Source organism: Glutamicibacter arilaitensis Re117 (assembly GCF_000197735.1).
GTDB classification, from domain to species: domain Bacteria; phylum Actinomycetota; class Actinomycetes; order Actinomycetales; family Micrococcaceae; genus Glutamicibacter; species Glutamicibacter arilaitensis.
In genome coordinates, this window is the sequence record NC_014550.1 from 802,226 (window position 1) to 859,896 (window position 57,671).

At 60.2% G+C, this 57,671-nt stretch carries 54 protein-coding genes and 1 tRNA gene (2 of these 55 running past the window's edge); 38 read left to right on the plus strand and 17 right to left on the minus strand.

The features are described 5' to 3' along the window. The 3 genes in view from sdhA to sdhC are tightly spaced (at most 57 nt apart) and all read right to left on the minus strand, a layout consistent with a single transcriptional unit that may run on beyond the window. Positions 1-223, minus strand: partial view of a succinate dehydrogenase flavoprotein subunit gene (gene sdhA, locus AARI_RS04140; protein ID WP_013348092.1) — the beginning only. It extends 1,565 nt beyond the left edge of the window; 223 of the gene's 1,788 nt are visible here — the first part of the coding sequence; its start codon is at positions 221-223; its stop codon lies beyond the left edge, outside the window. Positions 224-280: 57 nt separating this feature from the next. Beyond that, the gene (locus AARI_RS04145; protein WP_013348093.1) at positions 281-724 is read right to left on the minus strand and encodes a succinate dehydrogenase hydrophobic membrane anchor subunit; all 444 of its coding nucleotides are present in this window, start codon (positions 722-724) and stop codon (positions 281-283) included. Between the two features lie 3 nt (positions 725-727). Further along, on the minus strand, positions 728-1,141 hold the full coding sequence (gene sdhC / locus AARI_RS04150) for a succinate dehydrogenase, cytochrome b556 subunit (RefSeq protein WP_102598273.1): 414 nt from the start codon (positions 1,139-1,141) through the stop codon (positions 728-730). A 246-nt stretch (positions 1,142-1,387) separates the two neighbouring features. Between sdhC and AARI_RS04155 the strand changes: the two genes are divergently transcribed. From AARI_RS04155 to AARI_RS04215, 13 genes are all read left to right on the plus strand, one after another. Further along, positions 1,388-2,503: a mannose-1-phosphate guanylyltransferase gene (locus AARI_RS04155; RefSeq protein WP_013348095.1), complete on the plus strand. Its 1,116-nt coding sequence runs from the start codon at positions 1,388-1,390 to the stop codon at positions 2,501-2,503. A 149-nt stretch (positions 2,504-2,652) separates the two neighbouring features. After that, positions 2,653-4,797, plus strand: a complete 2,145-nt coding sequence (betT, locus tag AARI_RS04160; protein ID WP_013348096.1) for a choline BCCT transporter BetT — start codon at positions 2,653-2,655, stop codon at positions 4,795-4,797. After that, the gene (locus tag AARI_RS04165) at positions 4,794-6,320 is read left to right on the plus strand and encodes an aldehyde dehydrogenase family protein (RefSeq protein WP_013348097.1); all 1,527 of its coding nucleotides are present in this window, start codon (positions 4,794-4,796) and stop codon (positions 6,318-6,320) included. Before betT ends, AARI_RS04165 begins: the two co-directional genes overlap by 4 nt. Before the next feature lie 23 nt (positions 6,321-6,343). Next, entirely contained in the window at positions 6,344-7,909 is a 1,566-nt protein-coding gene (locus AARI_RS04170) for a GMC family oxidoreductase (RefSeq protein ID WP_041648469.1), read from the plus strand. Positions 7,910-8,055: 146 nt separating this feature from the next. After that, positions 8,056-9,252, plus strand: a complete 1,197-nt coding sequence (locus AARI_RS04175) for an amidohydrolase (RefSeq protein ID WP_013348099.1) — start codon at positions 8,056-8,058, stop codon at positions 9,250-9,252. Positions 9,253-9,540: 288 nt separating this feature from the next. Then, entirely contained in the window at positions 9,541-10,629 is a 1,089-nt protein-coding gene (locus AARI_RS04180) for a BMP family lipoprotein (RefSeq protein WP_013348100.1), read from the plus strand. Positions 10,630-10,766: 137 nt separating this feature from the next. Then, positions 10,767-12,365, plus strand: a complete 1,599-nt coding sequence (locus AARI_RS04185; RefSeq protein WP_013348101.1) for an ABC transporter ATP-binding protein — start codon at positions 10,767-10,769, stop codon at positions 12,363-12,365. Further along, entirely contained in the window at positions 12,362-13,567 is a 1,206-nt protein-coding gene (locus AARI_RS04190) for an ABC transporter permease (RefSeq protein WP_013348102.1), read from the plus strand. The genes AARI_RS04185 and AARI_RS04190 overlap by 4 nt, the downstream gene beginning before the upstream one ends. 65 nt (positions 13,568-13,632) lie before the next feature. Continuing rightward, entirely contained in the window at positions 13,633-14,835 is a 1,203-nt protein-coding gene (locus AARI_RS04195) for an ABC transporter permease (RefSeq protein WP_081461209.1), read from the plus strand. Positions 14,836-14,844: 9 nt separating this feature from the next. Then, positions 14,845-15,255, plus strand: a complete 411-nt coding sequence (locus tag AARI_RS04200) for a cytidine deaminase (RefSeq protein WP_013348104.1) — start codon at positions 14,845-14,847, stop codon at positions 15,253-15,255. A 43-nt stretch (positions 15,256-15,298) separates the two neighbouring features. Next, a complete protein-coding gene (locus AARI_RS04205; RefSeq protein WP_013348105.1) occupies positions 15,299-16,612 on the plus strand; it encodes a thymidine phosphorylase in 1,314 nt (437 codons plus the stop codon). A 283-nt stretch (positions 16,613-16,895) separates the two neighbouring features. Next, on the plus strand, positions 16,896-17,570 hold the full coding sequence (locus AARI_RS04210) for a DedA family protein (RefSeq protein ID WP_013348106.1): 675 nt from the start codon (positions 16,896-16,898) through the stop codon (positions 17,568-17,570). A 91-nt stretch (positions 17,571-17,661) separates the two neighbouring features. Next, the gene (locus AARI_RS04215; RefSeq protein WP_013348107.1) at positions 17,662-18,855 is read left to right on the plus strand and encodes an adenosine deaminase; all 1,194 of its coding nucleotides are present in this window, start codon (positions 17,662-17,664) and stop codon (positions 18,853-18,855) included. A gap of 84 nt (positions 18,856-18,939) precedes the next feature. On the opposite strand, the gene AARI_RS04220 is transcribed toward AARI_RS04215, so the two are convergent. Then, positions 18,940-20,430, minus strand: a complete 1,491-nt coding sequence (locus AARI_RS04220) for an aldehyde dehydrogenase family protein (RefSeq protein WP_013348108.1) — start codon at positions 20,428-20,430, stop codon at positions 18,940-18,942. A 110-nt stretch (positions 20,431-20,540) separates the two neighbouring features. Between AARI_RS04220 and AARI_RS04225 the strand changes: the two genes are divergently transcribed. The 12 genes from AARI_RS04225 (at position 20,541) to ilvA (ending at position 34,073) form a co-directional block, all read left to right on the plus strand. After that, complete coding sequence (locus AARI_RS04225) at positions 20,541-21,239, plus strand: MazG nucleotide pyrophosphohydrolase domain-containing protein (protein ID WP_013348109.1); 699 nt, start codon at positions 20,541-20,543, stop codon at positions 21,237-21,239. A 92-nt stretch (positions 21,240-21,331) separates the two neighbouring features. Beyond that, on the plus strand, positions 21,332-22,612 hold the full coding sequence (eno, locus tag AARI_RS04230; protein ID WP_013348110.1) for a phosphopyruvate hydratase: 1,281 nt from the start codon (positions 21,332-21,334) through the stop codon (positions 22,610-22,612). 124 nt (positions 22,613-22,736) lie between these two features. Beyond that, positions 22,737-23,576 (plus strand): FtsB family cell division protein, encoded by an 840-nt coding sequence (locus AARI_RS19120; protein ID WP_013348111.1) that lies wholly within the window; start codon positions 22,737-22,739, stop codon positions 23,574-23,576. 29 nt (positions 23,577-23,605) lie between these two features. Continuing rightward, entirely contained in the window at positions 23,606-24,307 is a 702-nt protein-coding gene (locus AARI_RS04240) for a DUF501 domain-containing protein (protein ID WP_013348112.1), read from the plus strand. Beyond that, positions 24,307-25,233, plus strand: coding sequence for a Ppx/GppA phosphatase family protein (locus AARI_RS04245; protein ID WP_013348113.1), 927 nt, complete (start codon positions 24,307-24,309; stop codon positions 25,231-25,233). Before AARI_RS04240 ends, AARI_RS04245 begins: the two co-directional genes overlap by 1 nt. Before the next feature lie 34 nt (positions 25,234-25,267). Continuing rightward, positions 25,268-26,773 (plus strand): S8 family serine peptidase, encoded by a 1,506-nt coding sequence (locus AARI_RS04250; RefSeq protein WP_013348114.1) that lies wholly within the window; start codon positions 25,268-25,270, stop codon positions 26,771-26,773. Positions 26,774-26,963: 190 nt separating this feature from the next. Beyond that, positions 26,964-28,331, plus strand: a complete 1,368-nt coding sequence (locus AARI_RS04255; protein ID WP_013348115.1) for an NAD(P)/FAD-dependent oxidoreductase — start codon at positions 26,964-26,966, stop codon at positions 28,329-28,331. 115 nt (positions 28,332-28,446) lie between these two features. Beyond that, positions 28,447-28,528, plus strand: a tRNA-Leu gene (locus AARI_RS04260). A gap of 294 nt (positions 28,529-28,822) precedes the next feature. After that, positions 28,823-29,635, plus strand: coding sequence for a Bax inhibitor-1/YccA family protein (locus AARI_RS04265; RefSeq protein ID WP_041648475.1), 813 nt, complete (start codon positions 28,823-28,825; stop codon positions 29,633-29,635). A 212-nt stretch (positions 29,636-29,847) separates the two neighbouring features. Further along, positions 29,848-31,287, plus strand: coding sequence for an APC family permease (locus tag AARI_RS04270; protein WP_013348117.1), 1,440 nt, complete (start codon positions 29,848-29,850; stop codon positions 31,285-31,287). A gap of 179 nt (positions 31,288-31,466) precedes the next feature. Beyond that, on the plus strand, positions 31,467-32,798 hold the full coding sequence (locus tag AARI_RS04275; protein ID WP_013348118.1) for an AI-2E family transporter: 1,332 nt from the start codon (positions 31,467-31,469) through the stop codon (positions 32,796-32,798). A 3-nt stretch (positions 32,799-32,801) separates the two neighbouring features. Further along, entirely contained in the window at positions 32,802-34,073 is a 1,272-nt protein-coding gene (ilvA, locus tag AARI_RS04280) for a threonine ammonia-lyase (RefSeq protein ID WP_013348119.1), read from the plus strand. Positions 34,074-34,145: 72 nt separating this feature from the next. Here the strand turns inward: ilvA and greA are convergent, their stop codons facing one another. Beyond that, complete coding sequence (greA, locus tag AARI_RS04285; protein ID WP_013348120.1) at positions 34,146-34,643, minus strand: transcription elongation factor GreA; 498 nt, start codon at positions 34,641-34,643, stop codon at positions 34,146-34,148. Between the two features lie 289 nt (positions 34,644-34,932). After that, positions 34,933-35,352 carry a DUF4307 domain-containing protein gene (locus AARI_RS04290; RefSeq protein WP_041648478.1) on the minus strand — a complete coding sequence of 140 codons (420 nt, stop codon included), beginning with the start codon at positions 35,350-35,352 and terminating at the stop codon, positions 34,933-34,935. Positions 35,353-35,593: 241 nt separating this feature from the next. On the opposite strand from AARI_RS04290, the gene mca reads away from it, so the two are divergent. The 5 genes from mca to AARI_RS04315 all read left to right on the plus strand — a co-directional run bounded on the left by mca (position 35,594) and on the right by AARI_RS04315 (position 41,384). Continuing rightward, a complete protein-coding gene (gene mca / locus AARI_RS04295) occupies positions 35,594-36,460 on the plus strand; it encodes a mycothiol conjugate amidase Mca (protein ID WP_049862710.1) in 867 nt (288 codons plus the stop codon). Positions 36,461-36,503: 43 nt separating this feature from the next. Continuing rightward, positions 36,504-36,785: a hypothetical protein gene (locus AARI_RS04300; RefSeq protein ID WP_013348123.1), complete on the plus strand. Its 282-nt coding sequence runs from the start codon at positions 36,504-36,506 to the stop codon at positions 36,783-36,785. A gap of 32 nt (positions 36,786-36,817) precedes the next feature. After that, positions 36,818-38,932, plus strand: coding sequence for a thioredoxin domain-containing protein (locus AARI_RS04305; RefSeq protein WP_013348124.1), 2,115 nt, complete (start codon positions 36,818-36,820; stop codon positions 38,930-38,932). A 117-nt stretch (positions 38,933-39,049) separates the two neighbouring features. Continuing rightward, positions 39,050-39,811, plus strand: a complete 762-nt coding sequence (locus AARI_RS04310) for an isoprenyl transferase (protein WP_013348125.1) — start codon at positions 39,050-39,052, stop codon at positions 39,809-39,811. 256 nt (positions 39,812-40,067) lie between these two features. After that, a complete protein-coding gene (locus AARI_RS04315) occupies positions 40,068-41,384 on the plus strand; it encodes a PhoH family protein (protein WP_013348126.1) in 1,317 nt (438 codons plus the stop codon). Here AARI_RS04315 and AARI_RS04320 read toward each other — a convergent pair. Then, complete coding sequence (locus tag AARI_RS04320) at positions 41,381-42,199, minus strand: hypothetical protein (protein ID WP_013348127.1); 819 nt, start codon at positions 42,197-42,199, stop codon at positions 41,381-41,383. The genes AARI_RS04315 and AARI_RS04320 overlap by 4 nt on opposite strands. A 119-nt stretch (positions 42,200-42,318) precedes the next feature. Here AARI_RS04320 and AARI_RS04325 point away from each other — a divergent pair, with 119 nt between their 5' ends. After that, positions 42,319-42,786: a prepilin peptidase gene (locus AARI_RS04325; RefSeq protein WP_049862559.1), complete on the plus strand. Its 468-nt coding sequence runs from the start codon at positions 42,319-42,321 to the stop codon at positions 42,784-42,786. Positions 42,787-42,790: 4 nt separating this feature from the next. Beyond that, a complete protein-coding gene (locus AARI_RS04330; RefSeq protein WP_013348129.1) occupies positions 42,791-43,258 on the plus strand; it encodes an NUDIX hydrolase in 468 nt (155 codons plus the stop codon). A gap of 12 nt (positions 43,259-43,270) precedes the next feature. On the opposite strand, the gene AARI_RS04335 is transcribed toward AARI_RS04330, so the two are convergent. The 4 genes from AARI_RS04335 to AARI_RS04345 all read right to left on the minus strand — a co-directional run bounded on the left by AARI_RS04335 (position 43,271) and on the right by AARI_RS04345 (position 46,755). Further along, positions 43,271-44,248 carry a dipeptidase gene (locus AARI_RS04335; RefSeq protein WP_231849470.1) on the minus strand — a complete coding sequence of 326 codons (978 nt, stop codon included), beginning with the start codon at positions 44,246-44,248 and terminating at the stop codon, positions 43,271-43,273. Continuing rightward, complete coding sequence (locus AARI_RS19935; RefSeq protein WP_197535090.1) at positions 44,248-44,391, minus strand: hypothetical protein; 144 nt, start codon at positions 44,389-44,391, stop codon at positions 44,248-44,250. Before AARI_RS19935 ends, AARI_RS04335 begins: the two co-directional genes overlap by 1 nt. Before the next feature lie 191 nt (positions 44,392-44,582). Then, complete coding sequence (locus AARI_RS04340) at positions 44,583-45,995, minus strand: class II fumarate hydratase (protein ID WP_013348130.1); 1,413 nt, start codon at positions 45,993-45,995, stop codon at positions 44,583-44,585. Between the two features lie 130 nt (positions 45,996-46,125). Then, complete coding sequence (locus tag AARI_RS04345) at positions 46,126-46,755, minus strand: carbonic anhydrase (protein WP_013348131.1); 630 nt, start codon at positions 46,753-46,755, stop codon at positions 46,126-46,128. A 91-nt stretch (positions 46,756-46,846) separates the two neighbouring features. Here AARI_RS04345 and AARI_RS04350 point away from each other — a divergent pair, with 91 nt between their 5' ends. After that, the gene (locus tag AARI_RS04350; RefSeq protein WP_013348132.1) at positions 46,847-47,263 is read left to right on the plus strand and encodes a hypothetical protein; all 417 of its coding nucleotides are present in this window, start codon (positions 46,847-46,849) and stop codon (positions 47,261-47,263) included. 212 nt (positions 47,264-47,475) lie between these two features. After that, positions 47,476-48,279, plus strand: a complete 804-nt coding sequence (locus AARI_RS04355; RefSeq protein WP_157867086.1) for a DDE-type integrase/transposase/recombinase — start codon at positions 47,476-47,478, stop codon at positions 48,277-48,279. 66 nt (positions 48,280-48,345) lie between these two features. Here AARI_RS04355 and AARI_RS04360 read toward each other — a convergent pair whose 3' ends face one another. Beyond that, positions 48,346-49,020, minus strand: a complete 675-nt coding sequence (locus AARI_RS04360) for a DUF4245 domain-containing protein (RefSeq protein ID WP_013348133.1) — start codon at positions 49,018-49,020, stop codon at positions 48,346-48,348. A 156-nt stretch (positions 49,021-49,176) separates the two neighbouring features. Between AARI_RS04360 and glpX the strand changes: the two genes are divergently transcribed. Further along, on the plus strand, positions 49,177-50,211 hold the full coding sequence (gene glpX / locus AARI_RS04365; protein ID WP_013348134.1) for a class II fructose-bisphosphatase: 1,035 nt from the start codon (positions 49,177-49,179) through the stop codon (positions 50,209-50,211). Between the two features lie 104 nt (positions 50,212-50,315). Here the strand turns inward: glpX and manA are convergent, their stop codons facing one another. From manA to AARI_RS04385, 4 genes are all read right to left on the minus strand, one after another. Next, positions 50,316-51,524: a mannose-6-phosphate isomerase, class I gene (manA, locus tag AARI_RS04370; protein WP_013348135.1), complete on the minus strand. Its 1,209-nt coding sequence runs from the start codon at positions 51,522-51,524 to the stop codon at positions 50,316-50,318. 67 nt (positions 51,525-51,591) lie between these two features. Next, positions 51,592-53,199, minus strand: coding sequence for an LCP family glycopolymer transferase (locus tag AARI_RS04375; protein WP_013348136.1), 1,608 nt, complete (start codon positions 53,197-53,199; stop codon positions 51,592-51,594). A gap of 17 nt (positions 53,200-53,216) precedes the next feature. Beyond that, positions 53,217-53,747 (minus strand): 5-(carboxyamino)imidazole ribonucleotide mutase, encoded by a 531-nt coding sequence (purE, locus tag AARI_RS04380; RefSeq protein ID WP_013348137.1) that lies wholly within the window; start codon positions 53,745-53,747, stop codon positions 53,217-53,219. A 73-nt stretch (positions 53,748-53,820) separates the two neighbouring features. Beyond that, positions 53,821-54,981, minus strand: a complete 1,161-nt coding sequence (locus tag AARI_RS04385; RefSeq protein ID WP_081461089.1) for a 5-(carboxyamino)imidazole ribonucleotide synthase — start codon at positions 54,979-54,981, stop codon at positions 53,821-53,823. Positions 54,982-55,157: 176 nt separating this feature from the next. On the opposite strand from AARI_RS04385, the gene AARI_RS04390 reads away from it, so the two are divergent. Further along, entirely contained in the window at positions 55,158-55,727 is a 570-nt protein-coding gene (locus AARI_RS04390) for a GtrA family protein (protein ID WP_013348139.1), read from the plus strand. Here the strand turns inward: AARI_RS04390 and AARI_RS04395 are convergent. Continuing rightward, positions 55,724-56,452, minus strand: a complete 729-nt coding sequence (locus AARI_RS04395; RefSeq protein WP_013348140.1) for a TIGR03089 family protein — start codon at positions 56,450-56,452, stop codon at positions 55,724-55,726. The genes AARI_RS04390 and AARI_RS04395 overlap by 4 nt on opposite strands. A 298-nt stretch (positions 56,453-56,750) precedes the next feature. On the opposite strand from AARI_RS04395, the gene AARI_RS20255 reads away from it, so the two are divergent. Together AARI_RS20255 and AARI_RS04405 are read left to right on the plus strand one after the other, a co-directional pair. Continuing rightward, positions 56,751-57,275 (plus strand): WhiB family transcriptional regulator, encoded by a 525-nt coding sequence (locus AARI_RS20255; RefSeq protein ID WP_013348141.1) that lies wholly within the window; start codon positions 56,751-56,753, stop codon positions 57,273-57,275. A gap of 11 nt (positions 57,276-57,286) precedes the next feature. Beyond that, positions 57,287-57,671, plus strand: partial view of a glycosyltransferase family 2 protein gene (locus tag AARI_RS04405; RefSeq protein WP_257997971.1) — the beginning only. The gene runs 3,074 nt beyond the window's last position; the window shows 385 of its 3,459 coding nt (coding positions 1-385); it begins with the start codon at positions 57,287-57,289; its stop codon lies beyond the right edge, outside the window.

Sequence of the window (57,671 nt, forward strand, 5' to 3'; positions counted from 1 at the left end):
AGTCGCCACCCTTGATGGTGTCGAAGGTGTGCCATTCCCAGTTGTCTTCCTCGACGTTGGCAAGTGCTGCGCACATGCCGCCCTGGGCTGCACCGGTGTGCGAGCGGGTCGGGTAAAGCTTGGTTAGCACTGCGGTGCGTGCGCGCTGACCGGATTCGATCGCTGCGCGCATGCCTGCGCCGCCGGCACCGACGATGACTACGTCGTACTTATGTACCTGCATTCTAGATGCTCTCTTTTCTACAAAAATCTTTGTGGCTGGTGAACTGGGGAGTTCCAATTAGCACTGCGGCAGGGTGCTGCCGGCGACGCATGGGTCGAAGGTGAAGATCACCAGGGAACCAAGAACGATGATGAAGATCGTTGCGACGTACAGGATGCCCTTGAGCCAAGCACGGGTTGCGTGCTTCTCTGCGTAGTCGTTGATGATGGTGCGCACGCCGTTGGTGCCGTGCAGCATTGCAAGCCACAGCATGGCCAGGTCCCAGAACTGCCACAGCGGCGAAGCCCACTTGCCAGCGACGAAGCCGAAGCCGATGCCGGAGATGCCTTCGCCGACCATCAGGTTGGAGAACAGGTGGCCGAAGATCAAGATAACCAGTACTACGCCGGAGAGGCGCATGAACAGCCATGCCAGCATCTCGAAGCTGCCGCGGGACTTCGGTCCACGCTTGTACTTTGGATCAATGCGCTGGCTGCGGGGAGCAGGAATAGAAACGCTCATGGCTTAGTGGCCTCCGAATGCGATCGACAGGTGACGGATAGCGAAGCCTGCGAAGACGATGACCCAGAGGATCAGAACGCCCCAGAGCATCTGGCGCTGGTACTTGGTGCCCTGCTTCCAGAAGTCGACCAGGATCAAGCGCAGGCCGTTGAATGCGTGGAAGAGGATTGCTGCAACCAGACCGGTTTCACCAAGTGCCATCCACGGGGTCTGATAGGTGCTAATGATTGCGTCGTAGGCGCCGGCATCGACACGGACCATGGCCGTATCAAGCACGTGCACCAGCAAATAAAGAAAAATAACGACACCGGTGACTCGGTGTCCCACCCAGGACCACATGCCTTCATGGCCGCGGTATAGGGTGCCTGACGAAGTCTTCGACACTGAACTAAACCTCCAAGGCTCGCAACGGCGCATGTGTATATTGCACACAATGAGATTTGACGCACTTGTGCGAGCGTTCCTTGTGCGAGTCTAAACCACTAAGCCAGCTCCAATCTATTTCGTGTCTCGTTCCTGTGAGCATGTTCACCGAAAAGCGCTAATTATGCGCTAAAAGGCCGAAATTCCGCCCGTAATACCTCATGCGATGTTTTCGTATTTAATCTGTTGCACAGGTTTCAATGGACCGGATTATCCACCGAATGAATTAGTCTGGAAGGCGTGAATGCAGACCTATTAGCCCGATTCCACGGCGTGATCCCCGCCGGTGGTGTCGGTACCCGATTGTGGCCCCTCTCGCGGGCTTCCGCTCCGAAGTTTTTGCACGATCTGACCGGTTCCGGATCCACGCTGATCCGCGCCACCTATGACCGCCTGGTCCCGCTGGCCGGCGAACGCATCATGGTGGTCACCGGTCGCGCGCACCGCGGAGCCGTAGTGTCCCAGCTGCCCGAGCTGTGCGACGAGGACCTGGTCCTTGAGCCGGAGCCGCGCGATTCGGCCGCCGCGATCGGCCTGGCCGCCGCGATCCTGTACCGCCGCGACCCGAGCATCATCATGGGCTCCTTCGCCGCTGACCAGGTCATCGAGCCGGTCGAGGTGTTCCAGGCCGCGCTGAGCGAAGCGATCCACACCGCTGCGACCGGCAAGATCGTGACCATCGGGATCCATCCCACCCACCCTTCCACCGGATTCGGCTACATCCAGACCGGCCAGCCGCTGGATGTGCCCAATGCCCCTTCGGCCCGCGGGGTGGTGCAGTTCGTGGAGAAGCCCGATGAGGACACCGCGCGCAAGTACCTGGCCTCGGGCGGGTTCCTGTGGAACGCCGGCATGTTCGTGGCACCGGTGAGCCTGATGCTCCAGCACCTGGAAGCCAATGAGCCGGCACTGTACGCCGGCCTGATGAAGATCGCCGATGCCTGGGAAACCGATCAGCGCGAAACCGTGATGCGCGAAGTCTGGGCCGATCTGCCGAAGATCGCCATTGACTATGCGGTGGCCGAGCCGGCTGCTGAAGCTGGAGATGTCGCGGTGATCCCAGGGGTGTTCAACTGGGATGACGTGGGCGACTTCGCCGCGATCGGCCGCTTGAACAAGGCCAGTGCCGAGGAGGGCATCATCAACCTGGGTGGCGAATCGGTGCGCGTGTACGCGGACAGCGCGACCGGCGTGGTCTATTCGGACCGCCCGCGCGTGGTGGCCCTGGTCGGGATCGAGGATGTGGTCGTGGTGGATACCGCCGACGCGTTGCTGGTGACCACCAAGGAGCATGCGCAGAAGGTCAAGCAGACCGTGGAGGCCTTGAAGGCCGACGGCGCTACCGAGGTGCTCTAGCACAGCTTCGCCCCTGCTGGGGGAGCACGGGATGTTACTGCCCGGTATTTGCTGGGACTTCCTTTGACCTGCGCAGATATGGAATTCTAGGTGGGGTTTTGCCCTGCGGTGCTTTGGCGCCCTTGCCGGGCATTGATAGGTTGGTAGCCATGACTACGGCCAAGATCAGTTCCGAACCGTCCGAATCCGCAAAGCCCGCGCCGCCGGGCTCGCTGCCGCCGCCGGGCAAGACCCGGATCAACAAGGCAGTCTTCTACGGCTCTGCGCTGCTGGTGCTGGCCATCGCCCTGTGGGCCATTATCGACCGCGATTCCGCCAACCTGGCCATCAGCGCCGCCGTAACCTGGATTGGCCGGAACTTCGGCTGGTACTACACCCTGGTGGTCGTCGCGGTGCTCGTCTTCGTGATCGGCGTCGCGATCTCGAAGGTGGGCAAAACCCGGCTGGGCCCGGATCATTCGCGCCCGTCCTTCAACATCTTCACCTGGGCGGCAATGCTCTTCGCCGCCGGCATCGGCATTGACCTGATGTTCTTCTCGGTGGCGGAGCCGGTCACCCAATACCTGGCTCCGCCGGCCATGGAGGGATCCACCGTCGAGGCGGCCCGCCAGGCGCTGGTCTGGACGCTGTTCCACTACGGCCTGCTCGGCTGGGGCCTGTATGCGCTGGTGGGACTGGCCCTGGGCTACTTCGCCTACCGCCACAACCTGCCGCTGTCCATCCGCTCGGCGCTCTACCCGATCCTGGGCAAGCGCACCGAAGGCTGGGTGGGGCACAGCGTGGACATCGCCGCGATGCTCGGCACGATCTTCGGCATCGCCACCTCGCTGGGCATCGGCGTCGCGCAACTGAACTACGGGCTGAACTATATGTTCGGCATTCCCGAAAACCGCTCCTGGCAGATCATCCTGATCGTCGCCGCCGTGGTGATGGCGACCATCTCGGTGCTCACCGGTGTGGAAAAGGGTATCCGCCGGCTCTCCGAGCTCAACGTGCTGCTGTGCGTTGCGCTGATGCTCTTCGTGCTGATTGCCGGCTCCACCGCCTACCTGTTCGACGGCATCGTGAACAACATCGGCGACAGCCTGGCGATGTTCCCTTCGATGGCGCTGGACACCTTCGCCTACGACCGCCCCGATGAGTGGCTCAACGGCTGGACACTGTTCTTCTGGGCCTGGTGGATCGCCTGGGCGCCGTTTGTCGGCTTGTTCCTGGCCCGCATTTCCCGTGGACGCACCATCCGCCAGTTTGTCACCGGCGTGCTGGTTGTGCCTTTCGCTTTCATCCTGCTGTGGATCTCGATCTTCGGCAACAGCGCGCTGGCGATCGTCCGCTCGGGCAATCAAGCCTTTGGCGAGGTCGCGATGAACACCCCGGAACGGGCCTTCTACTCGCTGCTGGACCAGATGCCCGGCGCACCGATCACCGCGGCGATCGCCACCTTCACCGGATTGCTGTTCTACGTGACCAGCGCCGACTCCGGTGCCCTGGTGATGGCCAACTTCACCTCGCACCTGAAGGATCCGCAGTCCGACGGCTCCAAGCCGGTGCGATTGTTCTGGTCGCTGGCCACCGGCTTGCTGACCTTGGGCATGCTCTTCGTCGATGGGATCTCCACCCTGCAGGGCGCCACGGTCATCATGGGCCTGCCCTTCTCCTTCGTGCTGCTGCTGATCATGCTGGGGCTGTTCAAATCCCTGCGCATGGAATCGGCGCTGGCCGATCGCTACCGCAACAACATGCACAAGGTGCTCACCAGCCGGATGGGATCGGGCGCCGAGAAGCGCAATTGGAAGCAGCGGCTGTCCCGGGCCATGTCCTATCCTGGGCACCGCTCGGCCAAGCGCTACCTGGGGCAGGTCGCATTGCCGGCCCTACAGGAAGTCAGCGAGGAATTCACCGCCCGCGGCGCCACGGTGGCGCTGGATATCGAGCAAGTGGCCAACCTAGAGCTGAACTCGCTGGACCTGGTGGTGGAAAACGGCGCCGAACGGCCCTTCAAGTACCAGATCTATCCGGTGCAGCTGCCGGTGCCCACCTACGCCCGCGTCTCGGCCGGCACCGATGTGTACTACCGCATGGAGGTCTTCTCCCAGGAAGGCAGCCACGGCTACGACCTGATGGGGCTCACCAAGGAACAGCTGATCTGCGATGTGCTGGACCAGTATGAAGCCCACCTTGAATTCTTGGAAGCGCAAACCGAATCGGCGGCTCCCAGCCAGATCAATTCCGACGGCGCGTCCAAAACCGACTGGGAATCAGATTTCGAAACAACCCTGAAAGAGGAAGCATGAGTTCTCCGAGCAACCAGAATCCGCTCCTGCACCATGGCGCGACGCTGTTCATCGACGGCGCTTTCACGCCCGCGGCCAGCGGCGAAACCCGCACCATCAACTGCCCGGCCAATGGGGAAGCGGTGGCCACCGTTTCCGAGGCAGGGGAAGCCGATTCGATCAAGGCCATCGAAGCTGCCCGCCGCTCGTTCGATTCGGGCATCTGGTCCAGCGTGCCGGCCGCGCAGCGCGGCGACTTCCTGCTGAAAGCCGCCGAGCAGCTGGTGGCGCGCAAGGCTGAATTCGCGCTGGCCGAAACCCTGGACACCGGCAAACGCCTGGTCGAATCCGAGCTGGACATGGACGACATCATCTCCTGCTTCCGCTACTTCGGAAAGCTGGCTGGACAGGAAGCCGGCCGCGTAGTCGATGCCAACGACCCGAATGTCATCTCGCGGATCGACTACGAGCCGGTAGGCGTGGCCGCCATGATCACCCCGTGGAACTACCCATTGCTGCAGGCGGCATGGAAGATCGCTCCGGCTTTGGCCGCGGGCTGCTCCTTCGTGCTCAAGCCGGCCGAATTGACCCCGTCCACCGCGATCTTGATGATGGAGGTCCTCAAGGACCTTGGGCTGCCAGCTGGCGTGGCCAACCTGGTCACCGGCGCCGGCGCGCAGGCCGGCGCGGTGCTCTCGGAGCACAAGGACGTGGATCTAGTCTCCTTTACCGGTGGCCTGGTCACCGGGCGCAAGGTCGCCGCCGCTGCCGCTGGCACGGTGAAGAAGGTGGCCTTGGAGCTGGGCGGCAAGAACCCGAATGTGGTCTTCGCCGATGCGGACTTCGACGCTGCGCTGGATAATGCCCTCAATGGGGCGTTCGTGCACTCCGGGCAGGTCTGCTCCGCCGGCGCGCGCCTGGTCATCCACGAATCGATCGCCGAGAAGTTCGTCGACGAGCTGGTGCGCCGCGCGCAGCAGATTACCCTGGGCGGGCCTTTCGACCAGAAGGCGGAGACCGGCGCGCTGATCTCGGCAGCCCATCTGGAAAAGGTGGACGCCTATGTGCAGGCCGGCATCGCCGAGGGCGCGCGGGTGCGCTGCGGCGGACGCCGGGCCACCGAACAGGACGGCGCCGGCCTGGGCTCCGGCCATTTCTACCTGCCAACGGTCATCGACCAGGTCACCGGTTCGATGTCGGTGGCCCAGGACGAGGCCTTTGGCCCGACCATCACCGTGGAGACCTTCTCAACCGAGGATCAGGCGGTGGCCATCGCCAATGACACCATCTACGGCCTGGCTGGGGCTGTCTGGTCGCAGGATGCTGGAAAGGCCGCGCGCGTGGCCAAGCGCCTGCGCCACGGCACCATCTGGATCAACGACTACCACCCCTACCTGCCGCAGGCTGAATGGGGCGGCTTCGGCCAGTCCGGGGTGGGCCGCGAACTGGGCCCGACCGGCCTGGGCGAATACCAGGAAGCCAAGCACGTCTACCAGAATCTGAACCCGCAGGTTACCGGTTGGTTCGCACAGAAGCAAAGCTGAACGAGAAAGGGCATAGCGTGAGCATGCATAAGAAGGATTTCGACTACATCGTTATCGGCGGCGGCTCCGCCGGCGCGGCGGCAGCCTCCCGGCTGAGCGAAGACCCCTCGGTGACGGTGGCGCTGGTGGAAGCCGGTCCCGATGACCGCGGCTATGATGAGGTCCTGCAGCTTGACCGCTGGATGGAACTGCTCGAATCCGGCCTTGACTGGGACTACCCGATCGAGGAGCAGGAGAACGGCAACTCGTTCATGCGCCATGCGCGGGCCAAGGTGATGGGCGGGTGCTCCAGCCACAACTCCTGCATCGCTTTCTGGGCGCCGCGCGAGGACATCGACGAATGGGAGTCCAAGTTCGGTGCCACCGGCTGGAACTCGCAGATGGCCTACCGCCTGTACAAGAAGCTGGAAACCAATGAGGATGCCGGCCCGCAGGCGCCGCACCATGGCGATTCGGGCCCGGTGAAGCTGATGAACGTGCCGGCCAATGACCCTTGCGGCGTGGCGATCCTGGATGCCGCCGAACAAGCTGGCATCCCGCGCGCGAAGTTCAACAATGACCAGACCGTGGTCAACGGTGCGAACTTCTTCCAGATCAACCGCCTGCCAGATGGCACACGCTCCTCCTCCTCGGTGTCTTACATCCACCCGATTACCGGCCGGGAGAACTTCTTCCTGCTCACCGGGCTGCAGGCGCGCAAGCTGAATTTCGACGCGTCCAAGCGCTGCACTGGCGTCGACGTGGTGGACGGAGCCTTCGGGCGCACCTCGACCCTGAACGCGGCCCGCGAGGTCGTGGTCTCGGCCGGCGCCATCGATTCGCCCAAGCTGCTGATGCTTTCGGGTATCGGCCCGGCCGAGCACCTGGAGGAGGTCGGCGTTCAGGTGCTGGTCGACTCCCCGGGCGTGGGCGAGCACCTGCAGGACCACCCGGAGGGCGTGATCCAGTGGGAAGCGAAGAAGCCCATGGTCGAATCCTCCACCCAGTGGTGGGAGATCGGCATCTTTACCCCGACCCGCGAAGGCCTGGACCGCCCGGATCTGATGATGCACTACGGGCAGGTGCCTTTCGACATGCACACCCTGCGCCAGGGCTACCCCACCGGGGAGAATACCTTCTGCCTGACCCCGAATGTCACCCATGCGAAGTCGCGCGGCACCGTGCGCTTGCGCAGCTGCGACTTCCGGGACAAGCCGAAGGTCGATCCGCGCTACTTCACCGACCCTGAAGGCCATGACGCGAGGGTGATGACTTTCGGCATCCGCAAGGCACGCGAGATCGTCGCCCAGTCCCCAATGGCTGATTGGGCCGGCGAGGAGCAGTTCCCGGGCAAGGATGTGCAAACCGATGACCAGATCTTCGACTACCTGCGCCGCACCCACAACACCGTCTACCATCCAGCCGGTTCGGTGCGCATGGGCGCCGAAGATGATGCGATGAGTCCGCTGGATCCGCAGCTGCGGGTCAAGGGCGTGAGCGGCCTGCGGGTGGCTGATGCGTCGGTGATGCCGGAGCTGGTGACGGTTAATCCGAACATCACGGTGATGATGATCGGCGAGCGTTGCGCCGAGCTGATCCAGCAGGACTAGAGCCCTGTCGCAGGGCGGCGGCGGGCACCGGAGAACCGGGGCCCGCCGCCGCCCTGCTTCATGCGACTGTTGCACGCTGCGCGTGAACATTACGCGAAAACTGTCCTCCCGGGCCGCTGGACGAGTATCTTCAAAAGGTGTCTACCGTGAATGAAAATGGCAATGTCGCTTCCGTCGCCGAGGTCACCGAGCCGCTAGCCGAGCAACTTATCGGCTTCCGCCGGGAACTGCACCGCAACCCGGAACTGTCCTTTGCGGAGCACCAAACCACCGAGCGCATTCTCGAAACTTTGCGCGCCGCGGGCCTGTCCCCGCAGAAGATGGCGGAGACCGGAGCCTTCGTGGATATCGGCCAAGGGCCAATCCGCATTGCTTTCCGCGCCGACATCGACGCGTTGCCGGTGGTGGAAGAAACAAATCTGGAATTCGCCTCGATGACTCCGGGCGTAGCGCACGCCTGCGGCCACGACATCCACACCACCGTCATGCTCGGCGTGGCCCTGGCCTTGGGCCAGCTGGATGCCGCTGGCAAGCTCGAAGGGCGCGTGAGGGTGATCTTCCAGCCTGCCGAAGAAAAGCTTCCTGGCGGAGCGCTGTCGGTGATCGAGCAGGGATTGCTTGATGGCGTGCCGCGCGTGCTGGCGTTGCACTGCGACCCGCGGATCGACGCCGGGCACATCGGTACCCGCATTGGTGCGATCACCTCGGCCAGCGATACCATCCGCATCGAGGTCAACGGCCGCGGCGGGCATACCTCCCGTCCGCATTTGACCGAGGACATCGTTTTCGCCATGAGCCAGATCGCCACCCAGGTCCCTGCCGTGCTGGGACGCAAGGTCGATGTGCGTTCGGCCGTCTCGGTCGTGTGGGGGCAGATCCACGCTGGCAGCGTGCCCAATGCCATTCCTGCCACCGGCTACCTCGCAGGCACCATGCGCTGTCTGGACGGGGACATCTGGTATGAGGCAGGCGAATTACTGGATAGCGCGGTGCGCCAGATTGCCGCTCCGTACGGCGTGGAAATCAAGCTTCAGCACACCCGCGGGGTGCCACCGGTGGTCAACGCTCCGGCGGAGACCGCATTGATCGAGGACGCCGCGCGCCGCGAGTTCGGAGCCGAGGCCATCGAGCTGACTCCGCAGTCCATGGGCGGGGAGGACTTCGCCTGGATGACGCAGAAGGTTTCAGGGGCCATGCTTCGGCTGGGAACCCGCACCCCGGGCGGCAAAACCTATGACCTGCATCGGGGGGATTACATCCCCGACGAATCATGCATTGGCGTGGGAGTTCGAATCATGACCGCGGCAGCACTGCAGGCTGTGAGTGAGGCGAACGCCAAATAGGGCGTTGGCCACATCAAACCCGAAAGTTTTTTAACATTTCTTTGACGCTTTAACGATTCGGGCAGTGACTTGGGCATTGGCGTTAAGCGCTTGCCGTTTTGCGACCGCTTAGTTACCTGTTTGTAATCTGTATCGTCTTTACCTGTGAGATATCTCCGATAGGCTATGGAAACGATGGGAATGCTATGACTTTTGGTGTGCTCGCGTGAGGCCTAGGCAATGAAGCCTTGCACGGGAGTCAGGTGTCTTGCCTCCCGCATTATCTCGCACGATTTTTTGGAGGAACAGATGCGCTTCGTATCGCGCAAGACCGGCGTGGCAGCTGCCATGCTCGGCATCTCAGCATTGGCTTTGAGCGCCTGCGGCGCTGCACCGGAAGAGTCCAGCTCGGATGGCCAGTTCAAGGACTTCGTCGGCTGCATCGTTTCCGACTCCGGCGGCTTCGATGACCAGTCCTTCAACGAGTCCTCGCACCGCGGCCTGATGAACGCCAAGGAAGATCTGGGCATCCAGGTCAAGACCGCAGAATCCAAGTCCAACGCGGACTTCACGACCAACCTCAACGGGATGGTCACCGCAGGCTGCGACCTGACCGTAACCATCGGATTCCTGCTCGGTGACGCGACTGCTGAAGCGGCCGCTGCCAACCCGGACAAGAACTTCGCGATCGTCGACTTCCAGTACGAGAAGCCGATCGAAAACGTCAAGCCGATCATCTATGACACGGCCCAGGCTGCTTACCTGGCAGGCTACGCAGCAGCGGCTGCCTCGAAGACCGGCACCGTTGCCACCTTCGGCGGCATCCAGATCCCAACCGTGACCATCTTCATGGACGGCTTCGCTGACGGCGTTGACAAGTTCAACGAAGACAAGGGCAAGGACGTCAAGCTGCTGGGTTGGAACAAGGACAAGCAGAACGGTACCTTCTCCGGCGACTTCGAGAAGCAGGATAAGGGCAAGCAGATCACCAAGAACTTCATCGCTTCCGGCGCTGACGTGATCATGCCTGTAGCCGGCCCAGTGGGCAAGGGCGCTGGCGCTGCAGTAGTTGAAGCCAACAAGTCCGGCAAGGAAGCCAAGCTTGTTTGGGTTGACTCTGATGGCTTCCTGACCGCTCCTGACTACAAGGACGTCATGCTGACTTCGGTCATCAAGACCATGGACACCGCGGTTGAGGACGTTCTCCGCACCGACGCCGAAGGCAACTTCGACTCGACCCCATACGTAGGTACCTTGGAAAATGAGGGCGTTGCACTGGCACCGTTCCACAACTTCGACGAGGAAATCGGCGAAGAAACCAAGAGTGAGATCGAAGCTTTGAAGCAGCAGATCGTCTCCGGTGAGCTGAAGATCGATTCGGCTTCCAGCCCTAAGTAGGTCTAGGCAAACTAGTCATGGAGCGCGTCACCGCTCGCCGCACTACAGCGGTGGGCAGGTGACGCGCTTTATGCCTGCCTGAGGGCCAAACCTGCACGCAAGAACCTCGCCAAACGAACAATGAAGATGGTGGAATCGTGAAACTCGAACTACGAGGAATCTCGAAAGCCTTCGGTTCTTTCTACGCCAATAAAGATATCGACCTCGTAGTCGATGACGCCCAGATTCACTGTCTGCTCGGCGAAAACGGTGCTGGAAAGTCCACGCTTATGAACGTGCTCTACGGTCTGTACCAACCGACCGAGGGCCAAATTCTGCTGGACGGCAAGCCCGTCGAGTTCTCCGGACCAGGCGACGCCATGGCCGCTGGCATCGGCATGGTGCACCAGCACTTCATGCTGGTTCCGGTATTCACCGTGGCTGAGAACATTGCCTTGGGCGCAGAGACCACCAAAGCCGGCGGCATGCTGGATTTGCAGGTCACTCGCAAGAAGATCCGCGAAATCTCGGATCGCTACGGCTTTGACGTAGACCCCGACGCAGTAGTTGAAGATCTGCCCGTCGGCGTGCAGCAGCGCGTGGAAATCATCAAGGCCCTGGTGCGCGATGCGCGCATCCTGATTCTCGATGAGCCAACTGCGGTGCTGACCCCGCAGGAAACCGACGAGCTGCTGGACATCATGCGCCAGCTCAAGGCCAACGGCACCTCGATCGTCTTCATTTCGCACAAGCTGCGCGAAGTGCGAGCCGTCTCCGATGTGATTACCGTGATCCGCCGCGGCGAAGTCATCGACTCGGTTTCCCCGGAATCTTCCACCACCGAGCTGGCCAACCTGATGGTGGGCCGCGCGGTGGAGCTGAACCTGCACAAGGAGGCGGCGACCCCGGGCGCCGCCGCACTTGAGGTCAGCAACCTCAGCGTGGTCAACGCAGCGGGCTCCACCACCTTGGACTCGGTTTCCTTCACCATCCACGAAGGCGAAATCCTTGCCGTGGCAGGCGTGCAGGGCAACGGCCAGACCGAATTGACCGAAGCCATTCTGGGCACCCAGCCGGTAACCGGTGGTTCGGTCAAGCTCGCTGGCAAGGAACTGGTGGGCAAGTCGGTCAAGCAGATCCTGCGTTCGGGCCTCGGCTTCGTTCCCGAAGACCGTTCGGTGCACGGACTGGTCACCCAGTTCTCCATTGAGGAGAACCTGGTGCTGGACCTCTACGACCGCCCGCCATTCGGCAAGGGCATCTCGATGAACCTGGCGGCGATCAAGAAGAACGCCACGCAGCAGATCGAGGGCTTCGACGTGCGTACGGACAACCCCTTGAACCCAGCTTCCAGCCTCTCGGGCGGCAACCAGCAGAAGGTTGTCATGGCCCGCGAGCTGAGCCGTGATTTGAAGCTGTTCATCGCTTCGCAGCCAACCCGTGGCGTGGATGTGGGATCCATCGAATTCCTGCACCGCCGCATCGTCGCCGAACGCGACAAGGGCACCCCGGTGATGATCGTGTCCACCGAGCTGGACGAAGTCATGGAACTGGCCGACCGCATCGCGGTGCTCTACAAGGGCAAGATCAACGGCATTGTGCCGGGGGATACCTCCCGTGAAGTATTGGGCCTGATGATGGCCGGCGTTTCGCAGGAAGAAGCTCTGGCCCAGGCCGACTTCACCAAGGCGGACAATGAGCCGGTTGAAGCCAAGCCAGTTAGCGAGCAGGACAACCAGGAAGGAGAAGCGCAGTGAGCGAGAAAGCACCTGTGGTTCCCGAATCCGGCAAGCAGGGCAATGACCTGCTGCGCCAGATCACCCAGGGACCGGGCCTGGTCTCGATCCTCGGCGTCATCGTCGCCCTGGTCATCGGCGGCCTGCTGATTGCAGTGACCGATGAGAAGGTCGGCGAAACCGCCGGCTACCTCTTCGCCCAGCCGTCGGCCTTCTTCAGCGAGTTCTGGCGTGCGGCCACCGAAAGCTACGTGGCCCTGTTCAACGGCTCGATCTACAACTCCTCCCAGGGCTTCAAGCCGTTCTTGGAGACCCTGACCGTTTCCACCCCGCTGATTTGCGCCGGCCTGGGCGTGGCCGTGGCCTTCCGTGCCGGACTGTTCAACATCGGTGCCCAGGGCCAGATCATCATCGGCTCGGTACTGGCCGCCTACATCGGCTTCGCCTGGCATCTGCCGCTGGTCCTGCACCTGCTGCTGGTGATCGTCTTCGGCCTGCTCGGCGGTGCGATCTGGGGCGGCCTGGTAGGCCTGCTCAAGGCCAAGACCGGCGCCCACGAAGTGATCCTGACGATCATGTTCAACTACGTGGCCGTGTACCTCATCGAATTCTTGATGAACACCCAGGCATTCCGCCGCCCAGGGGAAACCAACCCGATCTCCCCGATCCTGGACCCCTCGGCGGTGTTCCCGGCCATCCCGGGCTCGCGCCTGCACCTGGGCTTCGTCATGGCAGTGCTGCTGGTCATCCTGATTTCCTGGATGTTCAAGCGCTCCACCGTGGGCTTCGAATTCCGCGCAGTGGGGCATAACCCTGAAGCCGCGCAAACCGCCGGCATCAACGTCGCCCGCACCACCATCCTCGCGATGGCCCTGGCCGGCGCGCTGGCTGGCGCTGCCGGTGTGGCGCAGGTTGCCGGTACCGAAAAGGTGCTCACCGCCGGCATCGCCGGTTCGCTGGGCTTCGATGCGATCACCGTAGCCCTGCTGGGCCGCTCCACCCCATGGGGCACCTTCTTCGCCGGCTTGCTCTTCGGTGCATTCCAGGCCGGTGCCGTGAACATGCAGATCACCACGGGCACGCCGATCGACATTGTTTCGGTGGTGCAGTCGCTGATCGTGCTGTTCATCGCCGCACCGCCATTGGTCAAGGCCCTCTTTGGCATGAATCGCAAGAAGAAGCGCAGCTCCAAGCTCGAACCAACTAAGGCAGGTGCCAAGTGACCACTTCGACCTTGCAACCGGCAATTAACGTCTTGCCGTCCAAGAAGACCCCGATCATCCTTTCGATGATCGCAGTCATCGTTTTCTTCAGCTTCGGCTTGCTGGGCAACGACCAGAGCGCGCACTTCACGCTGGATAGCGCCGGCGACGCCTTCACGTTGCCGGAACTGGTCTTCCCGGGCCGCATCACCAACATCGTGTTCGGCGTACTGCTGCTGGCCTTGGCCGCCTACTCATGGATGCAGCGCAAGCAGGGCAAGATGCTGGCCACCTGGATGGTGGCCGTAGCCGCAGTCCTGTTCGTGCTGGGCTTCCTGATCTGGGTAGTCTCCGGGGCGAACATCAACAGCATCTCGCTGGCCAGCTTGCTGGCCGGTGGCGTGGTGCTGGCAGTGCCGCTGGTCTTCGGTTCGCTTTCGGGCGTGCTGTGCGAACGTGCTGGCGTGGTCAACATCGCCATCGAAGGACAGCTGCTTGGCGGCGCCTTCACTGCCGCCCTGGTGGCCTCGCTGACCAAGAACGCCTTCGCAGGGCTGATCGCCGCTGGCCTGGCCGGTGCGCTGGTCTCGCTGGTGCTGGCGATCTTCTCGATCAAGTACCTGGTCAACCAGATCATCGTCGGCGTGGTCTTGAACGTGCTGGTATCGGGCATCACCGGCTTCCTGTTCACCACCGTGATGCAGGAAGACCCGGAGCGGTTCAACTCGCCAGCGCACCTGCCAGTGATTGACATCCCGCTGCTCTCCTCGATCCCGGTCATCGGCCCGATCCTCTTCAAGCAGTCGGTCATCGGCTACCTGATGTACCTGGCCGTCTTCCTGGTCTGGTTCGGATTGTTCAAGACCAAGTGGGGCCTGCGCGTACGCGCCGTGGGCGAGCACCCGAAGGCAGCGGACACCCTGGGCATCAAGGTCAACTCAATCCGCTTCTGGAATGTGACCCTCGGCGGCATCGTGGCCGGTATCGGCGGGTCCTTCTTCACCCTGGTGGCCATCGATTCCTTCACCAAGGAGATCTCCGGCGGACGCGGCTTCATCGCGCTGGCCGCGGTGATCTTCGGACGCTGGAACCCGATCGGCGCCTTCTTGGCTGCCCTGCTCTTCGGCTTTGCAGATAACCTGCAGGTCATCCTCACCATCATCGGCACTCCGGTGCCAAGCCAGTTCATGGCGATGATGCCTTACCTCGTCACGATCTTCGCGGTGGCCGGCCTGGTGGGACGCTCACGCGGACCAGCGGCTGCGGGCGAACCGTATGTGAAGGAATAGCGTAAAACGATGAATGCCAACAACGCGCCGTGGCCACAGCTTGAAGCTGCGGCCGCGGCCGCGCTGTCTCAGGCCTACGCGCCCTACTCGAATTTCCGGGTGGGGTCAGCGGCACTGACCAGCGACGGCCGCCTGATATCCGGCTGCAATGTAGAAAACGCCGCCTACGGGGTCACCCTGTGCGCCGAATGCGCCATGATCGGCCAGCTGTTCGCCACCGGCGGGGGCACCTTGGAGCACTTCGTGTGCTTCGGCCAGCTTGAAGACGGGGCCATGGAGCTGATCACCCCGTGCGGCCGCTGCCGCCAGCTGCTCTTCGAGCACCGTGGTGCAGCCCTGCAGATCAAGACCGCCCGCGGGATCGTGGGCATCAACGACTTGCTTCCCGATGCTTTCGGGCCGCAGAACCTCAACGCCTAGCGCCGGAGCACACCGGCCAACAGCAGAACGGAAGGTGCCGCACATGGCTACCGAGCAATTCAGTGCCGTCGAGGTCATCCGCGCCAAGCGCGATGGCCAAGTACTGGGCAACGAGATGATCGACTGGACCATCGACGCCTACACCCGCGGGGCCATCGCCGAAGAGCAGATGTCCGCCTTGAACATGGCCATCTACTTCCAGGGCATGAACCGCAGCGAGATCTCGCGCTGGACCAACGCGATGATCAACTCCGGAGAACGCATGGACTTCTCCACCCTTGCAGACCCTTCGGGCAAGCACCTGGCCACCACCGACAAGCACTCCACCGGTGGCGTGGGGGACAAGATCACCTTGCCCCTGGCACCGCTGGTCGCCAGCTTCGGCGTGGCCGTCCCGCAGCTCTCGGGCCGCGGACTGGGCCACACCGGCGGCACTTTGGACAAGCTCGAAGCCATCCCGGGCTGGAAGGCTGAGTTGTCCAACGAAGCGCTGTTCGACCAGCTCTCCACCGTCGGCGCGGTCATTTGCGCAGCTGGCACCGGACTGGCCCCGGCAGATAAGAAGCTGTACGCGCTGCGCGATGTCACCGCGACCGTGGAAGCGATCCCGCTGATCGCCTCCTCGATCATGAGCAAGAAGATCGCCGAAGGCACCGGCACCCTGGTGCTGGATGTGAAGGTCGGTTCCGGCGCGTTCATGAAGGACGAGGCCATGTCCCGCGAGCTGGCCGAAACCATGGTGAACCTGGGCACCGATGCCGGGGTGAACACCGTGGCGCTGCTGACCAATATGGAAACCCCGCTGGGGTTGACTGCAGGCAACGCGATCGAGGTCGAGGAATCCGTCGAGGTCCTGGCCGGCGGCGGGCCGCAGGACGTCATTGAGCTGACCGTGGCGCTGGCTACCGAGATGCTGGCTGGTGCCGGAATCAAGGATGTCGATGTTGCCGGTGCGCTGAAGAACGGCCAGGCCATGGACGTGTGGCGCAAGATGATCGCTGCCCAGGGCGGCGACCCGGATGCCAAGTTGCCGGTGGCCAAGGAATCGCACACCGTGGTGGCACCTGCCGAGGGCGTGCTGCTCAAGCTGGATGCCATGGACATCGGCTTGGCCGCCTGGACCTTGGGCGCGGGCCGTGCCCGCAAGGAAGACAGCGTCCAGGCGGGCGCGGGCGTGCGCATGCATGTGAAGCCAGGAGCCTTGGTGCGCCGTGGCGAGCCTATTGCCACGTTGCTGACCGATACCCCGGAAAAGATGGAGCGCGCCATTGAACTGGTCCAGCGAGCCATCATGGTCGGTTCGGCCGATGACCGTCCGGACACCCGCCTGATCTTGGATCGCATCGCGGCCAAGTAGGCAATTGCTGCTTGAATTTTGGAGCTGGGAGACACTTCGTTGTGTCTCCCAGCTTCTTTTTGCCCGACTGCCACCGAGGCCGCTGCCGGAACTAGAAGTTCACAGCAAGTTCCCGGGAACCATAATGACGTAGTCAATCGTTAGTTAGTCATCTCCTACTGCGGTCGTGGATGAGAACTGTCCACATGGCTACGAAAGTAGGATGCGCGCAAGGTAGTTCTCGAGCGAAGATGGATGAACACTGAGCGCAACTGACGCTTCGGGAAAGTAGATGTAAGCACGCATGGAATTAGTCAATGAAGCAATTACGCAGGCTGCCAGCGCATGGTGGATCTTGCCGCTGTTGTTTCTGTTTTGCATGATAGATGCGATATTCCCTGTCGTACCGAGCGAATCATTCTTGGTTTCCCTCGCTGCAGTAGGGGTTCACACCGGAGTTCCCAACCTGGTTCTCATTGGCTTGCTGGGAGCCGGTGGTGCCTTGCTCGGCGACCAGATCACCTTCGCGATCGGGCGCAAGATCGGTTCCCGGGGATTCAAGTGGATGCGCGGTAAACGGGCGCAGCGAGTACTCAAATACGCTGAGAAAAAACTTGCAACCTCCGGAGCACTGCTCATTTTCACCGCCCGGTACATCCCTATTGGCCGCGTCGCAGTGAACCTGACGGCAGGCGCCACCGGTTTCAGCCACAAGCGCTTCACCATCTTCGACACCATCGGGGTGCTCACCTGGGCGGCCTATTCCATCAGCATCGGCGCGATGGCTGGAAACTGGATGCACGACAACAAGCTGCTGGGAATCATCGTCTCCATCGTCATCGCTGTGGTGCTGGGATTCATCATCGACCGGATCGTCAGCTGGGTGCTTGGACGCATGCATCGCCATGCCGATGCGCGCAAGGAACACACCGGAGAACTGCTTCGGCAGACGGTGCCACCGGCCCCGCAAGAGCGTTAACCTGCCGTGTTGATCAGGCTCACACCACAGCTGGCAGATCTTTACCTGTGGGAGCTGTCAGTTCAGCGGAAATGCGACTAGGCTCAGTGGTGTGACTGAAGAAATGATTCATACTGCCTACGATCCCGAATTCGACTTCCGGGATCTGCCTAAAGTTTCGCTACACGACCACCTTGACGGTGGCCTGCGCCCTCAGACGATCATTGATTTGGCCGCTGAGATTGGCCATGAGTTACCAGAGACCGAAGCTGAAGCTTTGGGTGAATGGTTCCGTGAATCGGCCGACTCCGGGTCGCTAACACGCTACCTGGAAACCTTCGAGCACACCGTAGCGGTCATGCAGACCCGCGATGCGCTGATCCGCGTTGCACGCGAATTCGTTGAAGATCTTGCCGAAGACGGCGTGATCTACGGTGAAGTGCGCTACGCACCTGAACAGCACCGCCGCGAAGGCCTGAGCCTGGACGACGTCGTTGACGCCATCCAGGAGGGCTTGGACCAGGCCTGCGAGAAGCTCAATGCCGAGGGCCATCCAATGCAGATCGGCCAGATTGTGTCCGCCATGCGCCACAGCGACCAGAGCGTGGAAATCGCGAAGCTGGCCTTGCGCCACCGCGGCCGCGGCGTCGTCGGTTTTGACATCGCCGGTGCCGAAGATGGCTTCCCGCCATCGAAAATGAAGGAAGCCTTCGACCTGCTGGCTGAAAACCTCTTCCCGACCACCGTGCACGCTGGCGAAGCCGCAGGCCTGGAATCCATCAAGGAAGCCATCCTGATCGGCCGCGCCCAGCGCCTGGGCCACGGCGTTCGGGTTGCCGAGGACATCGAAATTGAATTCGGTGCCATCGACGAGAACGGCGAAGAGCTCAGCGACGACACCGGCCTGGTATCGCTTGGCCCGGTGGCCAACTGGGTCCGCGAACGCGGCATCCCATTGGAAGTCTGCCCTTCCTCCAATCTGCAGACCGGTGCCACCGCCAAGTTCGGCGAGGGCATTACGAACCACCCGATCGACCTGCTGGTGCAGACCGGTTTCAACGTCACCATCTCGCCGGATAACCGCCTGATGTCGCAGACCACGATCTCGGATGAATTCGAGTTGCTCGTCGAAGCTTTCGACTACGACTTGGAAGATCTGCTGGACCTGACCTTGAACGCTGCTGAAGCTGCGTTTGTCCCGCTGGAAATGCGTGAACTGCTCGTCGAGTACATCAACGACTACTACGACAACTTGCTTGATGACGAGGACTACGACGAGGACGAATACGAAAACGTCGCCGACTAGTTCCTGGTTGCTGTAAAAACTAGCGAAGCCGCCTCTTGCCATGCAATGGCAAGAGGCGGCTTCGCTATTTTTCGAACGCGAATCCTAGAACGGGTACTGCTTCTTGGTGGACTGCACACCGATCCAGTGGTCGGTGGTGAACTCCTCGATGGCCCATTCGCCGTTGAAACGGCCCAGACCCGAATTCTTCTCCCCGCCGAACATCACGTGCGGTTCATCGTTGACCGTGATGTCGTTGATATGGGTCATTCCTGCCTTGATGCCACGGGCAAAGGCAACGCCTTTTTCCAGATTCTGGGTGAACACCGCGGAGGACAAGCCGAATTCGGTGTCGTTGGCCAGTTCCAAGGCATGTGCCTGGCTCTCGGCCTTGGCAATGCCCACCACCGGTCCGAAGATCTCCTCGCGGAAGAGCTCCATCTGGCTGGTGACATCTGCGAAGACATGCGGCGAGACCACGCGGCCGTTGATGGACCCAGCAAGCACTTCTCGTGCGCCCTGGCTGCGGGCCGTTTTGATCTTGGTGCTGACCGATTCCAACTGGGTGTCGTTGATGATGGGACCCACAAGGTTTGCTGGATCTGCGGCATCGCCATAGCCGAGCTTATTGACCTGCTCGATGAACTTCTCGATGAATTCCTCGTAGACAGGTGCCTGGACGATGATGCGGTTGATAGCCATGCAGATCTGTCCTTGATGCAGGAACTTGCCCAGAGTCGCGGCCTTGGCAGCTTCCTCCAGATCGGCATCTTCCAGAACGACAAATGGTGCATTGCCGCCAAGCTCCAAGGCCACACGCTTCATGTGCTCGCCACTGACAGCAATTTTTCCGACGTTTTTGCCCACCGGGGTGGAGCCGGTGAAAGAGACCAGCGACGGGGTCTGATGGGCAACGAAGTAATCGCCGATCTCCGAACCGGAGCCAACCAGCGCGTTGAGCACGCCTTCGGGCAGGCCAGCCTCGGCGAAGGCCTTGGCCAAGACCAGGGCGCCGACCAACGGGGTATCCGAAGCCGGTTTGAGCACTACTGCATTGCCCAGGGCCAAAGCTGGTGCCACGGACCGAGCTGAAAGCAGCATCGGGAAGTTCCACGGGCTGATCACCGCCACGACACCGACCGGTTCGCGGTAGACCCGGTTCTCCTTGCCTTCGGCATTCGAGGGCAGGATCTTTCCGTGGACGCGGGTAGGGAAGGTGGCCGCTTCGCGAATCGCCGCGATGGTGCCGCCCAGTTCAATATTCGCCTTCAAGTGGGTAGAACCGGACTCGGCGATCAGCAACGCGAGGATGCCATCGAAGTTCCCCTGCAGGTAATCGGCAGCCTGATTCAGGACCTTGGAACGCTTGGCGGGGGAGAACGAGGCCCACCCGGGCTGGGACGTGGCGGCCGCTTGGTAGGCCGCATCGACATCCTCGGTTGAGGCTTGGCGGATCTCGGCTAAAAGCGAATCATCGAAAGGGTTGGTGGTGCGCAGCGTGGCATCAGAGCGGCCTTCAACCCACTGGCCGCCAATGAAGAGCGTGGCCGGAAGCTGCTCTAGGAACCGGAGTTTGGCGGTGCTTTGGACAGTCATTGGCATTCCTCACTTCGTCGGGATGAATTACGGCAATGCTAGCCCGAAAGGATCGGTGGTGGGGACTAATCGGCCGCTGGCTGAATACCTTGTTTCGGTAGCATGTTCCTATGCATGAGAACAGAACGCAGCTAGAGCAGCTCAACGCCACCGTACGGACGCTTCGCAGCAAATGCGCCTGGACCAATGCACTGACCCATGAGTCGCTGCGCACCTATCTCATTGAGGAAAGCTATGAGGTTCTTGACGCCATCGCTGAACAGAATCCTTCCCTCTTGAAGGAAGAACTGGGCGACCTGTACTTTCAGATCCTGTTGCACTCCCTGATCGCCGAAGAACACGGCCAATTCGGCTTGGATGATGTGGCCGAAACGCTGAATGCGAAATTATTGCGCCGGAACCGGCATATTTTTGATGAGCAGGGACAGGTCCGCCAGGAGATCATTACGGATGTCGATGAGATTATCCGCGTATGGGATGCTGCCAAGCAGGCCGAACGCGCCGGCCAGCCGCGCAAGCGGAAGAATGCCGGTCTGCCTGCAGGGTTGCCGGCCCTGGCACTGGCGCAGAAACTGCTCGATCGCCATGCCAGAGCGGGATCCGAGCAGGCAGCAACGGGGCTGGTTAGCCAGCAGGTGCGCGAGCGGGTTACCGATGAACGATCGCTCGCGGCCGAACTCACGGCCCTGTCGGCGAGGGCTGAAGAACTGGGATTGGACGCTGAATCGGTGCTTCGTGCAGCCCTGGGCCAGCAGTACGGCGCGGAAACCGACGCAACAACATCGCGCAAATCACCTTTGAAGCGCTAGGCTAGAGACAGGCAATGGCGCCGACGGTCTTATCAGCGACCGCTGGTTGACCAGCTCTTAGACCACCCCTTTTCTACAAGGAGTCCATACTCATGGCATTGATTGACGCCATTCACGCGCGCGAAATCCTCGATTCCCGCGGCAATCCGACCGTTGAGGTCGAGGTCCTGCTATCTGACGGCTCGCACGGCCGCGCAGCTGTTCCTTCCGGTGCATCCACCGGTGCATTCGAAGCCGCTGAGCGTCGCGACGGCGACCAGGACCGTTACCTCGGCAAGGGCGTTTTGGGCGCTGTAGAGTCCGTGATTGAGGAAATCGCTGATGAGCTGGAGGGCCTTGACGCCACTGACCAGCGCGCCATCGACGCCGCCATGATTGAACTGGACGGCACCGCCAACAAGTCCAAGCTGGGCGCCAACGCCATCCTCGGCGTCTCCCTGGCAGTAGCAAATGCTGCCGCTGTGAGCGCCAACCTGCCACTGTACAAGTACCTGGGCGGCCCGAACGCACACGTACTGCCAGTGCCACTGATGAACATCCTCAACGGCGGTTCCCACGCCGACTCCGACGTGGACATCCAGGAATTCATGATCGCCCCTATCGGCGCACCGTCCTTCTCCGAGGGCCTGCGCTGGGGCGTTGAGGTTTACCACAACCTCAAGTCCGTGCTGAAGGAAAAGAACCTGTCCACCGGCCTGGGAGATGAGGGCGGTTTCGCTCCGAACCTGCCAAGCAACCGTGCGGCGCTGGAACTGATCACCGAAGCCATCAAGCGCGCCGGCTACACCCCGGGTGAAGACATTGCTCTGGCCTTGGACGTTGCTTCTTCCGAGTTCTACGAGAACGGCGCTTACCAGTTCGAAGGCAAGGCGCTGTCCGCTCAGGAAATGAGCGACTACTACGCAGGCCTGGTCGCTGACTTCCCATTGGTTTCCATCGAGGATCCACTGGATGAAGACGACTGGGATGGCTGGAAGACCCTGACCGACGCCATCGGCGACAAGGTGCAGCTGGTGGGCGACGACCTGTTCGTCACCAACCCGCAGCGTCTGGCCGACGGCATCGCCAAGGGCACCGCTAACTCGCTGCTGGTGAAGGTCAACCAGATCGGTACCCTGACCGAGACCATCGATGCAGTGACCATGGCGCAGCGCGCCGGTTACACCACCATCACCTCGCACCGTTCGGGTGAAACCGAAGATGTAACCATCGCTGACATCTGCGTGGCAACCAACGCCGGCCAGATCAAGACCGGTGCACCAGCTCGCTCCGAGCGCGTAGCCAAGTACAACCAGCTGCTGCGCATCGAAGAAGACCTGGGTGCTTCGGCACTCTACGCTGGCCGTAGCGCTTTCCCGCGTTTCAACAGCTAATTTTCAGTTGTAGCGAATAAGCTCGTCGGTAGTGGATACCGGCGAGCTTTTCGTTATTTAATGGAATTATCTTGCCAAATCCACGGCAACACCGCACGAGAAGCACCACGGGAATTGGGGGAGTATGGCTCAGCGTCCACCGCGAATGCCTCGCCGTAATACTCCGGATCCGGCAGAACAAAGCGCAGTAACCCCGGTTGATCAGGCGAAACCTGTTAACGCAGGGAATGAAGCTGAACCGGCTACCGATGCCCTGCATATTGTTGATCCGCAGAAACCGGTAAAGAAAGCTCCGAGAACAGCACGTCCAGAGACTCCTGCTGCTGGTGCGCCGAAGCCACGAAGTGCCAGCGTGAAGCCGAAAACCACGACACGCTCAACGTCAGATGCGTCACGTGGACCGAAAAAGTTTGAAGGCAATTACACGCAGAAGCCCAAGGCTCCGCTGCGTGAAAGGGCCAAGGAAAAACAGAACGAACGCCGACGCGATGACCGGGTCAAATTCTCCGCCGCGGTACGCCGCAAACCGGGGCAGAAGCCGGTTGACAACAAACAGGTTCCCGAAGGCGAACCCATTGCTGCGCACCGTTTTTCCGGTCGGATCGCCGCGCTGATCGTGGTTCTCGCGTTCTTCGCCGTGATGCTTGTGCCTACCGTGAACTTCTACCGCACGCAAATGGCTGAGCTGAACGAATTGCATGCGTCGATTGAAGCGCTGGAGACCCAACGCGACGAGCTCAAAGCCGAGATTGCGCGCTGGGATGATCCCTTGTACATCAAGCAGCAAGCACGCGAGCGGATAAACTTGGTAATGCCCGGTGAAAAGCTCTACATGGTGGTCGGCGAACGCCCACAGGATGAAGAGACTTCCACCGAAGGCAACGGGAGCACCTTCGAGGTGCGCCAGGAACTTCCATGGGTTGATGCACTGCTCGACTCTGTCCGACGTTCTGCCACTGACTAACTACTTTAAACCCGAAGAGACTTATAACCGTGACTGAACAGCCAATCCGCGAAGCCCTTGACGCCGCCGGACGAGTACCTAGCGAAGCCGATCTGGATACCCTCTCGCGCCAGCTGAACCGCCCAGTGCGCGACGTCGTTGAAATCGGTGCGCGCTGTGTTTGCGGCAACCCGCTGGTAGCAACCACAGCTCCACGCTTGTCTTCGGGAATTCCTTTCCCCACCACTTACTACCTGGCTCACCCGGTAATCACTGCCGCTGTTTCTCGTTTGGAAGCAGCGGGCTTGATGAACGAGATGAATGAGAACCTGGGCGAAGACCCGCAGCTGGCACAGGCCTATGTTGCGGCGCATGAGTCGTTCCTGGCCAACCGCGACGCCATTGGCGCACGTTCGGGCACCGGCGCCGTTCCGGAAATCGCAGGGGTCTCCGCTGGCGGCATGCCAACCCGCGTCAAGTGCCTGCACGTGCTGGTAGGCCATTCGCTGGCTGCCGGTGAAGGCGTGAACCCATTGGGCGACCAAGCATTGGAAGCAATCTCCCAGTGGTGGACCAAGGACAAGTGCTACTGCGTGGGTGCGTGGGATACCGAGTCTGCGGCTCCGAGCCGCGACCGTTCGCGCCATGTGAAGACCCAGGAAATGCAGGACCCTGCTGCCAAGCGTGCAGATCGCGCCCGCAAGCGTGCCCAGCGTGAAGCAGCCCAGGGTTCTGATCAGGATGATGCCTAATGCGCGTTGCTGGTATCGATTGCGGAACTAACTCCATCCGCCTGCTCATCGCTGACGTGGATGCTGAAGGCCAGCTTGTCGACGTGCTGCGCACCATGCGCATTGTCCGCTTGGGCCAGGGCGTAGACGCCACCGGGGCCTTCGCTCCCGAAGCCCTGGAACGCACCTTTGCCGCCACTCGCGAGTACAAGAAACTGTGCGATGAGCATCAGGTGCAGGCCATTCGCTTCGCGGCGACCTCGGCGGCACGCGACGCTTCGAATCGTGAACTTTTCTCTGCGCAGATTACCAAGATCCTGGGCGTAGCCCCAGAAGTGATCAGCGGTGAGGAAGAGGCATCCTTGTCCTTCACCGGGGCCGCTTCGGTCCGTGCCGGTCAAAGCGGCAAGAGCCTGGTGATCGACCTTGGCGGAGGATCCACCGAATTCGTGCTGGGCGACGAAACCGGCCCGCTGGCTGCTAAGAGCCTGGACATGGGCTGCGTTCGGGTTACCGAGCGTTTCCACCAAGCTGGACTGCGCTCTGATGCGGCACTGGATTTCATGGACAGCACCTTGGAAACCTTGACCGGTGCGGTGGACGTTTCACAGGTCGATGCCGTGATCATGGTGGCCGGGACGTTCACGACGCTCACAGCCCAGGCCCTGGGACTGAAGGCTTATGAGTCGGAAAAGATCCATGGAGCACAGCTGAGTTTTGCCCAAATGCGACAGGCAACTGACAGCATGCTCTCCTACACCCGTGAGGAGCGCGCATCGCTGGGCTTCATGCACCCTGGCCGTGTAGACGTGATTCAAGCAGGTGCAGCCATTGTGCAGCGCATCCTTCATTACCTGGAAAAGACCAGTGCGAACCGCGAGATGCTCTTAATTGCATCCGAGCACGATATCCTCGACGGAATCGCGGCCTCAGCTGCCGTTGCCTAATTTTGCCACCCAGCCACCGACCCAAGGAGTTGTCTTGAGCTCAGCTTTGCGCGCCAGGAAAAAGACAAGCATCTTCAAGTTCAGCACTGTGCTTGTGGTGGCGCTATTGGCATTTACCTCGCTCAGTATTGGTGCACCGGCCCACGCTGACAACATGCGTGAATCCGAGTACTGGCTGGATTCCCTCGGCGTGACCGAAGCGCATAAGACAACAAAGGGCGAAGGCGTTAAAGTCGCCATCATCGATACCGGTATTGATACTTCGCACCCTGATCTGAAGGGCGCCATTGTCGGGGGTACCGATATGTCCGGCTCTGGCGGAGAAAAGGGCAACAAGCCAATTGGCGTCATGAGTGAACATGGCACCTTGGTGGCCACCTTGCTGGCGGGACGCGGCAATAACAAGAGCGAAATCAACCGGGTTAAATCCGAAAACGAACGCTTGAAGACCGCGTGGGAAAAAGCCAAGAAGACTGCTGAGGACGACGACAAGGACATTCCCGAAGAACCTGAATACGAAAAGGTTCCGAAACTGACCCGTGGCAGTGATGGAGTGCTGGGTGTTGCCCCGGCAGCAGATCTGCTTTCTGTATCGCTGTGGATGGGCGAAGGCAATCCGTCCAAGATTCCAGTGGAAACCCAGATTCCGCGAGCGGTGAAATGGGCAGTGGATTCTGGTGCCAAAGTCATCAACATGTCTCTTGGCTCAACTAGCCCGGCGTGGCCAGAAAGCTGGGATGACGCTTTCAAATATGCAGAGGACCATGACGTGGTCATCGTTGCTGCGGCTGGCAACCGTTCTGGTGGCATGAGCCAGGTCGGTGCACCGGCAACTATCCCAGGAGTACTAACGGTCGCTGGCGTTGATGCCAGCGGCAAGGCTTCGCAGGATTCTTCGACAGAAGGCATTTCCATTGGTGTTGCCGCCCCTGCTGAGCAGCTGGTTGGCGGCTTGCCTGGCGATGGATATGCCCGCTGGTCCGGTACGTCTGGTGCCGCCCCGCTGGTAGCTGGAGTCGCTGCGTTGATCCGTTCCGAGTATCCGGATATGAAGGCTCCTGAGGTAATCAACCGAATCTTGAAGACTGCCAAGGATACCGGAGCTGCTGGCGTGGACAACCTCTACGGCTACGGAATTATTGATGCCAATGCGGCGTTGACCGCAAAAGTACCAGCCGTGACCAAGAACCCTTTGGGGACCATTGAAGAATGGATCCGCGTCCACCGCCGGAACACCGTGTCTCAGACCGAGACTCCGGCACCGGGGGTCTCCATGGAGAAATCGGACCTGAAGCAAGTCGCGGCCCCCAAGCCAGTTCTTCCTGATGGCAAGGCCCCTGTGCTGCAGCCGGTGCTCATCATCGGTGGAGGAGTGCTGCTGCTATTGGTGCTCGTTGCTGGTGGTACCCAAACGATGGTGCGCCGTCGACGTGAGCGGGCTACGGAAAACCTGGCCTCGGCTTCCCTGAGCTCCTTGGAAGTCCCAAAACAAGCTGAGGGGCGGGATCTGTTTGATGAGATTCCCGAAGAAGAGAAGTAAATAGCGTCCGAAGCGGGGTGGAAATTGAAGTTCCACTCCGCTTTTGCGTGCCTACCGATACTTAATTCGATAATGGGAGGTCCAACGTCTCAGTGCGAATCCCTCGCATATGGCCCAGACGTGACATACCGAACGGAAACACTTAGTGAATGTTTTCACTAACTCGGGAAATCCGCGTAGAATCAACAGTATGTCGATCATCGAATCCTCCCAGAAGCGTCCGCGCATTCTTATCGTTGGCGGTGGCTACGTAGGCCTGTACGTCGCGATGAAGTTGCAGAAGAAGGTCAAGGCACACGGCGGCATCGTCACCGTTGTCGACCCAAACCCATACATGACTTACCAGCCATTCCTCCCAGAAGTTGCCGGTGGCCAGATTGAACCACGCCACGTAGTGGTCTCGCACCGCCAGCACCTGAAGCACTCCGAACTGGTCAACGGCAGCGTGCTGAGCATCGACCATGCCAGCAAGAAGGCTGTTATTGCCCCAGTGAACGGCGAGCAGTTCGAGCTGGAATACACCGACATCGTGATGTCCGCTGGTGCGATCACCCGTACCTTCCCAATCACCGGTCTGGCTGAAACCGGCATTGGCCTGAAGACCATCGAAGAGGCCGTGGCCCTGCGCAACAAGGTTGCCGAGCGCATCGAGTCCGCTTCGAACATGACTGACCCAGTGGCACGCAAGCGCGCACTGACCTTCGTGGTTGTCGGTGGCGGCTTCGCCGGTATCGAAACCATCGCCGAGCTTGAAGATATGGCTCGTCACCTGATCGAGCTCAATGACCGCATCGACGCGAAGGAAGCACGCTTCGTTCTCGTTGAGGCAATGGGCCGCATCATGCCAGAAGTTACCGCCGAGCAGGCAGAGTGGGTTGTCGAGCACCTGCGCAGCCGCGGTATCGAGGTTCTGCTGAACACTTCGCTGAACAGCGCAGAAGAAGGCAACCTGGAACTGATCAACATGGCTGACAAGTCCCCAGCGGGCTCGTTCGGCGCCGACACCTTGATCTGGTGCGCTGGCGTTATGGCCAACCCAATGGTTCGCTCCACCGATTTCCCAATCGAGCAGCGCGGCCGCATCGAGACCCGCACCGACCTGCGCATCAAGGACGCCAACGGCGATCCACTGGAAGGCGCATGGGCAGCTGGCGATATTTCGGCAGTCAAGGACGTTACCGGCGGCCTGCCAGATGGCACCTGCGTTCCTAACGCACAGCACGCAGTACGCCAGGCTAAGCTCTTGGCAAAGAACCTGTATGCTGCCCGCTACGGCGTTGGCACCATCAAGGAATACAAGCACTCGAACCTCGGTGCAGTTGCAGGCTTCGGCCGCAACAAGGGCGTCGCCAAGGTCATGGGCCTGAAGCTCAAGGGCTGGCCAGCATGGATGGCACACCGCGGCTACCACGGCATGGCAATGCCAACCTTCGAGCGCAAGTTCCGCGTCGTAGGCGACTGGCTGGTTGCGCTGTTCTTCAAGCGCGACGCACTGCAGCTGAACAACCTCGAAGCACCACGCACTGCTTTCGAAGAGTCGGCCAAGCCAAAGAAGTAGGCACAGGCCTCGGATGATCGACTAGTGGCGAGGGACCGGGAGATCGGTCCCTCGCACACTCATGTGGAGCGGATTTTCAATTTGCTTTCTCGATCGCGTAAGATTTGAGAGTCTTGCCCCTATGGTGGAATTGGCATACACGGCTGACTTAAAATCAGCTGCCGAAAGGCTTGTGGGTTCGAGTCCCACTGGGGGTACGGAATAAGACCGTTGCGGGTCCGGGGTGACCGGTCCGCGACGGTCTTTTCTCTTGCCGTGGAAGTGTGCAGGTTAGGCGCAGCGCCGGTCGCTGGCCCTGTTGTTGGGCAAAACGACGTGAATCGCGAAGCTGATACTGAAACTTTCAAAAATATCGCTCAGAGAGTATTTTTTCCTCGCAATAATGGGCCGAATCATCCTTCTGACTGAGTGATTTCACAGCAACATTCAATAGGATTAAACAAACGATCTTCTGCTAGCTACGTGCCAGCACCATCGCAACCTATAGGGGAATGACATTGGGCAACCCAATTTTTGGCTCCAGCAGCCGCTCTGATGCTTGGGGAACCAAGCCAGGAAGTCCTGTTGGATTCCGTGACACCGCAAATATGAGCGCAGACCAGCTGCAGCAGATGTACCAGCAGCCTACTGCAACCAGCGCTGATACCGGCCGCATGACCATTGGCGGAACGATCAACAAGACCGCGATCTGCCTCGCCTTGGTTGTCATTGGCGCTGCAATTGGCTGGACCATTCCAGCCCTGATGCTGCCAGGTGCCCTGGTTGGATTTGTCCTCGGCTTGGTTAATGCTTTCAAGAAGCGCCCATCGCCGGTACTGATCCTCCTGTACGCAGCGGCGCAGGGTCTGTTCCTCGGTGGCCTTTCCGGTTTCCTGGAAAGCCAGCCGAACCTTAAGGGCATCGCCGTCCAGGCTGTTCTGGCTACCCTTTGCGTGGCAGGTGTTACCCTGGCGCTGTACCGCTCGGGCAAGTACCGCATGACTCCCAAGCTGAACAAGATGTTCATGATCGGCATGATCGGCCTGATCGCCTTCTCGCTGCTCAACATGGTTCTGATGCTCACCGGAGTTATCGACGGCATGTTCGGCATGCGCGGCGGCGTGCTCGGCCTGGTTATCGGTGTCGTAGCCGTTCTGCTTGCAACCTACGCTTTGGTTGCTGACTTCACCATGATCGAGGAACTCTCGAACCAGGGTGCTCCGGCCATTATGGCTTGGCGCGGTGCCTTCGGCCTGACCATGACCTTGATCTGGCTGTACACCGAGATCTTGCGTATCCTGGCTATCCTGCGTGGCGACGAGTAGTTCTACGCCTCCTGCTTGCTTGGACCAGTACCCATATCGGGTGCTGGTCCAAGATGTTTAATCGCCTGTAGCGTTGTCCTGCCTGACGTATTGTTGCGCTCCCAAGACCCATGAATATGACAACTGATTGGGCTGTCTTGAAAAATCTTGGTTAGATTCTTCCGTGACAATATCGTTACTCGACTCACATCCAAGATGGCAAGAAGGACGCAATGAGCATCGACGAATCAACAGGCAAATCACCGGGATTGGTGAAGTCGCTGGGCAACCTTGACGCGCTGGCCTTGGGCTTCGGCGCCATGATCGGCTTCGGCTGGGTAGTGTTGACCGGAGGCTGGCTGAGCAACGCCGGCACCATGGGCGCCATGCTGGCCATGCTGGTCGGCGGCGGAATCATGGCAGTGGTCGGACTGACCTACGCGGAGCTGACCGCCGCCATGCCGAAGGCTGGCGGCGAGCATAACTTCATCCTGCGCGCGCTCGGTGCTCGTCCATCGTTCATCGGATCTTGGGCGATCACCGGCGGCTATGTAACCATCGTGGCCTTCGAAGCGGTGGCCCTGCCGCGCACCGTGGAATACATCTTCCCGGGCATGAGCCAGATTCCGCTGTGGACCGTAGCCGGATTCGAAGTCAACCTGACCTGGGCACTGGTGGGCGTGCTCGCCGCAGTGCTCATCACCTGGATTAACATCCGCGGGGTCAAGCAGGCTGGTGTCCTGCAGACCTTCGTGGTCCTCTTCCTGCTGGCTATCGGCGCGCTGCTGATCTTCGGGTCCTTCAGCGGTGGTGAAGTGCAGAACATGCAACCGCTGTTCACCCCGGGCATCAGCGGATTCTTCGCGGTGCTCGTCGCCGTGCCATTCCTCTTTATCGGCTTCGACGTCATCCCGCAGTCGGCGGAAGAAGTGAACATCCCGGCCAAGCAGATTGGCAAGCTTGTCGTTGTCTCGGTCATCATGGCCACCTTGTGGTACGTCATGGTCGTGCTGACCACCGCGTCGGCAATGCCAGCAGGTGAATTGGCCGGTGCCGACATTGCCACCGCGGATGCCTTCGGCGCGATGTTCAATTCGGACTTGATGGCTAAGGTCCTGATCGCCGGCGGCATTGCCGGCATCCTGACTTCGTGGAATTCCCTGCTGCTGGGAGCTTCACGCTTGGTCTACTCGCTGGCCCGCAGCGGCATGCTGCCTTCATGGTTCGGCCAGCTGCACCCCAAATACAGCACTCCGGCTAACGCGCTGCTATTCATCGGCGGGATCTCCGTGCTCGCCCCGTTCTTCGGTGCCGAGATGCTCGGCTGGCTCGTGGACTCCGGGGCACCAAGCATTATCGTGGCTTACTTCCTGGTTTCGGTGACCTTCTTGGTGCTGCGCAAGCGCGAGCCCCAGATGGATCGTCCACTGCGCGTGGGCGGCAACAACAATGGCGGGGTCATCATCGGCTGGGTTTCGGTGCTGCTCACCGCGGCGCTGTTCAGCCTGTACATGCCGGGCATGCCCGCCTCGCTGAGCTGGGAGCCTTGGGCGATCTTCGGTGTCTGGTGGCTGCTGGGCGCGGCGTTCTACTTCAAGGTTCCGGCAGGTATCAAGCCTGGCGAGGACGCGGAACACAGGGTGCTCGAAGTGGTGCGCCGCCGCCGCAAGTAGCAGCACGTACCACTTTCAATGGAATATTCTGCGCAATCTGGCCACCTGCACTAAAGGCAGGCACACATATTGAGCGTGATTTTCTGGAGCAGTGCCCATATCGGGCACTGCTCCTCGTTTTATGTCACAATCGTGACATGGATCGATAGGCGGCTTAGCAAACGCGATAGCGTAGTTCCATGAAGAGCAGCCGGTTCGATCGACTACGCCGCTTGCGCGTCTCGCTTCCGAGCAAGCCAGCAAATGCACTTGATGTGCCGCGCGCGGACAGCACCGACTTCCAAAGCGCCGAAGACATGCCCTATGCCGTGCGCATGGCAGCGGCCTGGGCGTGGCGTTTCCTGATCGTCGTCGCCGCTCTGGGTGTGCTGGTATGGGCTCTGTCCAAGATTTCTCTGCTGGTCATCCCCGTGCTGGTTTCCGCATTGCTCGCCGGGCTGCTCTCTCCGGTAGTCAATGCCATGAACTCAAGGCTTGCAGTCCCGCGCGGACTGGCCGTGGGCATCACCCTGATCGGGTTCTTCGCGTTGGTGACCGCCGGATTGTCGCTGGCCGGACAACGCCTGACCGCGGGCTTCAACGCCCTGTGGACCCAAGCGCTGGCAGGCATCGAGCAGGTCCAGAACTGGCTGTTCAACGGTCCGCTGAAGCTGACCAACGACGACCTGCAATCGGTGCTCGACGACACGCTGGCACAGCTGCGCGGCAATGCCACGAACATCTTGAGCGAAGCGATCAGCTGGACCTCGGCCATTGGCCAGATCCTCACCGGAACCCTGCTGGCCATCTTCGCGCTGATCTTCTTGCTGCTCGACGGCCGCAAGATCGGCCTCTTCCTGATCAACCTGCTGCCGCGCCGCGCCCGTCCTGCCATGGATGGCGCGCTGACCCGAGGCTGGGCCTCGCTGGTCAGCTACGTGCGTGTGCAGATGGTCGTGGCGATGATCGACGCCATCGGCATCGGGCTAGGCGCGTTCTTCCTCGGTGTCCCGCTGGCCATGCCGCTGGGCGTGCTGGTCTTCATCGGCTCGTTCATCCCGATCGTCGGTGCACTGATCACCGGAGCACTGGCAGTGCTGCTGGCGCTGGTGGCCAACGGCTGGATCAACGCACTGATCATGCTCGCCGTGGTTCTGCTGGTTCAGCAGGCCGAATCCAATATCCTGCAGCCGCTGATCATGGGCAAGGCCGTGAGCCTGCATCCGCTGGCCGTGGTGCTGGCGGTAGCCGGCGGCACGATGCTCGCAGGCATCCCGGGCGCGCTGTTCGCTGTTCCGCTGCTGGCCGTGCTCAACGCCGTGATCAGGTATCTCTCGCACAGATCATGGGAAACCGATGCGCACGTCATCAAGCTCTACGGCGAGCAGATTATCAAGGCGGGTTCTGCAAAGAATCCGCCGGTAAAGAACCCAGCCCCAGCAGTCCCGCCGGCCGATATCGCCAGCCCGGCTGCCACCCCGCAAACTTCGCCGGAGCTCCGGCATCCTGAAACAAAAGCAGATGAGGAATAATCCATGAGCACTGAAACTACTTTGCCGGTCACCTTGGCTGACATCGAAGCCGCAGCGAAGGTTCTCAAACCGGTTATTGCCCGCACGCCAGTAGAGCACTCCCGCGTGCTCTCCCAGCACCTGGGCTCGGAAGTCTTCCTCAAGTGCGAGAACATGCAGCGCGCCGGCTCCTTCAAGGTCCGCGGCGCCTACGTGCGCATGTCCAAGCTCAGCGACGAGGAAAAGGCCCGTGGTGTGGTCGCGGCCTCGGCAGGCAACCATGCCCAGGGCGTGGCGCAGGCAGCCAGCCACTTGGGAATCAAGGCACGCATCTACATGCCGCGCGGTGTTGCGCTGCCCAAGCTGACCGCCACCCGCGACCACGGCGCTGAAGTCGTGCTCTTCGGCGACACCGTGGACGAGGCATTGGCCGAAGCCCAGCGCTTCGCCGATGAATCCGGCGCGGTCTTCGTGCATCCTTTCGACCACCCGGACATCATCGCCGGCCAGGGCACCATCGGCCTGGAACTGCTTGAGCAGCTTCCAGAGGTGGACACCGTGCTGATGGGCGTGGGCGGCGGCGGCCTGCTGGCCGGCGTGGCCATCGCGCTGAAGGAAAAAGCCCGGGAACTGGGTCGCGAGATCAAGGTAGTCGGCGTGCAGGCGGAGAACGCCGCAGCCTACCCGCCATCGCTGGCCGCTGACGCGCTGGTGCCGCTGGATACCGTGCACACCATTGCCGACGGCATCGCCGTGGGCAAGCCGGGCCAGCTGCCCTTCGCCATCATCAAGGAACTGGTCGATGACGTGGTGACCGTGTCCGAAGATGCGCTGGCCCGCGCCCTGGTGGTGCTGCTGGAACGCAACAAGCTCGTGGTGGAACCTGCCGGTGCGGTGGGCGTGGCAGCCCTGCTGGAGAACCGTCTGGAAGAGCACGGCATCAACCCGGCAACCACCGCGGTCATCCTCTCGGGCGGCAATATTGACCCGCTGCTGATGCTCAAGGTGATCCAGCGAGGCCTTGCCGCGGCCGGTCGCTTCCTGACCGTGCGCATGATGCTTCCGGACCGCCCAGGTGCCCTCGCGCAGATCTCGAGCATCATCGCCGAGTCGGATGCGAACGTGACCCGCTTGGACCACACCCGCATCGGCGGTTCGCTGTCCATGGGCGACGTGGCGATCACCATCGATCTGGAAACCAAGGGCCATGAGCACTCCAAGCAGGTGCTCAACAACCTACGGGCCGAAGGCTTCGACCCGCAGATCACCAACAACGCTGGCGGCTCCGTGGCCTAAAGGCCGCTGAATGCAGAAAATCCCCAGAACAGCTTGGAGAAGCTGGTCTGGGGATTTCTTTTGCTCAGGCGCTTACTTTGCTTCGTAAGGCTTGGCGGAGATGATCTCGACCTTGATGTCGCGGCCGTTTGGAGCCAGGTAGGACAGCTTGTCGCCAACCTTGGCACCGTGCACGGCAACGCCGATTGGGGACTGCTCGGAGTAGACTTCCAGATCGGTGTCGCCAGCAACTTCGCGGGAGCCGAACAGGAAAGTGGTCTCATCGCCAGCGATGTTGGCGACAACCAGCATGCCTGGCTCAACGATTCCATCATCGGCTGGAGCGTCGCCTACGTCGGCGCGGCGCAGCAGATCCTTCAGGTAGAGGATGCGGGCTTCAGCCTTGCCCTGCTCTTCACGAGCAGCGTGGTAGCCGCCGTTCTCCTTCAGGTCACCTTCCGAACGTGCCTGCTCGATACGGGCAACGATCTCGGCACGTCCCGGGCCTGAGAGGAAAGTCAGTTCGTCCTGGAGCCGATCGTAGGCTTCCTGAGTCAGCCAAACGACAGGTTCGTTGCTGTTGGTGCTCACGTTGTACTTCCTTTGGTCAGTTAGGACTTCGCTTGGCCTTGGGACCGATAAGTGGTCCTAAAGCCGAAAGCCACCGAAACGGTGGCGTCGACGAAGTCGGATTCGGTACGGATCTGCGGGCCTGCACGTTATTGGCGATGCTAGCAAAGACCCCGCCAGCCTCATGTCCTAATGCTCGGTTAGAACCATGCGCCGATGCGGGGCGAAACGTATCTTTTCAATGATAGTAGTCGCCAAAACGGATTAAGCCCAATGGATTCAGCTTCTAGGAGAGCAAGAAGCTGAAATGTTACCCCTTGTATTCCTGCGGAACCTCGTAGCAGTCCTCCACCCCGGCGGTGGTGGCAAGGTTATCGGTATGCAGGTCAATTTCCAGGATCTGGGTGATATGCCCGGTCGCTTCTCCTGGATCAAGCAGAACAGTCTTGTAGCCGACGATGGCCTTGGACTCGTTCATCGCGCGAATGTCGCATTGCACTCGAAGCTTGGTGTTGTATTCGACGGCGACAACGGCCTTGGCTTGAGTCGCGGAAATGACCTCGAACTCCAAGTCCTGGGAGCCAATGGAGCTGTAGTTGCTGAAGCCGATATAGGCGGCTCCGGCAACGCCGAGGGAGAGCGCTGCAGCAATAAGCCAGTTACGCGATTTCTTAGAAAGATTGCGTTTCTTGGGGTTGTTGTAGCGAGCCGTTAAGCTTGGATCAGACATTATTTGCCTTGCACCACTCTCTTGCCTTGCGGCATTGGAACTGGAAATGCCGAACATTGGTTCTTCCTTCCAGTTTACTGCCTTTCGGCATGGGGGAATAACCGGTGGTCGGTTGTGAGTTGATAAGGATGGCGGACAGATTTGATGCTTCCTGCCTATCTAGAGAATGCGGCATAAGGAAAGAAGATAAGTGGAGATTCACGACGTGAAGAAAATTGCTCCTTCGCAGGGTCTGCGACTCATGGCTATTCACGCGCACCCGGATGATGAATCTTCAAAGGGTGCTGCGACGATGGCCGCCTATGTCGATGCCGGCGCCGAAGTGATGGTTGTGTCATGCACCGGCGGTGAACGCGGGGACATCCTTAATGCCGCCGCTGGCGAACTGGCTCACGCGCACCGCGACCTGGCCGGCGTCCGCCGCACCGAGATGGCTGAAGCAGCCGCGGTGCTGGGCGTAAAGCACCGTTGGCTTGGCTATGTTGACTCCGGCTTGCCAGAAGGCGACCCGCTGCCCGAGCTGCCATTTGGCGCCTTTGCCTTGCAGCCAGTAGAGATTGCCGCTGCCGGCATCATCAAGCTGATCCGTGAATTCCGTCCACACGTCATTACGACCTACGACGAAAACGGCGGCTACCCGCACCCGGACCACATCCACTGCCACAAGGTGTCCACCTTCGCATTCGAGCATGCCGCCAACCCGGAAATGTACCCGGAACTCGGAGCGCCATGGTCGGTGAGCAAGCTGTACTACGACCGTGCCTTCGCACCGGACCGTTTCCGCACCCTGCACTACGCCATGCTGGAAGCCGGGTACGAATCCCCATACACCGAGCGTGTGGCGATGTGGGAAGAAGACCAGGACAACCAGATGTTTAAGTGGGTTTCCCCACACACCACGACCACCCAGATCGACTGCGCCGATTTCTTCTCGCAGCGCGATCAGGCGTTGCTGGCGCATAGAACCCAGATTGATCCGGAAGGTTTCTTCTTCGCAGTGCCCGAACACGTCTACGCCGAGCACTGGCCGTGGGAGGACTACACGCTGATTTCCTCCAAGGTGTCCACCGAGCTGCCCGAGACCGACTTGTTTGCCGGACTAAGATAGTACTAAGCGCTTTCCAGTTCTAGAAAAGAGTTGTCTTTACATCGTGAATACGATCTTCGAATCCTTGGCTCTGACTTCCTCAACCCTCGGCGTCGGTACGGAGACCAGCAGCGAGTATGGTCCAGGGTTCCTCGGATTCATTTTTACCGCCGCTATGGTGGTCGCCGTAATCTTCCTGATTCGCGACATGGTCCGTCGAGTGCGCCGCGTGCGCTACACCTCGGAAGCTGAATCAAAGCAGCAGGGACTGGTGGACAAGGGCGAAGCGCGCAATCTCCAGGAACCAGATGCGCCGCACGACCCGAAGACCGACGAGCAGCAGTAGGCGCTTTGTGAGCTGCGCGATAGCATGATTGCGTGGCTCAACGACTCGCTGGCTCATCCAGCCAATACCTCAGACAGCATTCCCATCAACTAGTTGACTGGTTCCCCTATGGGGATGAAGCATTTGAACAGGCACGGCTTCGTGACGTGCCGGTCATGCTTTCCATCGGCTATGCCGCCTGCCATTGGTGCCACGTGATGAGCCACGAGTCTTTTGACGATTCAGAAATCGCTGCGCTGCTCAACGAAAACTTCGTAGCCATCAAGGTGGATCGCGAAGAGCACCCACTGGTAGACGATACCTACATGCTGGCCACCCAGGCGCTGACCGGCGCAGGTGGCTGGCCGATGACGATTTTCACCCTTCCCGATGGACGGACCGTGCATGCCGGCACGTACTACCCGAAGGAACCTCGCGGCAAGACCCCGAGCTTCAGGCAAGTGCTCAATGCCGTCCACGAAGCCTGGGAAACCAAACGTGCCGGGCTCGTAGAACAGGCTCAAATGCTCGCCGAGCATCTTGCCGAACTGGGCAGCCGGCAAAGCGCGCTGTTGTCCCTGCAGTCCCAGCAGCCAGCCGACCAAGCTTTCAGCACCGCACTGGATCGCTGGATGGCCGCTGGCAAACCTGAAGGCGGTTTCACCCCGGCGCCTAAATTCCCGCCCACCTGGGCGCTGAAAACCCTGTCGCGTGCGGTGATCACCGAGCCGCAACGGGCCGAGGAAGCCTTTGAAGCTGCTGCAACCCACCTCGAAGCGATCTTCCTGGGCGGCCTGCAAGACCATGTCGATGGTGGTTTTGCCCGGTACTGCGTAGATGCGAATTGGTCCGTCCCGCACTTTGAAAAAATGCTCTACGACAACGCCGGATTGCTCTCCCTCGCGGCGCGAACCAGCGTCCTGGCCGCCGAAATGGCACTCAAGGGCCAAGGGGACACCGCGCAGCGTGCACAGAAGCTCGCTGGACTGGCTCAGCGCAGCGCCCAAGGCATCATCACCTTCCTCGAAGAAGAATTGCTCACCAATTCCTCTTCGACGCCAGCCCTTGCTGCCTCGCTGGACGCAGATTCTTCCCGCGACGGACACCAGGTTGAAGGGGCCTACTACACCTTGAACCGCGAAGAAATCGCACAGGTCACCGATCCGCTGATCCAACGCCTGCCTAAGGGCTTGCTTCGTTTCGGCCCGGTAGCCGAGGACCCGCAGAACTTCTGCTTCTCGCTGTTGCGCACACCTGAGGCAAGCGAACTGGAGGTACTGCAAGAACTGCGTGAGCAGATGCGCACCCTGCGCCGCTCGCGAATCATGCCGATCCGCGATGAAAAAGTGATCGCTGGCTGGAACGGCCTGGCTATTGAAGCCTTGTGCGAAGCGGCGCTGCTGCTGGAAGCACCCGATGCCTTGAAGCTGGCGGCCCAGGCCGCCGAATCGGTGTGGCAGATGCAGTGGGATCAGCAAAATAAGCGGTTGGCCCGGGTCAGCTTCGCCGGCGCAGCCACGCACGCCAATGAAGGCACCTTGCAGGACTACTCGGCCTTGGCCCTCGGCTTCCTGGCCCTGCACCAAGCCACCGGCCAGCAGCAGTGGGCGCAGCGAGCTAAGGACTTGCTGGGCCGCGCCGCTGACTTTGTCGATCCAGAATCAGGGGTGCCACGGGACACGGTTCAATCCGATGCACGCATCACCGCGCAGCGCAGCAGCATCGCTGCCGTGACGGTCCTGGACGATGCCATGCCAGCTTCTGGAGCGCTCTATGCCAAGGCGCTGGCCGTCCAAGCGTTGCAGTCCATGGCAGCCGGGGAATACACCGATGCGGATGCGGCAGCACTGGAAAGCGCCCGAGGGCTTTCTGCCCATGCCCTGGCCTTAGCCAGCGAAGCACCGACACAGGTAGCAACCGCGTTGGAAGTGCAGTGCATCATTTCCAGCCCCGTGCACTATCTGGCGATCTCGCAGTGGGATTCGGATCAAGCCAAGCGCGTGCGCTCGGTGGCCATGAGCCTTGGGATCAATGTGCGCCATGATCCGTCCTTGCCTCATGCGGACCAGGGCCTGCAGATCCAGCCGTGCCGGGAAGAGCTTTGCCAGATTCCGGTCTTGGGGATCGAGGGTTTATTCTCATTATTCAGCGCGCCGAAGAACGCTTGAGCGCAGCGGAAATTGCTGATTGCTAACGTGGTGAAGCGGCAGATGCCAAGACCCGGGGATAAATCGCGGTAGATTTAGAACCTAGAGTTTTGGAAACGATCGAAAGGCAGGGTCAAGGTGCAGCTTCCCAACCTTGCGTACCGTTACTACGAACGGCGCTTGGCGAAGTCACTTCCTGCCGACAAGCTTCCGCACCATATCGGCGTAATGGTCGATGGCAACCGCCGCTGGGCCAAGCTGGCAGGCACCCCGACGATGGCAGGCCATCAAGCCGGTGCCGACAAGATCCTGGAGTTCCTGGACTGGTGCGAGGACCTGAACATCCAGATGGTCACGCTCTACATGCTCTCCACCGACAACCTCAATCGCGAGGCCAGCGAGCTGCGCGATCTCTTGGAAGTTATCGGCTCCACGCTGGACCGGCTAGGGGAGACCAACCGGGTAAAGGTGCAGCAGGTCGGTGCTAAGGATCTATTGCCTGAGGACCTGGCGCAAAAGCTGGCCGCCTTGGAGACCATAACCGCTAATCGGGACGGCGTGCACGTGAATGTGGCCATCGGCTACGGCGGCCGCCGTGAGATCCTCGATGCGTTCAAGGCCTTGCTGTGCGACGCCGCCAAGGATGGCCGCACGCTTGAAGAACTGGCATCCAGTCTATCCACCGATGACATTGAGTCCGCCTTGTACACCAAGGGGCAGCCGGACCCGGACCTGGTCATCCGCACCAGCGGCGAGCAGCGACTGTCCGGCTTCTTGACCTGGCAGAGCGCCTACTCCGAGTTCTACTTCTGCGAGGCCCTGTGGCCGGACTTCCGCCGTGTGGATTTCCTGCGCGCACTGCGTGATTTCGCTGATCGCCAGCGGCGTTTTGGCACCTAAGCCCAAGTCAGTACGCCCTTTGAAGCTGTTCAGCTAATCGTTACCTGAACGTAGTCCTCCAGTAGCGTTTGAAGGTCTATGGTGATCATAAGGCCAGGGCAACAAGCTCCGGCTGATCGAAGGGTTCCGCACTAGATGACCAATTGCAGCGCCAGCCGGTACAGCTACCGGAATCGCCTTGGACATCCGGTGTTGGGATTCCCCACTTTCGCGTGGGGAGAGTCCCCACGCCGGATCCGAGAATGGGTGCGCTGCCATGAACCGAACTGCCGAACAGGGTGTACGAACCTACGTCATTGATACTTCGGTCTTGCTTTCTGATCCGAAAGCCATGTTCCGTTTCGATGAGCATCATGTAGTGATCCCGTTGACTGTCGTCATCGAGCTGGAAAACAAGCGCAAGGATCCTGATCTGGGTTTCTTCGCCCGTCAAGCCCTTCGTTTGCTTGATGACTTGATAGCCAGCCATGGGGGATTGGCCCAGGCGGTCCCAGTGTCCAAAACCGGTGGAACGCTGCGCATTGAATTGAACAATATTGCACCCGATGTCCTGCCGGTGGGCATGCGCTCCGGGGATAACGACGCACGCATACTCGCGGTCGCCAAGCACCTGCTGGATGAGGGCCTTGACGTAGCACTGGTGACCAAGGACCTGCCGATGCGCATCAAGGCCTCGGCCATGGGAATCCATGCCGAGGTCTACCGCAACGATCAAATCGCTTCCACCGGGTGGTCCGGAATTCAGGGACTCGAGCTCGATGAAGAGACCATGGCCAAGCTCTACGAGCACGAACAGCTTCTGAACCACCCTGCGGTAGCCGAGCACCCGATCAACACCGGCTTTGTCATCACCTCGCCGCGAGGAAGCGCCCTGGGCCGGAAAATTGATGCGAACACCGTGAAATTGGTGCGCGGGGACCAGCAGGCCTTCGGGCTGCACGGCCGCAGCGCCGAACAGCGGATCGCCCTGGATTTGCTGATGGACCCGTCGGTGGGGATCGTGTCGCTGGGTGGCAACGCCGGTACCGGCAAGTCGGCCTTGGCCTTGTGCGCGGGAATGGAAGCAGTGCTGGAACGCCGCGAGCACCGCAAGATTACCGTCTTCCGCCCGCTCTACGCCGTGGGCGGCCAGGAACTGGGTTACCTGCCGGGCTCCGAGGGCGAGAAGATGGGGCCGTGGGCCCAAGCCGTCTTCGATACCCTCGGCTCGATCGTGTCGAAGAACGCCATTGATGAAGTGGTGGAACGCGGGATGCTTGAAGTGCTGCCGCTGACGCACATCCGCGGCCGTTCGCTGCATGATTCGTTCGTCATCGTTGATGAAGCCCAGTCTTTGGAGCGCAACGTCTTGCTCACCGTGCTTTCGCGCATCGGACAGAACTCCAAGGTCGTGCTCACCCACGACGTGGCACAGCGCGATAACTTGCACGTGGGCCGCTATGACGGTGTGGCCGCGGTCGTTGAGCAGCTCAAGGGGCACTCGCTCTTCGGGCACGTGACCCTGACGCGTTCCGAGCGTTCGGCCATCGCCGCGCTGGTCACCGACCTGCTGGATTCGCCAACCCGGCCTTAGGCGGGGCGTTCGCTGCGCAGCTCCCACGGAATCGGCGCTCTCACGTCGGTGAGCGTGGGGGCTGGGGCAGTGAACAGGGAATCAATGTAGTACTGGTTATGCGCAAGCAGCTGAAGGGACAGCTCGGGCGCCGGCGGTACTTGGGCCTCGGCGAGGAGCACTCGCCGGTTCACGCACAGACCGGTGGCCCGATCCAGGACTACCAAGGTGCGTGTGCCGTGCGGAACCAGCGGGCAGCTGGCGACCGTAGGCTGGTAGTTATGCCCTGCAGATAGGACGGCAGCTAATGCTGGCCGATCATCGTGAGTGATCTCTGCCAGTTCATGGATATAGGTGGGGTGGCCAAATGCCAGATCATGGGAGGCCGGTTCGGTGCCGGCAAGCTCCACCGGATCCAGCATCGCTTCCCAATGCTCCAAGGGCAGTAATCCGTTGAAGCCGGAAATCTGTGGACGGCGCAAGATCAGCTGGTCCGAGGTGTAGACCGGCGAGGTCAGCGAGGCCGGCAGCTTCCAGGAGGAATTGGTGGCAGCGACATAGCCGTGGCTGCGGTCCGCAGTGAACTTCTCCTTTTGGTACACCAGCTGGCCGTCGGCCGAACGCACGGAAATGGCCTCGCGTTGGCGCAGTATCGCAGTCAGTTCTCCTTCCAGTCCTTCGTCCGGCTTGGCGTAGGGTTCTGGAACCTGGATCCGGAACTGCAACGACGTGCTCAGCCACGGCGCGGAACGGGCTAAGGCGCGGAAGCGACGGCGGGCCGCCGAGTCAGGGGCTGGCTGCCCGGGGAAAAGAACTGGAGCTGTGGGAACGTCCATACTCTAATTGTAGAAGCGGCTGAATTATTCACAAGAGGAAGACTGCTCTGCCGCAGAGGCGATTACCTGCCTATGCTCTATGCATGTCAGAAATTTGGAGCGTAGCCCAAGAAAGCCCGGTGTCAGCAGCGCTGGTTCTTCTCCAGCTTGCCTGCTTTCTTGGCTTCGGGGTCCTTCTGGCAAAGCAAGATATGGCAACACATCGTCTGCCCAACCGCCTGGTCGCATCTTGGCTGGCGGCCAGCCTGGCAGTCATTGCGCTGCTGGGGATTTTCCGGTCGGATCTGCACGGTGTGCTCATCGGGCTGCTGGGCCTGTTGCTGCTTGGCGGCGGCTATCTGCTCCTTACGCTGGCTTCCGGCGGAGCGATGGGCATGGGAGATGTGAAGCTGGCTGGCGTGCTGGGATTGAACCTCGGATACTATTCCTTGCCCAGCTTGTTTTTTGCAACATTGCTCGCCTTCGTACTTGCCACGCTCTGGGTTATTGGGGGAGTGGTGGCACGGAAGCTGACCCTGAAATCAGCGGTCCCTTTCGGCCCCTTCATGCTCATCGGCTCGTTTATCGCGCTGCTTATGGCACGATGAAATCATGGCAACTCCAGAATTCGTAACTAATCTTCGAACACGTATCGGGCATGAACTGCTGTGGCTCTCTGGGGTGAAGGTCGTGGTCCTCCACGAAGACAAGGTCTTGCTGGTGCGGCGCGCTGACAATGGGCAGTGGACCTTGCCAGCAGGAATTATCGATCCTGGCGAAGAACCATCGCACACCGCGGTTCGCGAAGTCCTGGAAGAAACCGGCGTTGAATGCGAAATCACTGACCTGCTGGGTGTCGGAGTGACCGCTCCAACGGTGTACCCCAATGGAGATCACGCCCAGTACCTCGATGTTGTCTTCAAGGCTCGCCACCTATCGGGTGAGGCGAATGTCAACGATGACGAGAACTTGGAGGTCGGGTACTACGCGCTGGCTGATCGCCCGGAACTGCCACCGCTTCACGAACGGGCTCTGCAGTGGGCGCTGAATCCGCGGCCCGGCGGCTACTTCGCTAGCTAGGCTGGAGCCGGGCTAGTTTGCTGGCAGCACCTCGCGGAAGACGCGCAGCGTATTTCCGCCCATGATGGCCTCGATGCCGGTTTCCGAGTAGCCGCGGTTCATCAGCTCTTGGGTGATCACCGCGATCTGGCTGGCATCCCATGCCACGGTCGTGGCCCCGTCAAAATCGTTGCCCAAACCCACATGCTCGATTTCGGCAACCTTGATGACGTGTTCCATCGCATCGACGACGGAGCTCACCTCCAGGGTGCAAATGGCTGCATCCCAGTAGCCGATGCCGATGACGCCACCGGTTCGGGCCACCGCACGGATCTGTTCATCATTGAGATTACGGTTCACATCGCAGGAGGCCTGGACACCGCCGTGGCTGAATACCACCGGCTTGGTCGCCAAGGACAGGACATCATCGAAGGTCTGGTCGCTGGAATGCGCCAGATCGATGATGACTCCCAATTCTTCCATGCGCTTCAGTGCGGCCCGTCCAAGGTCGGTGAGCCCTGTTTTCTCGACTCCGTGCTTGGAACCGGCAACGGGGTTGTCAAAGAAGTGGGTGAATCCTGCCATGCGCATCCCGTCCTCGAAGAGGATGTCGAGGTTTGCGATATCGCCTTCGAGGTTGTGCAGCACTTCAACGGAGTAGAGTCCGCCGGTGACCTTCATGCCGTTCTTGCGGTCCATGAGCAGCTTGTCCAGCTCGGCGGTGCTGGTAATGGTGCGCAGGGTTCCTTGTGAATCCGCGGCATCATCACGCAGTTTCTTTGCTTGGTAGAGCGAGCGCTCCAGCAGCGAGTTCCAGGTCCGCGGCGGTTGGAGCTGGGCGATGCTCAGCAGCGTGATGTTATCCGAGTCGGCGCTGTTGGACTCGTTATTCTGGCCGACAGGCGACTTGGAAACCGAGGAGAAGACCTGCAAGGCGACATTGCCTTCTTCCAGGCGAGGCAAGTCCACATGTCCTCGGGTTGAATGCGTGAGCAGCGAGCGGTCCCACATCAAGGTGTCGCGTGCATATCGGCAATCTCCAAGCGCGAATGCAGTTTCGCGGCCTCTTCGCTGACCACCGGCAAATCCTTGGCCTCGATTTTGTTCCGGGTATTTTCTACGATGCCCGGCGCGAAGATGAAGAATGCGGCCAAGAGGAGTACGAGGGTACTCGAAATCTACAGCGCGAGGCGTTTGGAAAGTCGGGATGTGGCGCGAGTCATACTCGGAGAGTAGCAGAGGCCACCTCTAAGCAGGAGCCTGTTTCTCGGGGGTTAAATACGCTGCCGCGGTTCGATGTGCAGCATCGAACCGCGGCAGCGGCATACACGACAGGCGAAGCGGGCTAGTACTTGCCGACCATGGTCGATACATCCAGCAGCTGATCAAGCTGTTCCTCGGTGAGTTCACCGCGTTCCACGAAGCCCAATGCGATGGTTGCTTCTCGTACCGTCAGTCCTTCAGCCACCGCCTTCTTGGCGATCTTGGCTGCATTCTCATAGCCGATGAGCTTATTTAGCGGGGTGACAATCGAAGGCGAGGCTTCGGCGAGGAAACGGGCACGCTCCACATTGGCGCTGATTCCCTGAATCATCTTTTCTGACATGACCGTTGAGGTGTTGGAGAGCAGGCGAATGGATTCCAGAAGATTCGAGGCCATCACCGGGATCCCGACATTCAGCTCAAACGCACCGTTGGTTCCGGCCCAAGCGATGGCGGTGTCATTGCCGATGACCTGCGCAGCAACCTGGATGGTCGCCTCTGAAATCACCGGGTTGACCTTGCCTGGCATGATCGATGAACCTGGCTGCAGGTCGGGGATGGAAATTTCACCCAAGCCGGTGTTGGGACCGGAGCCCATCCAGCGCAGGTCGTTGGCGATCTTGATCAGTGAAATGGCGATGGTGCGCAAAGCGGCAGAAGCTTCGACTAATCCATCACGGTTGGCCTGCGCTTCGAAGTGGTTGCGTGCTTCGATGATGGGCAGCGTGGTGTCTTCGCGCAGGAACTCGATGACCCGCTGCGGGAAGCCTTCTGGGGTATTGATGCCCGTACCCACTGCGGTGCCGCCAAGGGGGACCTCGGCAACTCGCGGCAGTGCTGCTTCGATGCGTTCAATGCCGTAGCGAACCTGGGCTGCGTAGCCGCCGAATTCTTGGCCGAGGGTGACCGGAGTGGCGTCCATCAGGTGGGTTCGACCGGACTTGACCACGTCCTTGAATTCGGCAGATTTAGCCTCCAACGCCGAGGCCAAGGTTCCAAGGGCTGGGATCAAATCATTGATCAGCGCGCCGGTGGCGGCAACATGGACCGAGGTCGGGAAGACATCGTTGGAAGACTGCGAGGCGTTCACATGGTCGTTAGGGTGAACCTCGGTGTCGCTGTTTTGAGCCTTCAGCGCACGGGTTGCCAATTCGGCGAGCACTTCGTTGGTGTTCATATTCGAACTGGTTCCAGAACCGGTCTGGAATACGTCGATGGGGAAGTGCTCATCGTATTGGCCGGTGGCTACCTGATCGGCTGCGGATACGATGGCTGCGGCACGTTCTTCGTCCAGAACGCCCAGGGCCAGATTGGCCTGCGCCGCGGCCTTCTTTACTTGTGCGAGGGCCTTGATATGCGAAGATTCCAAGGTCTTTCCCGAGATCGGGAAGTTCTCAACAGCGCGCTGGGTCTGTGCGCGGTACAGAGCTTGAGCGGGGACTCGAACCTCGCCCATGGTGTCATGTTCGATGCGGAAATCGTCACTGTTAGTCATGAGCCCAGAGTACGCCCGAACCGCAATCAAAAGACAGGGCTCTGACGCAAAGGTCACAACCAACAGTGACGTTTCCCCGAAACGGGAATAAAAGCCGTTTTACAAGGCTTTCTGTAGAATTTTTGAGCGCTTAGTCCAGACCCAGACTGGAGACCAGCTGGGCACGCCCGTCATGCAGGTGGTAGGCCACGCCGGCGACCGCGGTGCGGCCCTCTTCGATAGCCAGTGCGATGATGCTGGACAGATCGACCAAGCGGTCGGTGGTCTGCTTGACGTGTTCGACGACGGTACCGTTCACATCGGTGATGCCCTTGCGTTCGGCAGCATGAACCGACGGGGTGATGTGCTCAACCAAGTCACGGACGAAGCCCTTGGGCATTTCTCCGGTTTCCTTGGCCTTGATGGCGCTGGTGACCGCGCCACATGAGTTGTGTCCGAGGATCACGATCAGCGGCACATTGAGGATATCGACGGCAAACTCCAAGGAACCCAAGCTCGCAGGGTCCAAAACGTGCCCGGCGGTGCGCACCACGAACATGTCGCCCAATCCCACATCGAAGATGATCTCTGCGGCAAGGCGGGAATCCGAGCAGCCGAAGATGACCGCAAAAGGTTCCTGGCCGGAAATCAGCTTTTGCCGACGGGCGCTGTCCTGGTTGGGGTGCTGGGTGTCTTCGCTGACGAAACGGAGATTACCTGAGCTGAGCTTTTCCCAGGCCTCTTTTGGTGTCAGTGACTGTTGTGTTGATTCAGGGAGCATGTCTCAGATTCTACGGGAAGTTATTCGAATCCCTCTCGGTCAGGCTGTAAGTGAGTCAACCACGACCCACCACTGACCAGAAGGAACCACCATGAGCACCGTCGGCGTCACCCGCGAAGAAATCAGGGACTACGTCCACCAATACAACCTGCAGCCCCACGGCACCCGGACTGCATGGCTGCAGCAACAGCCCTTCTCCAGGGCCACGTTCTACCGCTGGAACCAGCTCGTCTTCGAAGGGGACCTCGACCGCAACCTCGTTCCACGAGATCATGGACAGATGAACACTACCCCGAGCCAACGCTCAGCCTTCGAGCAAGCCCGTGCCAAGGAACAAGCAGAACACGAGGACGAGCTCAAGGCGCTGCGTGAACGCGTCCGCCAGCTCGAAGGAACTAACGAGGCCCTGGGAAAAGCTATCGGGCTCTTGCACGCGTTGAACGAGCAAGAGCCCGCCACGTCAACGACGGACGAGCGCAAGAATTCATCGCCACGGAAAACGAACTGATCCGAGCCCTAACGAGCCTTAACGGTTCGCAACGCCAAGCCCTCAAAGTCACCGGTCTTTCCCGTTCGACCTGGCACTACCGGAGCAGTCCGAGGCCCAGGGCAACGAACCCGATCCACCAGGCGGATCGCGCCTATTCCACCAGGATCAGCCCCGGGGACTGTGAGCGCATCGAAGAGCGTATTCTTGCCGGGTGGGCCGAGGGGAACTCGGTGGACCATTCCTTTGCCACAGCCTGGGATGAAGGACTCATGCTCGCCTCGCGGCGCGCATGGTGGCGTATTGCCGCAGCGCTCGAAGAGCAGATGCTCCGCCCGAAGGTGCCCACCCGAAAACAAAACCGCACAACACGAGGACAAAAGCCTGTGTTGAAAGCCACCGGTCCTGGGCAGATCTGGTCGTGGGACATTACCGACTTGTATTCGCCGTATAAGAACCGCGTGTTCAAGGCCTATTCGATCATCGATATTTTCTCCCGGCAGATCGTCGGGTACCGGGTGGAGGAGCGCGAAGCGGATCATCTGGCCGTGGAGATGTTCCAAGACGCTTTCAAAACCTACGGCGTGCCCCATGTAGTACATGCCGATTCTGGGCCGGCCATGAAGTCCAATGCCTTGAAAGACGCGTTGGAGGCCAAAGGTGTTGAGCTGAGCCATAACCGGCCCTACGTATCGAATGACAACCCGTTCAGTGAGTCCGGATTCAGGACGATGAAGTATCGTCCCGATTATCCAAAAGTATTCTCCGCGCTTGCCGATGCGCGAGCCTATTTGGATGGGTACGTGCCGTGGTACAACGGGCAGCACAAGCATTCGGGGATTGCTTTGTTCTCTCCGGCGCAGGTCCACGACGGGTCTTGGGAGCATGTTTGGCAGGTGCGGCAGCAGGCATTGGAGGATTATTACCGGTTGCATCCGGCACGTTTTCATTACCGTCCGGTGACGCCTGCGCCTGCGGGGGTCGTGGGGATTAACCTGCCGTCAGAAGAGGCGGGTGTTGCGTTGCAGGCAGCTTAGTGACTCCACACAGCTTGACATTTTTCGAATATCGAATATATGACTGCGGATGCCCGGGAAAGTGACTTATTTCAGGTCGTTTGCGACCTGTTCAGCAACGCTGTTCAGCTGCTCAACGGAAGTGTCACTGGACAGGACGACGGTGGAGTCGGCGAAATCAGCGATCAGGTAGGTGCTCTGGTCCTTGACCCGCACCTCCCATTCAGTGCCTCCAATGGTGCGCTTCTCGGTGGGAGTGGCAGCGTCGGTGATCAAGGCGATCCACGTTGGATTGGATTCAGCTGCTTGGCGAACCCAAACGAAGTTCTTATCTTCCGAGACCAGGCCGAATTCCCAATAAGGAACGCCCTGAGCGGTGTTGGCCTGCCAGCGCGCGAAGTTCGCATATTCCTTCTCGCCCAGTTCGGGAGCGAAAATTTCAAAACCGGAAATCTGCTCGGTCTGCTCTGCGGTGGCCTGCAGGTTGACGTCGCTTTCAAAAGCGTCGTCCTTCGGTGCGGGATTGAGCATCAAGACTGGAATGAGAATGGCAACAGTGAAGCCGATGGACAGCACCATGCCCTTGAAGGTCTGATTTGCACGCTTCGCCTGCTTCTCGGTCAGCTGCGGCTTGAACGGCAGATCTTCAAAGGTGGCATTGGGATCGTCCAGGCTTCGAGGGGATGCAACAGGCAGGCCGCTACCGCTTGCTGCGTTCTCGGTTGCCGGCGCGTTGTTCTCGGTGTTGTTCTCAGGATGCACGCCTTCCATTCTCCCCGAAGATTCTGTGGATTTCGAACGGGAGTGCCCAACCACACATAGGACTGCGTGCAGGCGCGCCCGACACGAACTGTAAAGCTAAAAACTAAGGGGATATAATGTGGGTGTTTGCATAGGCGCAATGACTACGACTCAGTGATGGGATCTTTCGTGACCGAAAAGAACAATTATGCCCACCTTTCTTCGCGACTGTCGGTTTCCGACGCGGAGCCGGACCGCAACCTAGCACTGGAGCTGGTGCGTGCTACCGAAGCGGCAGCCATCGCTTCCTCGCCATGGGTTGGATTCGGTGACAAGAATGCCGCCGACGGCGCGGCAGTGGATGCCATGCGTGGCCTGCTTTCCACCGTGAACTTCAACGGTGTTGTCGTGATCGGCGAAGGCGAAAAAGACGAAGCGCCAATGCTGTTCAATGGCGAACAGGTCGGCAACGGCTCCGGAGCCGAATGTGACGTCGCAGTAGACCCGATTGACGGCACCCGACTCACCGCACTGGGCCTGAACAACGCACTGTCCGTTCTGGCTGTGGCCGACCGCGGTTCGATGTTCGACCCTTCCGCAGTGTTCTACATGGAGAAGCTGGTCACCGGGCCAGAAGCCGCAGAACTTGTTGACCTCCGCCTGCCGGTGAAGCAGAACCTGCACCTGATCGCCAAGGCCAAGGGCAAGAAGATCAGCCAGGTCACCGTGACCATCTTGGACCGCCCACGCCACGCTGGACTGATCGAAGAGATCCGTGCAGCCGGTGCGCGCACCAAGCTGATCATGGACGGCGACGTTGCCGGAGCCATCGCCGCAACCCGCGAGGGCACCGGCGTTGACGCGTTGATGGGCGTTGGCGGCACTCCTGAAGGCATCGTGACCGCCTGCGCCATCAAGGCACTGGGCGGCGTGATCCAGGGCCGCTTGTGGCCAACGGACGACGATGAGAAGCAGCAGGCGATCGACGCCGGCCATGAACTGGGCCGCGTGCTGACCACCAACGACTTGGTGACCTCCGATAACTGCTACTTCGCAGCGACCGGCATCACCGATGGCGACCTGCTGCGCGGAGCTCGCTACAAGGACAACCGCATCCACACCCAGTCGATCGTGATGCGTGCCAAGTCCGGCACCATCCGCTTCGTCGATGGTGAGCACCAGCAGGATAAGTGGGAAGCTTACACCCGCTAAAACCAGCTCATGCTAAAACTGCGAGCTATGGACCTTTTGCAGGTTCATAGCTCGCAGTTTCGGTTTAAGGCCTTGAATGCCGTGAAGATGCAGGGCCGGCAGTACTAGTCGATCTGCGCGCTGGTCGCGAAGAGCTGACCTGGAACGGTGCCCTGCAAGGTGGCGGTGGCAGGCAGCTCAGCGGCAGTAATGAACAGCGACTGCCCGCGGCTGATGCTGCGTTCCCCCTCGCGGGTTGCGACCATGAACTCGCCGGCGGTGCACAGCACAACGGCTGCACCGTGCAGCTGCAGATCGGCGGCAAGACCTGGTTCGGTAGGATCGAGCACCTGCAGCTGGAACTCTTCAAAGTCAGGCTTGTAGAGGCGATCATGGGTATCGAGCGCCACCGGCTCCAGGATCGGAGCGGGGGAGGGCTGGGCAATGGTGACGTCCAATAGCTCGGGAACGTCAATGTGCTTGCTGGTCAGTCCGCCGCGCAGCACGTTATCCGAATTGGCCATGACTTCAATTCCCAAGCCGCGCAGATACGCATGGACATTGCCCGCGCCCAAGCTGATGGCCTGGCCTGGTTCCAAGAAGACCAGATTCAGCAGCAACGCCACCAGAACGCCTGGGTCACCCGGGTAGACCTTGTTGATGGAAACCAGCTCGGCAAACTGCACATTTCGCTGCAATTCGGTGCTGGCTGACACCGCGTGGCTGATCTGCTGTGCCAGCTGCGAGATTTCTTCCCCAGCGGTCAGCACGTGCTTGAAGGTGCTGGCGAGCGGGTCACTACCCTGCAGCAAGGCCACCAGTTCACCCACTATGCGATGGGACTGCTCTGGCAGGTGCGGTTCCAGAACCTGGAGGTCTTCAACGATCTGCGCTGGCTGCCGGAAACCGGACAGTGCCACGAAGTCGGTCAATGCAAAGAGCATTTCCGGCTTGTGGTTATCGTCGCGGTAGTTGCGGTCCGCAGCGTCCAAAGCCTTGCCGCTGGCCGTTTCCTGGGCGAAGCGTTCCTTTGCCTGCTGCAGCGTTGGGTGCGTCTGGATGGACAACGGCGAAGTGGCAGAGAGGACCTTGAACAGGTATGGCAGGCGTCCATAACGCTGGGCGACACCGGCCCCCAGAATATGTTCTGGGTCCTGCGCAATGAAGTCATTGAGTGCTGTGCCGTCAGTGGAGATCCGGCTTGGGCACCCAGGGTGGGCGCCGAGCCACATCTCGGCCTGCGGGGTGGTGTCCGCAGGCAAATCGAGCAGGTCGGAGATCTGCGAGGCAGAACCCCAATGGTAGTCGCGGATAGCGTTTTTCAACTCGAACACGTCGTTTGACCATAGCCTTTCAGGAACGGTATTTGGGTCGCATTGGCGGTCGGGGGGTCTTAACCGTTTATGGAACCGAACATTCGTCGTTGTTGGCTGCAATCTCAGAAATCAAGGTGCGGTAGCCAGCCATTTCCAGATTCACCAGGTATTCCTCGGTGATCGGGCTTCCATCTGGCTTGGTGAACTCTTTGTCATCGCTATTGGACAGCTTCGGAGCATTATTCACATCGGTGCTGTCCTCACTTTCTTCAGAGGCCTTCGTGGTCTCCTCGGACTCTGCAGACTTGGAAGAATCCTTGCTCTTCTTCGGCTTGTCTTCCTTTGGCTTATTCTGCTTGGCGATCAGGGATTGGATGCGCTCCTGCAGCTCATCGAATTTCGGGTAGGTGGAGAAGCTGCGTTCGAAGTCCGGTGCGCCAAGGGTCAGGCGAGTCATTGGCTCATTTGAAACCTTCTCGGCCAACGAAACGAACGATCCGAGCTGCCCGGCAGGAATATCGGTTTCCACCAGCTGTTCGCCAGCGGACATGATCGAAGTGAAGTTGCTCAGGATGGTTTGCGGCTTGACCTGCTTGATGATGGCCTGCTGCAAGCACTGCTGGCGCTTGATGCGGTGGTAGTCATCGGTGAAGTCACGCGAGCGGGCAAACCACAAAGCCTGCTTGCCGGTGAAGGTGTGGGTGCCCGGGGCGAACCAGTGGGTGCGCACGGTGCTGTTCGGGTAGTACTTGCCGTTGTAAGGGACCCAGCCGCCGGAGTTGATGGTGACTCCGCCGAGGGCATCAACGAACTGCTCGAAGCCGGCCATGTTGATCATGACGTAGCCCTGGACCGGAAGGCCGGTAGTGCCTTCCAAAGCGTCCATGGCGGCCTGCGCACCGATGTTCTTTACGGTGTCAGGGAACGCATCGGCGTGTTCGGTTTCGGCATTGCGGTAGATCGAGTTGAAGATGCACTCGTCACCGCAGTTGTAGCCGTTCGGCCAAATTTTCTCCATCGGAGAGCCAGCTGCGAAGCGTGCGCTCTGGAAGTTGCGCGGTACCGAGATCAGCAGGCTCTTGCCGGTTTTCGCATCAACGGAAAGCAAAGCCGCAACGTCGGTGCGCACGCCTTCACGGTTGTCCCCGGAGTCAGCTCCGAAGACCGCGATGTTGTAGCGTCCGTCAATCGGGTCGAAGGCCGGGCCTTTGTCGAAGACCGCGGTAATGGTTTCGCGTCCGGTGTTCAGCAGCGAGGCGCCGTAGACGAATACCCCGCTGGTGGCCACCACGGCTGCCAGGGTAAAGACCGAAACGATGGCTCGCATGCCCGGGGCCAGCAGCTTGGGCCGGATGATCACCAAGGTGTTGATGAACATGACCAGCCAGCCCAGGGCCAACGTGCCGAGCACGATGATCAAGAACAACTGGAAGTTCGGATGCGCTACCCGGCCCAAGATGATCGAACGATCAATGAAGTACAGGGCGGCCAGCGCGATGATTGCCAGCCAGCACAGCATCGTGATGGACACTGCGATCCGTCCGAGCTTACGATTTCCGGCAATCAGCTGGGCGCTTCCGGGGAAGAAGATGGTCAGCAAGACCAAAATCATTGCGCGCTTGCTACGCTGCGGAGAGCTGATAGTCTCCGGCTGGCGCAACGGACTTGGTGCGCGGTGGCTGGCAGAACCCATGTACTTGTGGACTTTCCCTAGGAAGCGAAATTCTCGTTGGCAACTTCAGCACGCAGAGCCGCGCCCTTGGCGTGGGCCTGCTCGCGCAATGAATCTGCAAACTGAAGCAACTTTACCTGTAACGACTCGGCTAGCTCGTCGGTTCCCGCTGAGAGCATGCGCACAGCAAGCAGGCCTGCGTTGCGAGCTCCGCCAATGGAAACAGTTGCTACGGGGACTCCTGCAGGCATCTGAACGATGGAAAGCAGGGAGTCCATTCCATCTAGTTTAGCCAGTGGAACTGGAACTCCGATCACTGGCAGCGGGGTAACAGCTGCAAGCATGCCGGGAAGATGCGCTGCGCCGCCGGCGCCGGCGATGATTACACGGATCCCGCGTTCGTGGGCTTTCTTGCCGTAGTCGATCATTTCGGTGGGCATGCGGTGCGCTGAAACGACGTCCGCTTCAAAGGGGATTCCGAATTCTGCCAGGGCCTGCGCGGCGAGGCGCATTACCGGCCAATCCGAATCAGAACCCATTACGAGGCCGACAAGTGGTGCTTCAGACATGAGATTTTCCTTGCAGTGTTCTAGTAAGAGCCGCGGCCAGACACCTGGCAACGGCTCTTGATCAAAATAAAGACTAGACGGTGGCGTCGGCGCCATCGCGGATCAGCGCGGCAACCTTGTTGGCCTGGGAGCGAAGTTCATCCACACTTTGCCCGGCGTTTGCCACGATGTTCACGTGGCCGATCTTCCTCCCGGGGCGTACCGACTTGCCGTAGGCATGCACCTTGACCTCCGGGGCGGCAGCCAGCGCCGCCTGGAATGCGGAGTACAGATCCTGGTTGGCGCCGCCGAGGTAGTTCTTCATGACGGTGACGCCCAGTGCGCTGGTTTCGCCCAGCGGCAGGTCCAAGACCGCACGCAGGTGCTGCTCGAACTGGCTGGTGACCGAACCGTTCATGGTCCAGTGTCCGGTGTTGTGCGGACGCATGGCCAGCTCGTTGATCACGAAACCGGCGCCGACACCGGGGGTTTCGAAGAGTTCTGCAGCCATGACACCGGTAACGCCGAATTCCTCGGCGATGCGCAATGCCGCATTGGCTGCGGTGGCCGCGGTGGCATCGTCGATGTCCTGGGCCGGTGCGATGACTTCGTCGCAGACGCCATCAACCTGGATGGTGTGAACTACCGGCCAGGCCTTGGCCTCGCCGGAAGGGGTGCGGGCGACCAAAGCAGAGAGCTCGCGGGAGAAATCGACCTTGTCTTCGGCCAGCAGCGGACCGTTGGCAAACCAGTCGGCTGCGTCCTTGGCGTCCTGCGCATTGTCGAGCATGCGCACGCCCTTGCCGTCGTAGCCGCCGCGCGGAGTCTTCAAAACAATCGGCCAGCCGGCCTTCTCGCCGAAGGCGATCAGCGCCTCGACGTCCTCGACCTTGGCCCACAGCGGGTTGGGAAGTCCCAGGCGCTCGATGGCTTCACGCATGACCAGCTTGTCCTGGGCATGGATCAGGGCTGCCGGGCGCGGCTGGATGTTGACGCCCTCGTTGATCAGGGTCGTCAGGAAATCGTTGGGAACGTGCTCGTGGTCAAAGGTGACTACGTCCTTGCCCTTGGCGAATTCGCGCAGGGTTTCGAGGTCCTTGTAGTCGCCTACCGGGGCGTCCGGAACGCAGCGCGCAGCTGAAACGTCAGGACCCTCGGCAAGAATATGCAATTCAAAACCTAGGTTCAGGGCCTCAGGGGCCATCATTCGGGCTAGCTGCCCGCCACCAATCACACCAATTTTTGGAAAGCTCACGAGTACTAGGGTATCGAAAGCGGCGTTGAGAATCGCATGCGCGATGTCTGATTACTCTCACAATCCGGTCAATTTTCAGAAAGTACGGATAAAATAACAAGATCGCGGGCTTCTCCTAGCATGTAGCGCGCGTTGTTACTGCTAGCCAGACGGGAACAGAATTCCCTGGAGGACAATTGCTCGAGCGCATTAAACTCAAAATAGCCGGACTCATCTCGTTGCTGTGGCGCGAGGTGGCGAAGTTCGGTGTCGTCGGTGGCATCGCGTTCATCATCGACTCGGGCATCTACGTCTGGCTGCTGCATGGCCCCATGAGCGATTCGCAGGTTAAGGCAAAGATCATTGCCGGCATCGTCGCGACGATGTTCTCCTGGGTGGCCAACCGCTATTGGACTTTCCGCCACCGCCGCCAGGCCAATGTGCTGCGCGAGCTGGTGATGTTCATCATCATGAATGCTATCGGCTTGGGCATTGCCGCCGCCTGCGTATGGGTCACCAAGTACTGGTTGGGCCTGACCGATCCAACGTCGGTGTTCATCGCCGGTTCGGTCGTCGGCTTGGTGCTGGGCACCATCTTCCGTTTCTTCGCCTACCGTTTCTGGGTCTTCGGCAAGGAAATGGACCAAGAAGAAAAATTTGCCCATGACCACGAGATTCTGGACAAAAATCGGGCAGATACCGGCACTGGCACGATGGAATCCACCGCCCAGGCCGATACCGGCACCCTCCCAACGGTGGTTCGCTAGCCAGCTGGCTGGTAGTCGGAGGTGATGCGTTCGCCTTCGCGAAGACGCTCGGTCACTTCCAATCCATCTTCCACTAGCACAATTCCGTCTCCTGCTTTCCACTGGCCAATTGCATAGGGAAGCAAGGTGAGCACGGGCTGCTGGGCACGGACTAGAATAGTTCCTTGCGCCTTAGCCGCGGCATCGAATAGCGCGGCAAGGCCGATGGGGGCGTCACCATTGGTTGCGATCGCTGAGGTATCACCAGAAACTGGCGAGGGATAGAACTGATCCCCGTAGGTACGCACGGAGGCGTTGAAGTCTTCTGCGACAGGGCCGAGATCCGAGCCGAAGGACAGCGCGAGAGCTGCCGGGTTCACAGCGAGGATTTCAGAGCTATTGGGGATGCGTGGGTCATTTGGTTGGGCCGTGACCCAAACCGAGGCCTGCTGGGCGTCAGCCTGCTCAGCGTCAACCAGCGTGGCGCCGTGATGCAGTGCAGCTAGCGCCAGGACCAGGGACTTCCAATGTGCTGGCAAATCAAGAACCACGACGGAGTCCTCATCGAGGTCGAAAACTTCACCCAAAAGGTTGGCGCTTTTCGCGACCCAATTGTCAAATACCCGTCCGGAGAGCTCTATGCGTTCCCCGATAACGGAGTACCAGGTGAGCCAAGGCGAGGCCGAGCCGCGTCGCGGGGAGAGCAGATTCTCCACAAAAGTCCCTGATTGTAGGCTATTGCTCATCGAATGTCCTTAAATTTAAATACTGAGAATTCACCGAGAATTCAGCTAAGACGGGACTCGCCCATCTCATATGCGTCTTTTGACGGCGTGTTGTGCCGGGAGTTTCCTGAGAACTCTTCTTAGAATGACCTCCCCACTTGACTCTAGCGGAGTTACACGGCTGTAATTAGATGGTGCGTCCGAGCATGTTCATCACTTTTCGCTAGTTCGATGGAATTCGATGGAATAAATGCTGCCGGATGGATCGGGAGCAGTGACGGCCTGATCTACTCAAACCAATCGAAAGGTCAACATCACCATGGCGAATCTGGAGCACGGGTACTCCGAATTTTCGACCTCGGCTGTTGCGTCGGCTCAATACGGGCTGGAGGACGCACCATCCGACTGGTTTGTCGATCCTCAAGCCGGTGAGTCCGCACGGGTTGCAGTTGCAGCCGATCTGGAGACCGCGGCCGACAACTTCTTGAAAGTGCATGACGCATCATCGGAACCAGAAGAAATTTCTTCGGTCGGTTCGTGGGCACCTGAGCTCGACGAAGATGATGAAGTGCGCGAAACGATCAAGGCTGTATGGCTTGGCGTTGGCGGAGAAGTTGATGAGGGCGAACTGGGCTGGCAAGCCCGTGCACTGTGTGCACAGACCGACCCCGAGGCATTCTTCCCTGAAAAGGGAGGGTCGACTCGTGACGCGAAACGTGTCTGCGGCGCATGTGTTGTCCGATCAGAATGTCTAGAATATGCCTTAAGCAATGACGAGCGCTTCGGAATCTGGGGAGGGCTCTCAGAGCGCGAACGTCGCCGTCTACGGAAACGAGCAATCTAATTCGTCCGCCAATTCATGTCACCGCCATCGTTGCTTCGCACGATGGCGCTGACTTTTTACCACGCACTTTGGCCGCATTGCGAAACCAATCCCGGCCTATCGAACGCTTTGTCGGAGTTGACGCTTCGTCCTCTGATGCCTCGCTAGAGGTCTTGCAGGCCAACCTGCCTTCCAATGCAGCCTTGCTGGTTGCCGATGAAGGATCCTTGGGACTCTCGCTGGAAGTGGCCGTTTCGCAACTACCAGAAGCGCGTTTGGACCGTGATGAGTGGCTATGGATTATCCACGATGACTCCATGCCGGCTCCGGACGCACTGGAACAGCTGACTCGCGCCGTCGAGGCATCCGAGTCGGTATCCATCGCCGGCTGCAAGCTGCTGGACATCGACAACCCGC

What these genes read in the sequence shown, in the direction of transcription:
- AARI_RS04145 (WP_013348093.1), bottom strand. Translation starts at nt 724, where the DNA reads ATGAGCGTTTCTATTCCTGCTCCCCGCAGCCAGCGCATTGATCCAAAG.
- sdhC (WP_102598273.1), bottom strand. Translation starts at nt 1,141, where the DNA reads ATGCGCCGTTGCGAGCCTTGGAGGTTTAGTTCAGTGTCGAAGACTTCG.
- betT (WP_013348096.1), top strand. Translation starts at nt 2,653, where the DNA reads ATGACTACGGCCAAGATCAGTTCCGAACCGTCCGAATCCGCAAAGCCC.
- AARI_RS04165 (WP_013348097.1), top strand. Translation starts at nt 4,794, where the DNA reads ATGAGTTCTCCGAGCAACCAGAATCCGCTCCTGCACCATGGCGCGACG.
- AARI_RS04170 (WP_041648469.1), top strand. Translation starts at nt 6,344, where the DNA reads ATGCATAAGAAGGATTTCGACTACATCGTTATCGGCGGCGGCTCCGCC.
- AARI_RS04180 (WP_013348100.1), top strand. Translation starts at nt 9,541, where the DNA reads ATGCGCTTCGTATCGCGCAAGACCGGCGTGGCAGCTGCCATGCTCGGC.
- AARI_RS04195 (WP_081461209.1), top strand. Translation starts at nt 13,633, where the DNA reads ATGATCGCAGTCATCGTTTTCTTCAGCTTCGGCTTGCTGGGCAACGAC.
- AARI_RS04200 (WP_013348104.1), top strand. Translation starts at nt 14,845, where the DNA reads ATGAATGCCAACAACGCGCCGTGGCCACAGCTTGAAGCTGCGGCCGCG.
- AARI_RS04205 (WP_013348105.1), top strand. Translation starts at nt 15,299, where the DNA reads ATGGCTACCGAGCAATTCAGTGCCGTCGAGGTCATCCGCGCCAAGCGC.
- AARI_RS04210 (WP_013348106.1), top strand. Translation starts at nt 16,896, where the DNA reads ATGGAATTAGTCAATGAAGCAATTACGCAGGCTGCCAGCGCATGGTGG.
- AARI_RS04220 (WP_013348108.1), bottom strand. Translation starts at nt 20,430, where the DNA reads ATGACTGTCCAAAGCACCGCCAAACTCCGGTTCCTAGAGCAGCTTCCG.
- AARI_RS04225 (WP_013348109.1), top strand. Translation starts at nt 20,541, where the DNA reads ATGCATGAGAACAGAACGCAGCTAGAGCAGCTCAACGCCACCGTACGG.
- eno (WP_013348110.1), top strand. Translation starts at nt 21,332, where the DNA reads ATGGCATTGATTGACGCCATTCACGCGCGCGAAATCCTCGATTCCCGC.
- AARI_RS19120 (WP_013348111.1), top strand. Translation starts at nt 22,737, where the DNA reads ATGGCTCAGCGTCCACCGCGAATGCCTCGCCGTAATACTCCGGATCCG.
- AARI_RS04245 (WP_013348113.1), top strand. Translation starts at nt 24,307, where the DNA reads ATGCGCGTTGCTGGTATCGATTGCGGAACTAACTCCATCCGCCTGCTC.
- AARI_RS04255 (WP_013348115.1), top strand. Translation starts at nt 26,964, where the DNA reads ATGTCGATCATCGAATCCTCCCAGAAGCGTCCGCGCATTCTTATCGTT.
- AARI_RS04265 (WP_041648475.1), top strand. Translation starts at nt 28,823, where the DNA reads ATGACATTGGGCAACCCAATTTTTGGCTCCAGCAGCCGCTCTGATGCT.
- AARI_RS04270 (WP_013348117.1), top strand. Translation starts at nt 29,848, where the DNA reads ATGAGCATCGACGAATCAACAGGCAAATCACCGGGATTGGTGAAGTCG.
- AARI_RS04275 (WP_013348118.1), top strand. Translation starts at nt 31,467, where the DNA reads ATGAAGAGCAGCCGGTTCGATCGACTACGCCGCTTGCGCGTCTCGCTT.
- ilvA (WP_013348119.1), top strand. Translation starts at nt 32,802, where the DNA reads ATGAGCACTGAAACTACTTTGCCGGTCACCTTGGCTGACATCGAAGCC.
- AARI_RS04290 (WP_041648478.1), bottom strand. Translation starts at nt 35,352, where the DNA reads ATGTCTGATCCAAGCTTAACGGCTCGCTACAACAACCCCAAGAAACGC.
- mca (WP_049862710.1), top strand. Translation starts at nt 35,594, where the DNA reads ATGGCTATTCACGCGCACCCGGATGATGAATCTTCAAAGGGTGCTGCG.
- AARI_RS04315 (WP_013348126.1), top strand. Translation starts at nt 40,068, where the DNA reads ATGAACCGAACTGCCGAACAGGGTGTACGAACCTACGTCATTGATACT.
- AARI_RS04320 (WP_013348127.1), bottom strand. Translation starts at nt 42,199, where the DNA reads ATGGACGTTCCCACAGCTCCAGTTCTTTTCCCCGGGCAGCCAGCCCCT.
- AARI_RS04330 (WP_013348129.1), top strand. Translation starts at nt 42,791, where the DNA reads ATGGCAACTCCAGAATTCGTAACTAATCTTCGAACACGTATCGGGCAT.
- AARI_RS04335 (WP_231849470.1), bottom strand. Translation starts at nt 44,248, where the DNA reads ATGTGGGACCGCTCGCTGCTCACGCATTCAACCCGAGGACATGTGGAC.
- AARI_RS04340 (WP_013348130.1), bottom strand. Translation starts at nt 45,995, where the DNA reads ATGACTAACAGTGACGATTTCCGCATCGAACATGACACCATGGGCGAG.
- AARI_RS04345 (WP_013348131.1), bottom strand. Translation starts at nt 46,755, where the DNA reads ATGCTCCCTGAATCAACACAACAGTCACTGACACCAAAAGAGGCCTGG.
- AARI_RS04350 (WP_013348132.1), top strand. Translation starts at nt 46,847, where the DNA reads ATGAGCACCGTCGGCGTCACCCGCGAAGAAATCAGGGACTACGTCCAC.
- glpX (WP_013348134.1), top strand. Translation starts at nt 49,177, where the DNA reads ATGGGATCTTTCGTGACCGAAAAGAACAATTATGCCCACCTTTCTTCG.
- AARI_RS04375 (WP_013348136.1), bottom strand. Translation starts at nt 53,199, where the DNA reads ATGGGTTCTGCCAGCCACCGCGCACCAAGTCCGTTGCGCCAGCCGGAG.
- purE (WP_013348137.1), bottom strand. Translation starts at nt 53,747, where the DNA reads ATGTCTGAAGCACCACTTGTCGGCCTCGTAATGGGTTCTGATTCGGAT.
- AARI_RS04395 (WP_013348140.1), bottom strand. Translation starts at nt 56,452, where the DNA reads ATGAGCAATAGCCTACAATCAGGGACTTTTGTGGAGAATCTGCTCTCC.
- AARI_RS20255 (WP_013348141.1), top strand. Translation starts at nt 56,751, where the DNA reads ATGGCGAATCTGGAGCACGGGTACTCCGAATTTTCGACCTCGGCTGTT.